General features: G+C 44.7%; 56 protein-coding genes (1 of these 56 running past the window's edge). 35 read left to right on the top strand and 21 right to left on the bottom strand.

Annotation, left to right across the window (positions count from 1 at the left end):
* A protein-coding gene (locus ACRC32_RS11515) for a PhzF family phenazine biosynthesis protein (RefSeq protein ID WP_438554086.1) crosses the window boundary here: on the top strand, positions 1-308 show its end. 487 nt of this gene lie to the left of the window's left edge; only the last 308 of its 795 coding nucleotides appear in the window; the start codon falls outside the window, past its left edge; it ends in the stop codon at positions 306-308.
* Between the two features lie 43 nt (positions 309-351).
* Here the strand turns inward: ACRC32_RS11515 and hypA are convergent, their stop codons facing one another.
* The 5 genes from hypA to rpmB all read right to left on the bottom strand — a co-directional run bounded on the left by hypA (position 352) and on the right by rpmB (position 3,930).
* On the bottom strand, positions 352-693 hold the full coding sequence (gene hypA / locus ACRC32_RS11510) for a hydrogenase maturation nickel metallochaperone HypA (protein ID WP_192154059.1): 342 nt from the start codon (positions 691-693) through the stop codon (positions 352-354).
* Positions 675-1,154 carry a hydrogenase maturation protease gene (locus tag ACRC32_RS11505; RefSeq protein ID WP_438554085.1) on the bottom strand — a complete coding sequence of 160 codons (480 nt, stop codon included), beginning with the start codon at positions 1,152-1,154 and terminating at the stop codon, positions 675-677. The genes hypA and ACRC32_RS11505 overlap by 19 nt, the downstream gene beginning before the upstream one ends.
* 81 nt (positions 1,155-1,235) lie before the next feature.
* Positions 1,236-2,687, bottom strand: a complete 1,452-nt coding sequence (locus tag ACRC32_RS11500; protein ID WP_438554084.1) for a Ni/Fe hydrogenase subunit alpha — start codon at positions 2,685-2,687, stop codon at positions 1,236-1,238.
* 153 nt (positions 2,688-2,840) lie between these two features.
* Entirely contained in the window at positions 2,841-3,386 is a 546-nt protein-coding gene (locus ACRC32_RS11495; protein WP_438554083.1) for an oxidoreductase, read from the bottom strand.
* Between the two features lie 307 nt (positions 3,387-3,693).
* Entirely contained in the window at positions 3,694-3,930 is a 237-nt protein-coding gene (gene rpmB, locus ACRC32_RS11490) for a 50S ribosomal protein L28 (protein WP_438554082.1), read from the bottom strand.
* A 101-nt stretch (positions 3,931-4,031) separates the two neighbouring features.
* Here rpmB and ACRC32_RS11485 point away from each other — a divergent pair, with 101 nt between their 5' ends.
* Positions 4,032-5,387, top strand: a complete 1,356-nt coding sequence (locus ACRC32_RS11485; protein ID WP_438554081.1) for an inorganic phosphate transporter — start codon at positions 4,032-4,034, stop codon at positions 5,385-5,387.
* Here the strand turns inward: ACRC32_RS11485 and ACRC32_RS11480 are convergent.
* Both ACRC32_RS11480 and tsaD read right to left on the bottom strand, forming a co-directional pair.
* Entirely contained in the window at positions 5,350-6,366 is a 1,017-nt protein-coding gene (locus ACRC32_RS11480; RefSeq protein ID WP_438554080.1) for a hypothetical protein, read from the bottom strand. The two genes, ACRC32_RS11485 and ACRC32_RS11480, sit on opposite strands and share 38 nt — an antisense overlap.
* 261 nt (positions 6,367-6,627) lie before the next feature.
* The gene (tsaD, locus tag ACRC32_RS11475) at positions 6,628-7,683 is read right to left on the bottom strand and encodes a tRNA (adenosine(37)-N6)-threonylcarbamoyltransferase complex transferase subunit TsaD (protein ID WP_438554079.1); all 1,056 of its coding nucleotides are present in this window, start codon (positions 7,681-7,683) and stop codon (positions 6,628-6,630) included.
* A gap of 396 nt (positions 7,684-8,079) precedes the next feature.
* Here tsaD and ACRC32_RS11470 point away from each other — a divergent pair, with 396 nt between their 5' ends.
* The 4 genes from ACRC32_RS11470 to ACRC32_RS11455 all read left to right on the top strand — a co-directional run bounded on the left by ACRC32_RS11470 (position 8,080) and on the right by ACRC32_RS11455 (position 10,055).
* Positions 8,080-8,583 carry a Photosystem I reaction center subunit III gene (locus ACRC32_RS11470; RefSeq protein WP_438554078.1) on the top strand — a complete coding sequence of 168 codons (504 nt, stop codon included), beginning with the start codon at positions 8,080-8,082 and terminating at the stop codon, positions 8,581-8,583.
* Positions 8,584-8,623: 40 nt separating this feature from the next.
* Positions 8,624-8,758, top strand: a complete 135-nt coding sequence (locus ACRC32_RS11465) for a Photosystem I reaction center subunit IX (protein ID WP_132866728.1) — start codon at positions 8,624-8,626, stop codon at positions 8,756-8,758.
* A gap of 220 nt (positions 8,759-8,978) precedes the next feature.
* The gene (locus ACRC32_RS11460) at positions 8,979-9,134 is read left to right on the top strand and encodes a photosystem I reaction centre subunit IX / PsaJ (protein WP_015153889.1); all 156 of its coding nucleotides are present in this window, start codon (positions 8,979-8,981) and stop codon (positions 9,132-9,134) included.
* A gap of 387 nt (positions 9,135-9,521) precedes the next feature.
* Positions 9,522-10,055, top strand: a complete 534-nt coding sequence (locus ACRC32_RS11455; protein ID WP_438554077.1) for a photosystem I reaction center subunit XI — start codon at positions 9,522-9,524, stop codon at positions 10,053-10,055.
* A 71-nt stretch (positions 10,056-10,126) separates the two neighbouring features.
* Here the strand turns inward: ACRC32_RS11455 and gmk are convergent, their stop codons facing one another.
* Positions 10,127-10,741, bottom strand: a complete 615-nt coding sequence (gmk, locus tag ACRC32_RS11450; RefSeq protein ID WP_438554076.1) for a guanylate kinase — start codon at positions 10,739-10,741, stop codon at positions 10,127-10,129.
* 66 nt (positions 10,742-10,807) lie between these two features.
* The gene (remA, locus tag ACRC32_RS11445; protein ID WP_015153886.1) at positions 10,808-11,071 is read right to left on the bottom strand and encodes an extracellular matrix/biofilm regulator RemA; all 264 of its coding nucleotides are present in this window, start codon (positions 11,069-11,071) and stop codon (positions 10,808-10,810) included.
* A 352-nt stretch (positions 11,072-11,423) separates the two neighbouring features.
* On the opposite strand from remA, the gene ACRC32_RS11440 reads away from it, so the two are divergent.
* From ACRC32_RS11440 to ACRC32_RS11430, 3 genes are all read left to right on the top strand, one after another.
* Positions 11,424-13,166, top strand: a complete 1,743-nt coding sequence (locus ACRC32_RS11440; protein ID WP_438554075.1) for an Rqc2 family fibronectin-binding protein — start codon at positions 11,424-11,426, stop codon at positions 13,164-13,166.
* A gap of 12 nt (positions 13,167-13,178) precedes the next feature.
* Positions 13,179-13,448: a hypothetical protein gene (locus ACRC32_RS11435; RefSeq protein ID WP_438554074.1), complete on the top strand. Its 270-nt coding sequence runs from the start codon at positions 13,179-13,181 to the stop codon at positions 13,446-13,448.
* 151 nt (positions 13,449-13,599) lie between these two features.
* On the top strand, positions 13,600-14,133 hold the full coding sequence (locus ACRC32_RS11430; RefSeq protein WP_015153884.1) for a DUF5331 domain-containing protein: 534 nt from the start codon (positions 13,600-13,602) through the stop codon (positions 14,131-14,133).
* Positions 14,134-14,135: 2 nt separating this feature from the next.
* Here the strand turns inward: ACRC32_RS11430 and ACRC32_RS11425 are convergent, their stop codons facing one another.
* The 3 genes from ACRC32_RS11425 to ACRC32_RS11415 all read right to left on the bottom strand — a co-directional run bounded on the left by ACRC32_RS11425 (position 14,136) and on the right by ACRC32_RS11415 (position 21,692).
* Positions 14,136-15,791: an iron uptake porin gene (locus ACRC32_RS11425; RefSeq protein WP_438554073.1), complete on the bottom strand. Its 1,656-nt coding sequence runs from the start codon at positions 15,789-15,791 to the stop codon at positions 14,136-14,138.
* Between the two features lie 583 nt (positions 15,792-16,374).
* Positions 16,375-19,890: a hybrid sensor histidine kinase/response regulator gene (locus ACRC32_RS11420; RefSeq protein WP_438554072.1), complete on the bottom strand. Its 3,516-nt coding sequence runs from the start codon at positions 19,888-19,890 to the stop codon at positions 16,375-16,377.
* A 305-nt stretch (positions 19,891-20,195) separates the two neighbouring features.
* Positions 20,196-21,692 (bottom strand): gluconokinase, encoded by a 1,497-nt coding sequence (locus tag ACRC32_RS11415; protein WP_438554071.1) that lies wholly within the window; start codon positions 21,690-21,692, stop codon positions 20,196-20,198.
* A gap of 260 nt (positions 21,693-21,952) precedes the next feature.
* Between ACRC32_RS11415 and aac(6') the strand changes: the two genes are divergently transcribed.
* Complete coding sequence (gene aac(6') / locus ACRC32_RS11410) at positions 21,953-22,405, top strand: aminoglycoside 6'-N-acetyltransferase (protein ID WP_438554070.1); 453 nt, start codon at positions 21,953-21,955, stop codon at positions 22,403-22,405.
* Positions 22,406-22,480: 75 nt separating this feature from the next.
* Entirely contained in the window at positions 22,481-23,068 is a 588-nt protein-coding gene (locus ACRC32_RS11405; protein WP_438554069.1) for a Uma2 family endonuclease, read from the top strand.
* 16 nt (positions 23,069-23,084) lie between these two features.
* On the opposite strand, the gene ACRC32_RS11400 is transcribed toward ACRC32_RS11405, so the two are convergent.
* Positions 23,085-24,431, bottom strand: coding sequence for a GntP family permease (locus ACRC32_RS11400; RefSeq protein WP_438554068.1), 1,347 nt, complete (start codon positions 24,429-24,431; stop codon positions 23,085-23,087).
* A gap of 894 nt (positions 24,432-25,325) precedes the next feature.
* Here ACRC32_RS11400 and ACRC32_RS11395 point away from each other — a divergent pair.
* The 4 genes from ACRC32_RS11395 (at position 25,326) to ACRC32_RS11380 (ending at position 29,675) form a co-directional block, all read left to right on the top strand.
* Positions 25,326-26,642 carry an ABC transporter substrate-binding protein gene (locus ACRC32_RS11395; protein WP_438554067.1) on the top strand — a complete coding sequence of 439 codons (1,317 nt, stop codon included), beginning with the start codon at positions 25,326-25,328 and terminating at the stop codon, positions 26,640-26,642.
* Positions 26,643-26,716: 74 nt separating this feature from the next.
* Positions 26,717-27,643, top strand: coding sequence for a carbohydrate ABC transporter permease (locus ACRC32_RS11390; RefSeq protein ID WP_438554066.1), 927 nt, complete (start codon positions 26,717-26,719; stop codon positions 27,641-27,643).
* Between the two features lie 2 nt (positions 27,644-27,645).
* A complete protein-coding gene (locus ACRC32_RS11385) occupies positions 27,646-28,512 on the top strand; it encodes a carbohydrate ABC transporter permease (protein ID WP_438554065.1) in 867 nt (288 codons plus the stop codon).
* Positions 28,513-28,571: 59 nt separating this feature from the next.
* Positions 28,572-29,675 carry an ABC transporter ATP-binding protein gene (locus tag ACRC32_RS11380; protein WP_438554064.1) on the top strand — a complete coding sequence of 368 codons (1,104 nt, stop codon included), beginning with the start codon at positions 28,572-28,574 and terminating at the stop codon, positions 29,673-29,675.
* Between the two features lie 44 nt (positions 29,676-29,719).
* Here the strand turns inward: ACRC32_RS11380 and ACRC32_RS11375 are convergent, their stop codons facing one another.
* The gene (locus ACRC32_RS11375) at positions 29,720-30,622 is read right to left on the bottom strand and encodes a S1 RNA-binding domain-containing protein (RefSeq protein ID WP_438554063.1); all 903 of its coding nucleotides are present in this window, start codon (positions 30,620-30,622) and stop codon (positions 29,720-29,722) included.
* A 168-nt stretch (positions 30,623-30,790) separates the two neighbouring features.
* Complete coding sequence (locus tag ACRC32_RS11370) at positions 30,791-31,531, bottom strand: dienelactone hydrolase family protein (RefSeq protein ID WP_438554062.1); 741 nt, start codon at positions 31,529-31,531, stop codon at positions 30,791-30,793.
* Between the two features lie 147 nt (positions 31,532-31,678).
* Here ACRC32_RS11370 and ACRC32_RS11365 point away from each other — a divergent pair, with 147 nt between their 5' ends.
* Both ACRC32_RS11365 and ACRC32_RS11360 read left to right on the top strand, forming a co-directional pair.
* Complete coding sequence (locus ACRC32_RS11365) at positions 31,679-32,662, top strand: GntR family transcriptional regulator (RefSeq protein ID WP_438554061.1); 984 nt, start codon at positions 31,679-31,681, stop codon at positions 32,660-32,662.
* 143 nt (positions 32,663-32,805) lie between these two features.
* Entirely contained in the window at positions 32,806-33,474 is a 669-nt protein-coding gene (locus ACRC32_RS11360; RefSeq protein WP_438554060.1) for a nitroreductase family protein, read from the top strand.
* A 51-nt stretch (positions 33,475-33,525) separates the two neighbouring features.
* On the opposite strand, the gene ACRC32_RS11355 is transcribed toward ACRC32_RS11360, so the two are convergent.
* The 4 genes from ACRC32_RS11355 to tig all read right to left on the bottom strand — a co-directional run bounded on the left by ACRC32_RS11355 (position 33,526) and on the right by tig (position 38,264).
* Positions 33,526-34,434 (bottom strand): alpha/beta fold hydrolase, encoded by a 909-nt coding sequence (locus tag ACRC32_RS11355; protein ID WP_438554059.1) that lies wholly within the window; start codon positions 34,432-34,434, stop codon positions 33,526-33,528.
* 83 nt (positions 34,435-34,517) lie between these two features.
* Entirely contained in the window at positions 34,518-35,858 is a 1,341-nt protein-coding gene (clpX, locus tag ACRC32_RS11350) for an ATP-dependent protease ATP-binding subunit ClpX (RefSeq protein ID WP_438554058.1), read from the bottom strand.
* Positions 35,859-35,868: 10 nt separating this feature from the next.
* Entirely contained in the window at positions 35,869-36,567 is a 699-nt protein-coding gene (gene clpP / locus ACRC32_RS11345) for an ATP-dependent Clp endopeptidase proteolytic subunit ClpP (RefSeq protein WP_438554057.1), read from the bottom strand.
* Between the two features lie 266 nt (positions 36,568-36,833).
* Positions 36,834-38,264, bottom strand: coding sequence for a trigger factor (gene tig, locus ACRC32_RS11340; protein WP_438554056.1), 1,431 nt, complete (start codon positions 38,262-38,264; stop codon positions 36,834-36,836).
* Between the two features lie 648 nt (positions 38,265-38,912).
* On the opposite strand from tig, the gene ACRC32_RS11335 reads away from it, so the two are divergent.
* The 7 genes from ACRC32_RS11335 (at position 38,913) to ACRC32_RS11305 (ending at position 46,229) form a co-directional block, all read left to right on the top strand.
* On the top strand, positions 38,913-39,953 hold the full coding sequence (locus tag ACRC32_RS11335) for an aspartate-semialdehyde dehydrogenase (protein WP_438554055.1): 1,041 nt from the start codon (positions 38,913-38,915) through the stop codon (positions 39,951-39,953).
* 88 nt (positions 39,954-40,041) lie between these two features.
* Positions 40,042-40,926 (top strand): 4-hydroxy-tetrahydrodipicolinate synthase, encoded by an 885-nt coding sequence (gene dapA, locus ACRC32_RS11330; RefSeq protein ID WP_438554054.1) that lies wholly within the window; start codon positions 40,042-40,044, stop codon positions 40,924-40,926.
* Between the two features lie 187 nt (positions 40,927-41,113).
* On the top strand, positions 41,114-42,883 hold the full coding sequence (locus tag ACRC32_RS11325; RefSeq protein ID WP_438554053.1) for a ribonuclease J: 1,770 nt from the start codon (positions 41,114-41,116) through the stop codon (positions 42,881-42,883).
* A 708-nt stretch (positions 42,884-43,591) separates the two neighbouring features.
* Positions 43,592-43,975, top strand: coding sequence for a Mo-dependent nitrogenase C-terminal domain-containing protein (locus tag ACRC32_RS11320; RefSeq protein ID WP_106167527.1), 384 nt, complete (start codon positions 43,592-43,594; stop codon positions 43,973-43,975).
* 215 nt (positions 43,976-44,190) lie between these two features.
* Positions 44,191-45,159, top strand: a complete 969-nt coding sequence (locus ACRC32_RS11315; protein WP_438554052.1) for a hypothetical protein — start codon at positions 44,191-44,193, stop codon at positions 45,157-45,159.
* A 155-nt stretch (positions 45,160-45,314) separates the two neighbouring features.
* Positions 45,315-45,494 (top strand): 50S ribosomal protein L32, encoded by a 180-nt coding sequence (gene rpmF, locus ACRC32_RS11310; protein WP_438554051.1) that lies wholly within the window; start codon positions 45,315-45,317, stop codon positions 45,492-45,494.
* 135 nt (positions 45,495-45,629) lie between these two features.
* Entirely contained in the window at positions 45,630-46,229 is a 600-nt protein-coding gene (locus tag ACRC32_RS11305; RefSeq protein WP_438554050.1) for a sulfite oxidase-like oxidoreductase, read from the top strand.
* 88 nt (positions 46,230-46,317) lie between these two features.
* On the opposite strand, the gene ACRC32_RS11300 is transcribed toward ACRC32_RS11305, so the two are convergent.
* The gene (locus ACRC32_RS11300; protein ID WP_438554049.1) at positions 46,318-46,689 is read right to left on the bottom strand and encodes a DUF6335 family protein; all 372 of its coding nucleotides are present in this window, start codon (positions 46,687-46,689) and stop codon (positions 46,318-46,320) included.
* A 266-nt stretch (positions 46,690-46,955) separates the two neighbouring features.
* Here ACRC32_RS11300 and ACRC32_RS11295 point away from each other — a divergent pair, with 266 nt between their 5' ends.
* From ACRC32_RS11295 to ACRC32_RS11250, 10 genes are all read left to right on the top strand, one after another.
* On the top strand, positions 46,956-47,363 hold the full coding sequence (locus ACRC32_RS11295; protein WP_438554048.1) for a DUF2267 domain-containing protein: 408 nt from the start codon (positions 46,956-46,958) through the stop codon (positions 47,361-47,363).
* Positions 47,364-47,414: 51 nt separating this feature from the next.
* Complete coding sequence (locus ACRC32_RS11290; protein WP_438554047.1) at positions 47,415-48,509, top strand: DJ-1/PfpI/YhbO family deglycase/protease; 1,095 nt, start codon at positions 47,415-47,417, stop codon at positions 48,507-48,509.
* A 100-nt stretch (positions 48,510-48,609) separates the two neighbouring features.
* Positions 48,610-49,290 (top strand): SRPBCC family protein, encoded by a 681-nt coding sequence (locus ACRC32_RS11285; RefSeq protein ID WP_438554046.1) that lies wholly within the window; start codon positions 48,610-48,612, stop codon positions 49,288-49,290.
* A gap of 101 nt (positions 49,291-49,391) precedes the next feature.
* Positions 49,392-50,561: a zinc-dependent alcohol dehydrogenase gene (locus ACRC32_RS11280; RefSeq protein ID WP_438554045.1), complete on the top strand. Its 1,170-nt coding sequence runs from the start codon at positions 49,392-49,394 to the stop codon at positions 50,559-50,561.
* Between the two features lie 80 nt (positions 50,562-50,641).
* On the top strand, positions 50,642-51,001 hold the full coding sequence (locus ACRC32_RS11275; RefSeq protein ID WP_438554044.1) for a hypothetical protein: 360 nt from the start codon (positions 50,642-50,644) through the stop codon (positions 50,999-51,001).
* Positions 51,002-51,108: 107 nt separating this feature from the next.
* Entirely contained in the window at positions 51,109-52,278 is a 1,170-nt protein-coding gene (locus tag ACRC32_RS11270; RefSeq protein WP_438554043.1) for a zinc-dependent alcohol dehydrogenase, read from the top strand.
* An 82-nt stretch (positions 52,279-52,360) separates the two neighbouring features.
* On the top strand, positions 52,361-53,530 hold the full coding sequence (locus tag ACRC32_RS11265; RefSeq protein ID WP_438554042.1) for an L-dopachrome tautomerase-related protein: 1,170 nt from the start codon (positions 52,361-52,363) through the stop codon (positions 53,528-53,530).
* A gap of 58 nt (positions 53,531-53,588) precedes the next feature.
* Positions 53,589-54,767 (top strand): Gfo/Idh/MocA family protein, encoded by a 1,179-nt coding sequence (locus tag ACRC32_RS11260; RefSeq protein WP_438554041.1) that lies wholly within the window; start codon positions 53,589-53,591, stop codon positions 54,765-54,767.
* 141 nt (positions 54,768-54,908) lie between these two features.
* A complete protein-coding gene (locus ACRC32_RS11255; RefSeq protein ID WP_438554110.1) occupies positions 54,909-55,247 on the top strand; it encodes a cupin domain-containing protein in 339 nt (112 codons plus the stop codon).
* Between the two features lie 484 nt (positions 55,248-55,731).
* Positions 55,732-56,703 carry a manganese catalase family protein gene (locus ACRC32_RS11250; protein ID WP_438554040.1) on the top strand — a complete coding sequence of 324 codons (972 nt, stop codon included), beginning with the start codon at positions 55,732-55,734 and terminating at the stop codon, positions 56,701-56,703.
* Positions 56,704-56,780: 77 nt separating this feature from the next.
* Here the strand turns inward: ACRC32_RS11250 and ACRC32_RS11245 are convergent, their stop codons facing one another.
* A complete protein-coding gene (locus ACRC32_RS11245; RefSeq protein WP_438554039.1) occupies positions 56,781-56,903 on the bottom strand; it encodes a hypothetical protein in 123 nt (40 codons plus the stop codon).
* On the opposite strand from ACRC32_RS11245, the gene ACRC32_RS11240 reads away from it, so the two are divergent.
* Positions 56,895-57,542 carry a hypothetical protein gene (locus ACRC32_RS11240; protein ID WP_438554038.1) on the top strand — a complete coding sequence of 216 codons (648 nt, stop codon included), beginning with the start codon at positions 56,895-56,897 and terminating at the stop codon, positions 57,540-57,542. The two genes, ACRC32_RS11245 and ACRC32_RS11240, sit on opposite strands and share 9 nt — an antisense overlap.
* Positions 57,543-57,671: the final 129 nt, after the last annotated feature.

Below are 57,671 nucleotides of genomic sequence, written 5' to 3'. Positions count from 1 at the left end.
AGCCAGATCTTAGTTTACTGAAAACCTTACCCGTGCAAGGCGTAATTGCTACCAGCCAAGCGACAACTTCAGAGTATGATTTTGTCTCTCGCTACTTTGCCCCTAATGTCGGAATCGATGAAGATCCGGTGACGGGTTCGGCGCATTGTTGCCTTGCACCCTACTGGCGCGATCGCTTGGGGAAAAATAATTTTCTCGCCTATCAAGCTTCTGCTAGGGGTGGAGTTATTAAAGTTAGTTGTCAAGGCGATCGCGTTTTATTGGGAGGACAAGCTGTTCTCGTTTTACGGGGTGAATTGGTTGATTAATGGTAACGGGATAATTTAAGTAACTCGTGAAGCTAGCGATCGACTAGGAAACTTCTAAAAATGCCAGTTCAAACTCTTTACCCTGTCGTACCTCACAATATGGTTGGTGACATTCGGGACATTCGTAGAGTAAATCGGTGGGATGAAATTCAGTAGTGCAATTGGGGCAATAACAGACGACTGGTACGGACTCCACCTGAAGTCTGGCATCTTCAGCTATTGTCTCCTTTTTCACCACATCAAACGCCAGTTGTAAAGACTCTGGTACTACTCCAGATGCCTCACCGACTCGCATTTGCAACAGGCGAATATGGCTCGCGCCTTCATGTTTTGCACGTTCTACAGCAGTTTCGAGAACGTTTTGCATCATTCCAACTTCATGCATAGTTCTACCTTGCCTAATTTAATCAAATGGTAAATTTGTTCCAGCGCTACCTGAATACCTCGTTCAGCAATGGGTGAAAGGCGATCGCCTAATTCAAAGTTCGTTCCTGGTATCGTTACCCACCAAGCATTCGGAACTCGATTGTAAAGCGCTTGCGTCAGGGCTAGTAGCGATCGCGGATCGCCTGTATGTCCGCCGATCGCAGTAGAATTGGTAGGTGCGATCGCTTGTACTCGCACATTCTCGCAGACACTTGTATAACAGGCATCAATAAAAATTGCTAGGTCGGCTGTTGCCAAAAATGCAGCTAGTTCGGGTGTGAGTTGATGGACGCACAGCGATTTTACATGAGGTAATTCCTCAGATGCGATCGCATTAGCTACTTTTTGCCCCACTGCATCATCGCTACGTAAGTCATTACCGTAGCCAATTACTAAAATAGTTTTTGAGTTCTTGCTCATGTTATTCTAGCTAGCTCTATCTTGAAGCTATGAGGAAACATTGAGGAAATTGTGAGGTATAGCAGATTCACCTAAAAACTTTTAATCCCGCCAAACTTCATCAACAACACTTCCATCTGTTCCCACTAATTGAACGTGCAATGGCATTTGTCCGGCTGCATGAGTCGAACAACTCAAGCAAGGGTCAAAAGCCCGAATTCCAGCTTCAACACGATTCAACATTCCTTCAGGAATTTCTGCACCATGAATAAAATGTCGGGCAATTTGAGCCACCGTGCGGTTCATTGCGAGATTATTTTGCCCCGTCGCAATAATCAAATTTATCTTCTGCATTAAGCCGTTTTCATCAACTTTGTAGTGATGAAATAAAGTTCCCCGTGGTGCTTCACTACAGCCAACTCCTTCTAATTGGTTAATTCCAGCTTCGGCGCGGATTTTATTAGATAAAACCTGTGGATCGTCAAGCAACAATTCAATTTGCTCGATTGATGCCAAAATTTCAATCAGTCGGGCGTAGTGGTAAAAAAAGGATGAGAGTACAGTACCACCACCGCGATCGCGAAATTCGCTTAATTCTCGATCTGCGATCTCCGTGCCAATGCGAGTACAAATATTTAATCGTGCTAAAGGTCCAACTCGATAAATGCCACTATCTAAACGACAGCGATCTTTTTGGTCGGGATATCCTAAAGGGCGATAATATGGGAACTTGAGATAAGTATAAGATTCAACTGCTTCACCAATAAATTCTTGATAGCGAGTTGGATCGAGTTTGTCTGCAATAATATTACCAGCACTATCGACAAACCGAATATATCCATCGTAGTTTTCCCACAAACCATCAGATGTGACCAAACCCATAAATAAACTGGGAAAATTACCAAAAGTTTGAGCTTCCCTTTCATAGTCTTGCAGCAATCGCTTAAATCTACCCAGCGCATCTAATATTGTGGTTTTAGCTTCTGGAATGCGGCTTTGAATCTGCGTGCGTCCTGCTTGGGATAAAGGTTCTCGCACGCCACCTGGAATTGCCCACGATGGATGAATCTTGCGCCCCCCTAATATTTCAATAATTTCTTGCCCAAATTGTCGCAGTCGAATTCCACCTCTGGCTAATTCTGGTTGAGCGGCAATTAACCCAAAAACGTTGCGCTGTTGGGGATCGCTATCCATGCCTAATAGTAAATCTGGGGCGCTGAGATGGAAAAAACTCAGGGCATGGGATTGGATGATTTGCCCCAAATTCATCAACCGACGCAATTTAGTCGCGGCGACGGGAATAGTGACAGAAAGAATGCGATCGCCTGCTTTAGCAGAAGCTAGCAAGTGACTCACTGGGCAAATTCCACAAATCCGCGCCGTAATTCCTGGCATTTCCCACAAAGGACGACCTTCACAGAATTTCTCAAACCCGCGAAATTCTGTGACGTGGAACCGAGCATCGGTCACTTGTCCGGCATCATCTAAGTAGATGGTAATTTTAGCGTGACCTTCAAGGCGCGTGACTGGATCGATAACAATTCGCTGGGACATAGAATACTGCTCTTTTCGCGATGATTTTTTACCGAGACTCGCTCTAACCAAGTCAGAAATTACGCACTTGCAGCCAGAGATCTCGATCCCCCCTAGCCCCCCTTAAAAATGGGGGGACAGATGCCCCCAATTTGGCTGGGGTTGGGGGTGCTACTAACCAAACTTGATAAACTCGCGCCCTTCTAACTGCGGTTTTTCTCCACGCAACAGCGATTCTAGTACGGCTCGAATCCGCGCTGCTGGAGGCGGACAACCTGGCAAGTAAATGTCAACGGGTACGACTGTATGTACTGGCGTGACTCGATTTAACAAAGGTGGGACAATACCTGGTTCTTGGGGGATCTGTCCGCGCACGTCTGCGGTTTCAATGTAACAGCGTTGTAGAACTGGTTCGGCACTCCCTAATGGATTGCGTAAAGCTGTCACGTTACCAGTTACAGCACAATCACCAAACGAGATCAGGAGTTGCGATCGCTCTCTTACTGTTTTAATCGTTTGCAAGTGATCTTCATTGGCGATCGCTCCTTCTACCAATACCACATCCACCCCTTCTGGATATTCTTTGGTATCCATAAAGGGACTGTAGACTAAATCTGCCCCAGCCGCTAGCTCGATCAGCCATTCGTCTAAGTCAAGAAATGACATGTGACAACCCGAACAGCCACCTAACCAAACTGTTGCTAGTTTCAAACGAGTCATTGTTTACTTACTCCCTTGCTCGTAAAGAACTTCGGGGGATCGTTGCCATACAGCTATGGTTATAAACAAATAACTTGAGGAAATTATGAGGAAGGAGGCGAGAATTTCCTAGAGAAAATAGGGAATTACTGGCTCAAGCAGGTTTTGGCTGCGAACAAAGTAACGCCTAGCTGAGATAAATCCAGCCTATGAAGAGGAAGGCGAAAAGAGACTGCAAATAATTCTACTTTGTAGAGCCGCAAAATTTCACGGCTCCAAAAAATTAACCATTAAACCTAGTATGGTCAATAGAAAATACCATCAAATCTTAATAATGGTTGAGGTTGATTCCGGCTGCTTTTGCCATTGCTGACAAGCCTTTGAGGTTGAGGGTTTTGATTGCTTTAGTCGAAAGCTTCAGTCTCACCCAGCGATTACCTTCTTCCCACCAAACCCGTTTCCACTGCAAGTTGGCTTCTTGCACTTTTTTAGTCCGGCGGTGAGAGTGGGAAATGGCATAACCATTGTTTGCCTTTCTGCCTGTGAGCATACATTTACGGGACATAAGGATCTCCAGATCTTCGCGTTTAGGTATCTTGCACAATCTATCATTGTACCCGTAATTTTCCTGGGAGGGTATGATGGCTGTGTTGAGAGCGAATAAGCATGATTCTTTTTTTAGTTGCGCTCCTATCCTTCTACGTTGCTTGGAACTTAGGCGCAAATGATGTTGCTAATGCGATGGGAACCTCTGTCGGCTCTAAAGCTGTGACTTTGCGTCAAGCATTAGTCATTGCAGGAACTCTAGAATTTACAGGTGCGGTGCTGTTTGGACATGAAGTTTCAGAAACTCTAGCAACCAAAATTTTCAATCCTGCCCTATTCATTTCTCAGCCAGAAGTATTGTTAGTAGGCATGGTATCAGTTCTACTAGCTGGGGGAGCGTGGTTGCAAATCGCGACTTCACAGGGGTTACCCGTGTCCTCTTCTCATGCAATTGTAGGAGCGATCGCGGGTTTTAGTGCTTGCGCGATCGGATGGGAAGCAATAGACTGGGCATCAATCGGTAAAATCACTTTTGCCTGGGTTATTACGCCGATAGTCAGCGGTGCGATCGCCTCTGCATTCTACAGTCAGGTAAGACACTGGATTTTGACTCAACCCGATCCTCTCAAACAGCTAGATGAGTGGATTCCTTGGTTAAGTGTGGCGTTGATAAGTATTTTTGGTGTTATCGTCCTACCTACTGTCAGTCATCCAATATATACTTTGCTAACTCAACATTGGGGTTTACAACTTCCAGCCCGCGATTTACCTTTAGGGCTAGGAGCAATCGCGTCTGTATGTCTGACCTTTTATGGTTGGAGACAGCTAGCAAAGTCAAAAGTTCAAAGTCAAAAGTCAAAAGTAGTTCCGACTCCCGACTCCCCTGTACGGGGGGGTTTCGAGCCAAGATTTATTGACGGAAGCCGTGAATCTTTTGCTAAACCCGCGCCTACGACTCCCGACTCCCTTGTAGAAAAACAACTGGCACGCTTCCAATTATTGAGTGCTTGTTTCGTTGCTTTCGCACACGGTTCTAACGATGTCGGGAATGCGATCGCACCCTTGGCAGCAGTCTCTTATATTATTCGTACTGGCAGTGTCCCTGTAGATAGCATCGCAATTCCGTTATGGATTCTCGTACTTGGCGGTGCTGGTATTGTTGCAGGTTTAGCTGTTTGGGGCAAAAAAGTCATCGCCACCATCGGCGAGGGAATTATTCCCTTACAACCCAGTGGCGGCTTCTGTGCTGAATTAGCCACGGCAACAACTATTTTACTGGCTTCACGCCTGGGTTTACCCGTTTCTACATCCCATGCTCTAGTTGGTGGTGTCGTGGGAGTTGGTTTAGTCAGAAATTGGAAAACAATTCAGTTCCAAACTGTGCGAGGAATTGCTGCAGCTTGGATAATTACAGTGCCGATAAGTGCAGTTTTGGGTGCTAGCATCTTTGCGATTGCACGTCTAATCTTCCTCTAGTTGAAAGCTTGTCCGCAACTTTGTGCGCGACACAGTGTTTGTGAGCGTAAACCGTGCGATCGCCAATTTGACACTGTTGAATCCAATCCCAACCTAGTCTTACCATCGGACGGTGGCAAATACCGCAGACGTATTTATCAATCGTATCTAGTTCTGCACCAATTAAATATTGTTGTGCTTCAGGAAAAATTCCCGACTCTTTTAAAAATTCACAAACAACGCGATATGGATCTACCCGACACCACCAACTGGCGACATGATACATCTCAAAACCTAGTTTTTCTAAATACTTTTCATTGCCTAAAGTTTTGCTGTGTCCTCCGTTAAGAAAATGTTGTTCGCCAGCAACTTCTAAGCCTAATAATCTAACTTGGTTGCTGTTATGACTCGCCACCCACAGTTGGTCTAAAACATATGGGATAGAAGATTGATAGCTAGAACTCGGTACGATAAATTGAGGGGTAATTAATTTAATTGCTTTATAAAACTGGGCATATTTATACATAAAATTAGAGAAATTAGCTTTGCTAAACCAAATTCCTAATGCCTTACCATGCATAATTTCATGCATAGCAGAATAAGCTTCATACTGCCCGTAGCAAAACTGTTTGGTAGTTAAAAATTTCTCTGGAATTTCATAACCTCTTTGTTTGGCAACGCGAAATGCCTGAGAGGAGTTTAATTGCTGAAAATACTTTTCTTTCGATACTGGAATTGTTGTACCGTTGGAACTAATATAATGCCAGCCCGTTCTTAGAGCTTGCATCAGCAAATCGCGATCGCCAATTTCTTGATACAGTTGCTCGACATACTCGTAGCAAGGTTTATTGTGAGTTGGCAAGTCAAAAACAAGTTTAGTTTTTGGCGTACCCAGCATAATATCTGAGTTTTTCAGAGTTAATTTTGTTAGTTTTTCTAATTGTGAAATATAGTCGTGAATTCTAATTGCACTCTTAATTTCTTGTACATCTAGAGACATATAAATATTACTAATAAATTTCCCATGTATAAAACCATACTGGAATCTACTGATGATGTCTAACCTTCTCCAGGTATATTTATGAAAACTTTATTCAAATTACAAAAATAGTAAAGAATTAGCGTATAAATACAGAGAATGTAGGGAATAACAACGGGTAATTAGTGATGGGTAATTGGTAATTACTCCCTCAGTTCTCTTCTCCTCTGCTCCTCTGCTCCCTCTGCTCCTCTGCTCCCTACTCTCTGCTCCCTCTGCTCCCTACTCCCTGCTCCCTGCTCCCTGATAAAGCTGCATCACATCTTTCAGAGATAAACGCGACTGCACGCCTAAAGTCAAGGGTGAGGTATGCCCTCGGTTAAGATGATCGGCAGCAGCACAACCAATCATGGCAGCGTTATCTGTACAGAGCTTTAAAGGCGGAAATAACACGCGCAGACTATGACTGGCTGCTGCTACTTGCAGGTGTTTTCTGAGGCTGCTGTTGGCTGCAACTCCACCACCTACAGCGATAGTTTCTAAGCCATAGTCACGAGCGCAAGCGATCGCCCGTTTAGTTAGCGATCGTGCTACTGTTTCCTGAAAACTTGCCGCTACATCTGCTACTGGTACAGCACCATTTTGCTCTAACTGTCTTACCAATCGCAGTACTGCTGTTTTCAAGCCGCTAAAACTCGAATCATAGGGATGATAACCACCCTGTGATCGAGAAATATTTCCCTCTGGCAAGGAAAAAGCTTGAGCGTTACCTGTCTGTGCCAATTTGTCAATGATAGGACCGCCAGGATATCCCAATTGCAACAGCCGTGCAACTTTATCAAAGGCTTCTCCAGCCGCATCATCGCGGGTTTCACCTAATGTCTCGTACATGCCGCAATCTTTAACGTAGATCGAGCTAGTGTGTCCGCCAGAAACTAACAAGCACAAAAAAGGCGGTTGCAAACTTGGTTCGCTCAAGTAGTTGGCATAAATATGCCCTTCTAAGTGATGTACGCCCAAAAAGGGCTTTTGATGGATTAATGCTAAAGTTTTTGCTGCTGTGATGCCCACCATCAAAGCACCAACCAACCCAGGCGCACAAGTTGCCGCAATCCCATCCAGGTCTTGCCAGTTCATTTCAGCTTGTTCTAAAGCTAGGGCGATCGCCTGATTGATAATTTCTAAATGCTGGCGCGAAGCAACCTCTGGTACAACTCCCCCATACTGACTGTGCACTAGGATCTGGGAGTTAACAATACTGCTACAAACTTGACGATTCTTAACAATCGCCACCGCAGTTTCATCACAACTTGTTTCTATCGCTAAAATCGTAGCCATTTTTAAGAAGGGAGTCGGGAGTCGGGAATCGGGAGTCGGTAGGGGCAGGTTTATTCAGCATACCTACAATAAAGTGAAGAATTCAGCGGTTAAACCTGCCCGTACAGAAGTGGGAGAATGAGGAATAGTTACAGGGGAACGGGAAAGATGAAGAATTTTTGCAGGCACGCTCTTTGTTCTTCATAATTTCACGCTCAATTTTTAGTCTTTCTTCCCCTACTCCCTACTCCCTACTCCCTACTCCCTATATTAAGTAGCTTAAACTTTGATTTGCTCTAACTTTACTAGGATCGCGCGCGAGAGTATGATTGCTTCCAAGTGCGTGCAAACATACTGTACAAACTGATTCATTTTGTAAAATAAACTTTTTGTTTTGTAACAAAAGGAAACAATTCCATGCGTCGATTGTTTGCGCTGATTTTAGTTATTGGTGGACTGTGGTTTACATTTGCTCCACCAGCTCAAGCACAGCAAGCTAGTTTAGTACGTTGCAGCGACTCTCCTGCATTTGTTCAACGGGCACAAGCAGCCCGCAATACGACTGCCGATCCGCAATCCGGCGAAAAGCGGTTTGAACGCTACGCTCAAGCAATGTGCGGTCCTGAAGGTTTACCTCACTTAATTGTTGATGGTAATCTCAGTCGTGCTGGCGATTTTTTAATTCCTAGCATTATGTTTCTCTACATTGCCGGTCAGATTGGGTGGGCGGGACGTGCCTATCTGCAAGCTATTCAGAAAAAGTATGCTGGTGCAACTGAAATTAAAGAGGTCGTTCTTGACGTTCCTTTGGCATTTCAGAGCATGGTATCAGCCTTTGCTTGGCCCCTAGCCGCTGTGAAAGAGTTGCTCTCAGGCGAACTTACCGCTAAAGATGAAGAAATCCCCATTTCCCCGCGCTAATTGAACGTTACTTTGTTTGAAATACTTGGGAGAGCTACAAATGCAACAAAAATATTTTCTGCAATATCTGTCTCTAGCACCAGTTTTGCTATTTGCATGGCTGGCTGAAACAGCTGTGTGGTTAATTGTGTTTAACTACTTCTTCCCCGATCTTCTCTTCCACCCTATGCCATAAGTACGGGTGCTTGAGCTGGAGGTGAGGGGATAGATCGGAGAGAATAGCGATTGTTACTACTCTTTTTGCGTTCTGTTCTCTACCCTCTGGTTCTTAAAAGCTTGACGGTCGATCGACCAAGCGGATGATGGCGGTTTGAAACTCGCAAATTAATATCAATTTAGTGCATAGCGCGTTTCATACTTGAAAAAATCATTGTCTGGTCGGGAGACCAAAATTCATGCAAAAACAGAACGAGAACGAACAAAAACACTATCTTCAGAGGTATCTTTCCTTAGCTCCGGTGCTAGCTGTGGTTGCTGTATCGGTGGCTTTCACAACGTGGGCAATTTTTAACTACTTTTTTCCTGACTTACTGTTTCACCCAATGCCGTAAGCTAAAACTAATTAGTTACTCACATCTAGCTAGAGTCTGAAGTTAAGAATGTAGCGCTACACATAATAAGAGCTAGAAATAGCCCAATATTATAGATTTTAATATTGAGTCCTAAAATTACAATTACAGCCTAAGCGATCGCGCGATTGGTAGATTTTACCTAGAAAAAATAGTTTTGCACAACGCAAAAATAAAGATAGTTTTGCACAACGCAAAAATAAACAGTTTTGCGCCACGCAAAAAGAATGGAAACTCGCGTGTTTGATGCTTGCGATATGACGGCGATCGCTTAATTAATTTTTTTTAACTTCTCTGTCTAAATTGATATTTGGCTACAATTATTCACCTAAAATGATGCCACGACCTTATTGATATCATACGGAGAATATGGCGCAAGCAATAGATGCATCTAAAGATAGACCCGGCGATCCTAGAAATCAAGAAGTTGTCTTTCCTGCTGGGCGCGATCCTCAGAATAGTAACTTAGAAACACCAGTAAATTCTTCCGGCTTGGTGAAGTGGTTTATTAATAACTTACCCGCCTATCGCCCAGGTATTACCGACATGCGGCGGGGTTTGGAAGTTGGTATGGCACATGGCTATTGGGTACTCGGACCCTTTACTAAGCTAGGTCCGTTACGCGATACAGATGTTGCCAACATTGCTGGATTGATCAGTACTTTAGGTATGGTGGCAATCATGACTGCTACTATGGCTTTATATGCTGCCAGCAATCCACCTCAACCTGTTGCTACTACTACCACTGGTGGTCAAGTTCCTTCTACTTTCAAATCGCCAGAAAGCTGGAACAACTATATTAGTGGCTTCTTGATTGGAGGCGTTGGTGGCGCGGTGTTTGCCTACTTCGTGCTGACAAATATAGCTATCATCAAGAACGTTTTTGGTGGGCTATTTTCATAACGTAGTTTGGTAATAGGTAATAGGTAGTTGCTGTTTGTCAATTACCTATTACCCATTACCAATTTAATTTGTCAATCTTTCCTAGAATCGGGAAATAAAATAGCTTCTATTTCTTGCAGTGCCGCTTCTCGATTATCGTTGATGATTTTGTAATCGAATTCACCAGCAGCATTAATTTCGGCTTGAGCGCGGCGCAGACGACGAGCGATCGCCTCTTCTGAATCTTGAGCGCGACTGCGCAAGCGTTGCTCTAGTTCTTCCATTGAAGGTGGTAAGATAAAGATGCGTAGCACTTCAGCAAAAGAAGCGCGGATTTGTCTTGCTCCTTCTAATTCAATTTCTAAGATGGCAGTTTTTCCCTCGCCGATCTTTTCTGCCACTGGTTGACGAGGAGTGCCGTAGCAATGACCTGCAAATTCAGCCCATTCTAGTAATTCGCCGCGATCGACCATTTGTCGAAATTCTTCACGGCTCACGAAATAATAATGTTTGCCGTGAATTTCTCCAGGGCGAGGGCTGCGCGTCGTGACTGAAATTGACAGGTAAAGCTGAGGGTGACGCTGCAAAAGCAATTGCATGAGCGTACCTTTGCCTACGCCACTAGGACCTGTGAGTACGATCAACCGACCAGCCTTCGAGCCTGGAATTACGGTAGGAGAAATTTGAGTAGGCAAACCTGTCGTCATCCGCGTTCCCAATTTTGTAGTGAAAAAAACGAAATGGTTTATTTCACATACTACTGCTTCTCCAGCTCAATTGTCTCCATGATGGTCGCGACCGATCACAAATCGATTCGCCACTGTTTCCGGTTGGATTGCTGAGAGAATCACATGGCTGGAATCAGTTACGATCACAGCCCGCGTCCGCCGACCGTAGGTCGCATCGATTAGCTGTCCTCGATCCCGTGCGTCAGTAATGATACGCTTGATAGGTGCGGATTCTGGACTGACAATGGCAACGACTCGGTTAGCAGATACAATGTTGCCAAAACCGATGTTGATTAACTGAATGTCCATGATAAATTAACGCAAAAAATGCGGCGCGAGAGGCAAATAAATATCTACTTTTCATGGTATCTATAAAAATTTGGAGTTACAAGGCTAAAATCACCCAAAAACCAGGCTTTTTATTTAGTTCGAGCGAATTTTTATCCAATATCTATCTTTAGATATCCTTCAAAAGACAGAGAAAAGAAAAATCAGTTATCAGTTATCAGTTGTCAGTTATCACTGTAGAGACGTTACATGTAACGTCTCTACAAAGTAGTCAGTTATCAGTTAATTCCGAATTCCAAATTCCGTTCACTCAGTGTAGCGGAGCGCGTCTATTCCGAATTCCAACATCATCCCTTACCCCTAGATCCCTCAATTGCAACCAGTTGACTTCACGACACTTACTGCTGCTTGTAGCGAGTTGAGTAGAGATTGGATTCCAGCTCGTTTGGAACAGGTTTATCAACGCGATCGCTACACGATTTTGCTAGCGCTACGGACACTCGATCGGCGTGGATGGCTAGAAATATCTTGGCATCCCCAAGCAGCCCACCTTTGCATCGGTACTCCACCACCGCGACAACCAGATACTTTTACTTTTAGCCAACAATTACTGCACCAACTTAATGGTTTAGCTCTCATTTCTTGTAGTCCCGTCGTACCTTGGGAACGAGTTGTCGATTTACAGTTTGCCCGTCGTCCAGGGGAACCCTTACTTTGGCACGTATACGTGGAAATTATAGGCAAATATAGTAATGTCGTCCTGACCAATGCTGCAAACGAGATTACTACGGCTGCACATCAAGTCAGCCCCAAACAATCGAGCGTGCGCCCGATTCAGACTGGGCAAAGTTACGAACTACCACCCGCACTGACGGGGACAGCTCCATCTTTAGATGAGCCGTTTTCGCGCTGGCAAGAGCGGGTAAGCCTCGTACCGTCGGCTTTAAAACGCTGTTTGCTCAAAAGCTATCGCGGTATCAGTCCTGCTTTAATAGAGGCGATCGCGCAAGCAGCTGATTTAGATCCAGAGCAATCTACAGATAGCTTGACAGCAGAAGATTGGCAGCAGCTATTTCATTACTGGCAAGCGTGGCTGCAAACATTAGCAACATCTGAATTTTTTCCTGGTTGGACGGCAACGGGATACACGGTTTTAAAATGGAATGTCATCCAGCCTGTAGCCAGCGTTCAAGAGTTACTTAACCAATATTATACAAATCAACTCAATAGACAGGAATTCAGCCAACTCCAATATCAGTTAAGTCAAAAAATTCAGAGCCTATTGGTAAAATTACAGCAAAAGATCGATAGCTTTAAAGCACGTTTGCAGCAATCCGATCGCGCCGACAGCTATCGCCAACAGGCAGACTTGTTGATGGCTCACCTCCAAGAATGGCAGCCAGGGATGAAGTCAATTACGCTAGCAGACTTTGAAACGGGAGAACCAATAGCGATCGCCCTCAATCCCGAAAAAAATGCGATTCAGAATGCCCAAGGTTTATACAAGCAAGCGGGTAAACTCAAACGGGCAAGAGGTGCGGTAGAACCACTACTAGCCGAGGTAGAACAGGAACGCGATTATCTAGAGCAAGTCGAAGCCGCAGTTGCTCAAGTCGATAAGTATCAATCTACAGAAGACTTGGAAGCTCTAAAAGAAATTCGCGAGGAGTTGATCCAACAGAAATATCTCAAAGCACCAGATTACGGGCGGCGAAATGCAAATGAAGATTCCAGCGTTAATTTTCATCGCTATTCTACCCCCAGTGGCTTTGAACTGCTCGTCGGACGCAACAACCGCCAAAACGACCAATTGACTTTTCGCGTTGCCGGAGATTACGATCTGTGGTTTCACGCTCAAGAAATTCCTGGCAGTCACGTTTTGATACGGGTTACACCTGGGGCTGCACCCGAGGAAGCAGACTTACAGTTTGCTGCTGACTTTGCTGCCTATTACAGTCGCGCCCGTCAAAGCGATCGCGTACCAGTTATATATACAGAGCCAAAATACGTCTACAAACCGAAGGGGGCAAAGCCTGGAATTGCGATTTACAAACAAGAGCAGGTGATTTGGGGGCAACCCTTGCAAGCAGAGCAATATCTGCAACCATCGAACTAGTTACACGTACGGATGTTGAAGTCTAATGCCGCTCGCAGAAGTAAAAATTTACTCCTCTCCACTCAGGGCATCGCGATCGAACTTAATAATTACTTCAAATTATTGCCTTGCAACATCTACCTTCTGGCTCAGTTAAGTCAAGAATTTGTGAATTTTGTTAAAAAAGTCTGTGTTTCTCGTTACAATATCAGTTGGGAGGAAAAGCTTTTGCCCGCTGTAGCGATGGGAACGCGCAGTTTTGGTATTCCTCAATATCGTAGCCGACAACGTAATATAAATTGACTGGACTAGCTATGGGAAGCTGGTCTTTTTTTTGAGAGGGTAGAATTCGGAAGTTAAATGAAACAATGAGAAAGGTTAGCGATCGCATCTTGACTTAGGTGCAAGACTTAGCCATGCTGTTTTGTTGTTTGAACTGCGATTGAGGTAGGTCGTGAACATTCAGCAACTACGCCACGCTCTTAAGGTCAAATGGCTGATTTACTATCAGCAGAATCGACCTTGGTTGACTAAGATTCGGATTTGGGGAACGTTTGATGGCAAGCGTCGCCCTTGTTCTAGTTTCATTTTGGCAGTCGTAACCAACTTAGAGCCAAAACTAATTGAGGTGCTGCCTTTTGTCGCCCAGTTAAATAGCGACCCCGACCAAATTGTAGCGGCTTTAGGGCTAAACTTTAATCCAGACGAGGAGTTGAAAGCGTCAAAAACACCGACAAAGCTACAGATAAGCTCAGCTAGTAACGGTGTTGTTTCGCCTATGCAGGCAGCACCATATCAAAATGGTAACGGCAATGGAAACGGGCATGGCAATGGCAGAGCGCAACCGACTCAAGTGCCAGTACAATCACCTGTACGCTCAAGTTACAAACCAGAAGATCGAGTTCCGCCACGATTGCCCGTCACGAATTTGCCAAATTGGGTAGATGAGTCGTGTAAGGGGGTAGGACGCAATCCTACCCAGATTTAGTCCTAGAACCGAAACACAGTCCTAATTGCACCGATGATGATGTCGTCATTATCGGCATTGTGGTCTGGTGCAGTTAACCAGATAACTGCCGGAGTCACTTGGATGTTATCCGTGAGTGCATACTTGTAAAACGCCTCCAGATGCAGAGAGGTATCGCGATCGGGGCTACCGAGATTGCTGTCAAGTTCTGTCAGTCTCGGTTCCATGCCGACTATAATACCGCCTACGCTACCTTCTTTGCCTAAGTCAGGAAAGTTCAAGCTAGCTGCCCAAGTCCACATACTCCCATCTCCCCTACCGATATAACGATGGTTGGCATGTCCTACCCAACCGCTAATAGCTAGACCCGGACTAAGCCTAAACGTACCCGAAAAACCATAGGCATTGACGCTGACGGGTCTACCAAAGCTGCTATTCGATAGGTTGCTACCAGTACTCGTACCAAAAGGCGTTAATTCGGTATTTGGCTCTACATCAGGATCGTCGCCTCCAGTGGGGGAGTAGGAGTTGATATAAGACAGACCGAACCTAGAGTTGTCGCTGAGATTGAAGATGATCTGAGCTAATCCAGCATACGTACCGTCGAACAGACCGTTCTGTGGGAAGGGGTTACTAGCGTTATTGGTAGGAACCAAATAACCTAAATTGAGTTCGATTTGGTCGTTGAAAAAATGTCTGACTGCCAAACCAGTACCAGCACTGTAGTTATAGATTGGGTTGCGTAAACCAAACAGCGATACGGCATTGCCATCCAAGAAGGGAGTTAATTGGTAAGAAGCATCGACATCGACAAAACCATTACCCGCCGCCGCTAAGTAAATGTTGGTGCGATCGCCCACTGGAAAACGATAGCGTAGTAATCCGATGGTGGCTTGTCCATCTGTATCGCCGTCAAATTCGATCCGACCTTCGTTTGTCAGTGTTTCACCGCTATTTGTCCCGCCTAGAGGGACGACATTACCTATTTGCAAACGTGTTGTGAGTTGATCTTCACCCGTAAAACTAGTTTGTAAATTGAGGCGCACCCTGTAACTCGCAGTTGGGTTAGTATCTACTGGTTCGCCAGCAGCATTGTCACCCTCTATCAGACTAATGAGGGCAAAGATAACTTCTCCTTCTAACTTAGTTGTAGTCGAAAACTGGTTAGCTTCTAGTTCTGCCGTCGTTGCTTCTAAAGTGTCAACCCTACCTCTAAGAGTTGCAAGTTCGGGAGCAAATTCTTGCTGTAATCTTTGCAGTGTCGCTAAATCGTCTTTAGTAACAGTGTTGGCGCTACCTGTGGCAATTAGTTCGTTAATTCTGTCTAAAGCTGCATTCAATCCAGCCGCAAATTCATAGCGAGTCATTGCCCGATTACCGCGAAAAGTGCCATCGGGATAACCCGCAATGACTCCGTATCTTTCTACTAAAGATTGCAATGCCTGAAACGCCCAATCAGTAGGTTGCACGTCTGATAATTGCGAGACAGATGTAACTTGGGCTAGCGAGTTTTCTGCTAGACCTTGTACTTTAGTTTCTTCAGTCGAATTAAGATCGGAGGCGATCGCCGGATCTGACGTTGATATATGTGTTTGCGCTGCTAATAAATTGATACCTGCAAACGGAGCTATTAAGATGCTAAGTGTCAATAAGAGGATATGTTTTGTAAATCTTTGCATTTTTCACCACACTCAAAAATTTTTTATTTGTCATTTGGAATTCATGCATAACAATGGAACGAGCAAGCATTTCCAAAACTGCTCGTGACTGTTATAGGCAGCTAAAACAGCTAGAACTTGAGAAAAATTGATTTTATTTCTAGTTGAAACTGATTCTTCCATAGGAAAATCAACCGCAAATAGCTACGGTTGAATCTATCTATGCAAGAGCTTTTGCAGCTATTGTTTTGCCTAGCAGATAAAACTTCGATGTTTCTGCCAGCTCTCTTTTGTTCGATCTTCTCCCGCTCGAAATAAAATATTGGTTATCTTCAAAAGATCTACCATTTCCTCAATTTAACTATTAGAAAAAAAGCGAACATCCATCTACAGAAATAGTTAAAAATGCTACTTTTTTCTTGGGTTAAAGTAATTAATAATTAACACTGGTTATTAAAAAATATTACGAACTTGCTATTATTTTTCAGTTTGTGAGTTTTGCGATCGCCGAAACAAAAGGCGTTTGTGGGAGCATAAATTCAGAGGAAATGAGCTAAATTTAAATATTGATCTTGATTTAAATATTGATCTTGACTGAGAATCATCAACTTTGAATGAGATCGGCGATCGCGGCGACTAACTCTGCTACGACCACAGGTTTAGCGAGATGACGCTGAAAACCAGCCGCGATCGCGCTTTGACGGTCTGACTCTCTAGCAAAAGCAGTCAGAGCGATCGCGGGAATTGGTTCGCCTCCCCTGGCTGCTGTTTGCGATCGCACCTGACGTAGCAGAGAGTAGCCATCCTCTTCTGGCATTCCAATATCGCTGACAATTACATTTGGTTGAAATTGGTTCAAGATTTCTAGTGCTTCTTTAGCCGATCTCGCTACCTTGACTTCCGCCTCCTCTAGGGTCAAAGCAAAATGCAAAAATTCCCGCGCATCTGCATCATCATCAACCACAAGTATTCGGATACCTTGGAGGGGCAAATCTCCCTTGTCTTCCTTGTCCTTCTTGTCTTCCCCATCCCCCTGTCTAGTTTTCAGTAAAGGTATCGTGACAGTAAAAGTCGCCCCCTGCCCTTCTCCTAAACTTGCAGCCGCGATCGTTCCCCCGTGCAATTCAACTAAATGACGGGCGATCGCTAATCCTAATCCTAAGCCATCTTTCGAGCGCGTTGTCACATCATCTGCTTGCCGAAAGCGCTCGAAAATATAAGGTAGAAATTCAGGGCTAATACCTTGACCTGTATCTGTAACTTGGATTTGGGCAAATTTTGGGTAATTGGTAATTGGTAATTGGTAGTTGGTAGTTGGTAGTTGGTAGTTGGTTCTCCCCTGCTCTTCTGCTCCCCTACGCAGCCTTCTGCTCCTCTGCTCCCTCTGCTTCTCTGCTCCCTGCACCGAAGCGCTCCCTGCTCCCTGTTCGACTCGTTTGAGTAAAATCTCAACTCGTCCGCCGTTAGGAGTAAATTTAATTGCATTCGTCAGCAGGTTAGTGATGATTTGTTGGAGACGATGGAGATCGCCAGAAACCATGAAGGGAGAAGTCGGGAGTCGGAATTCTAAATTAATGTTTTTGGCTTGAGCTGCTAATTTCAAGCTAGTTATGGTTGATTCAACTACATTCAAGAGATTAACAGGGGCAAGGGTGAGGCGGAGGTTTCCCCGAATCATGCGCGAGACATCTAGCAAGTCTTCGAGCAGTTGGGATTGTGCTTGAGCGTTGCGCTCGATCGTTTCTAAAGCACGGGCAGCTACTTGAGGATCGTATTTGCGGGTACGCAGTAGTTTTGCCCAGCCGAGAATGGAATTAAGGGGCGATCGCAATTCATGGGAAACCATCGCCAAAAATTCATCTTTGCTGCGATCGGCTCGTTCTGCTTCCTGGCGGGCTAGCTGTTCTTTGGCTAAAAGTGCTTCTCGTTCTCGTTCCCATCGCTTTTTCTCGCTGATATCTAACACAAAAGCAACACCGCGATCGCTATACCCTGGTAGAAAAGCGCAGCCGAGTAAAATTGGAATGCGACTACCATCTTTGCAAATGTATTCTTTCTCAAATGGGGCATATTGACCCGCAGTTTGTATAGTCTCTAACTTTTGAGCGTCAGTTGCGTGGTATTCCGGCGGTGTAATATTCTTATAGTCAACTTGTCCGGCTTGCATTTCTTGTCGCGAATAGCCAGTCATGCAACAAAAGGTCTCGTTGGCATCGATAATCTGTCCTTCGGTGTTCCAAAAGAGAATGCCGATCAGATCGGATTCAAACACACCTCGGAAGAGAGCTTCGCTTTGACGCAAAGCTGCTTCGGCTTGTTTGCGTTGCGTAATGTCTCGAATTAACCAGCGCCAACCAACCAACTCTTCTTGACTATTGGCGATCGCCGCCAGCGAAACTTCAGCAGGAAAAGGCTTGCCTCTGAAGGGTTTTAGGTTCAATTCCCAAGTTTGAATTAGCTGCTCGGATGCAGAATGATTTGCCTTTGCTGCAAGTCGATCTAACTGACTCCAAAAAACCTGCATTTCTTGTGGATCGATGAAGACACTTAAAGGTTTGCCAATTAACTGTTGTTGGTCGATCGCTAACAAGCTTGTTATAGCTCTGTTGGCTTCTTGAATTATGCCTTGGCAATTAGTGACTAAATATCCATCTGGGGCAAAATTGAATAAATCTTGATACCGCTGGCTTTGTAGTTCGCTCAAGTTACGAGCGAGGATCAGTTCTTCGTTCTGTTGGTTGAGTTCCTCCTGAGAAATTTGGAGTTCTTCTAAAGCTACCTGTAAATTCTGATTGCTTTGAGTTAATGCGGCTGCGCGTTGCTCTAGTTGAGCGTAAACATCTCGTAGGGTTGCTTCAGCTTGTTTCTTATCGCTAATATCTCGCCCTTCAGGAATAAGCAACACGACTTGTCCAGTTTCATCAAACACTGGTTTGAGGGAAAAATCAATTGTTGCTACCCTGTCACCTGCACTCAACACATCCACTTCATATCGAACAAATTCTCCCGCCGCTGCTTGCTCGATCGCTTCTCGTAACCGTGCTTGAATTTCGGGTGAAATCATCCACCATTTGGTTTCCCAAAACGGGCGATCGATAACTTCTTCTTTTGTTACGCCGCCAAAATCTAAAGCTGTTTGGTTGACTTCGAGTAAAATTCCTTCAGGGGAGAGCGAACCAATCATCTGAAATGTGGAATTGAAGATGGCGCGAAAACGGCGATCGCTCTCTCGCAGTTTTGCCGTTAACAAACGATATTGCTGTTTATTTCTTTCCGCCGCCTCCCGCACTTGTTTTTCTTGAGCTAGTATTTGTTCTCGCTCGATTTCTGCCTGTTTGCGTGCCGTGACATCTCGCCAAGCCGCAACAAACCCATCATTTAATTTACTAATCCGAATATCGTAAGCTCGGGTTAAGCAGCGATCGCCATAAATATCTGTATAATCCAGAGATTCTTTAATTAGTGGTTTGCCTGTTTCTACAACTTGGCAATATTCCTCAAACAGATCGCTTTCTTTGTGAGCGGGAAGTAACTCGCACAGTCTTCTCCCGATTTGCTGTTCCTGCGTCATGCAATTCTGTTCGCAAGCCGCTGCATTGACGTATTCAACTTGAAAATCTACGATCCGTCCAGATTCATCGCGAATACTTGAATAAATGCCAAAACAGTCGAGTAAATTTTCTACAGATGTTTGAAACCGTTGTTCGCTAGCTTGCAGTTTTTGTCGTAGTTGAGTATTCGCGATCGCACTACCTACTGCTTGCCGCAATTCATCAGCTGTGGCTTGCCCTTTCACGAGATAATCGACTGCACCATTTTTCAGTGCTTTGACTGCGATCGCCTCACTCCCATGACCTGTTACCATGACTACGGGAGGGCAATTCTCACTTGATTGCTGTCTCAGCCTGGTTAAAAATGCCAAACCATCTAAATCTGGCAGTTGATATTCTAATAAAATTCCATCAACCGATCGCGATTGACACAGTAATAAACCACTTTGTCCCGATTCCGCCTCTAGAATTTTATACTCAACTTCTTGCTCTGCTATGAGATACTCTCGATAAATTTCTCGCTCTGGCGCACAACAATCAACAATTAGAACTGTGCGGTGCTGTGTCATAGATCCTATCTACAGATGCAGTACTTTACGGGCGAGCGAGAAAGGCAGAGAGCAGAGGGCAAAAGGTAGAAAGAACTTTAACTACCAGTAATAGAATATACTCCATTACTGAGTATTTTACTGACATATTTTCATATCCTATCTTTCGATACTTTGAAGCAATTCTCCTCCTTAAGACATCTATCTAAAAGTAGATTGCTTTTCAATTAATAATGGTAACGGGTAATGGGTAGTTGGTAGTTGGTGGTTGACAGTTGACGGTTAATAGAGAATTGATAACTGGTCACTGGTCACTGGTCACTGTGTTAAAATTCTGCCTCTAGCTGCCGATATAAACGTTGATGGCGAGAGAATAGCTGATGATACGTGCGCGTCAAGTCAGGGTTGGGCGAAATGCGATCGCGAATTTTAATTGTCGGTTGCACGTCAGATAAATCGGCGATCGCACCGATGGCGTACATTGCTAATACTGCTGCCCCGTAGCCACTGGCTTCGTAAACCTCTGGCATCGCTACTACCATACCAAATGCATCTGCCATCATTTGCAACCATGCTTGAGAACGGGCAAAACCCCCAGAAGCGCGAATTTCTCCTGTCGTTCCAGTGGTTTCTTGAATTGCTGCGTTGATGCTGTAGACGGCAAAGATAATTCCTTCCATCGCTGCCCTAATTGTATGCGATCGCGTGTGGTTGAAATTCAAACCAAAGAAGACACCCCGCGCTTTAGGGTTCCAGTAGGGGGCGCGTTCTCCCGATAAATAGGGTAAACAGATTAATCCTTCTGCGCCTGCGGGTATTTCCATCGCTGCTTGAATCATCACGTCATACGGATCGATACCCAATCGTTTCGCTGCTTCTACTTCTGGGTAACAAAAGCGATCGCGCAACCATCGTAAAACAATTCCACCATTATTGGTCGGTCCCCCGATAACCCAATGTTTCTCGGTGAGGGCATAACAAAAAGTTCGCATCTGCGGATCGGTAATCGGTGCGGGGGCTACAGTCCGTACTGCACCACTTGTACCGATGGTAATAGCAAATTCGCCAGGGGCGATCGCACCTACGCCTAAATTCGCCAGTACGCCATCATTTGCACCAATGACGACAGGTGTATGTGGATCGAGTCCCATTGCTTCTGCATACTCAGTTTGCATCCCGCGTAAGATGTGGGTGGTAGGGACTAATTCGCTTAATTGTGCCGCTTGAATTCCTGCTATTGTTAAAGCTTCTGCATCCCAATTTAGGTGTTGTAAGTTAAATAACCCTGTCGCGGAAGCAATCGAATAATCTACTACATAACGTTGAAAAAGTTTGAAGAAAATATACTCTTTAATTGAAATAAATTTTGCTGCTTTATGGAAAATTTCTGGTTCTTGTTCTCGCAGCCACATGAGTTTAGTTACAACAGAGACGGGATGAATCGGACTTCCCGTTCGCAAATATAAGTTATGAGTAATCTTATCTTGGTTCAATCTTTCTGCTTGATCGACACTGCGGTTATCTGCCCAAATAATGATATTTGATAAAGGTTTATTGTTAGCATCTACTGGCAGTAAACTATGAGTTGCCGTACTAAAACCAACGGCAGCGATTTCCTGTTTAGATATACCAGTATCCATTGCTTGACGCACGGATGTAATGACTGCATTAAACAGCGCTTCTGGATCTTGTTCTGCCCAGGTTGGATGCGGGACGATAATTTCATATCCCTGACTGCCCTTACCTTTAATAGCACCACCATGAGAAAATGCGATCGCTTTGGTGCTGGTTGTGCCGATGTCTACGCCGAGGAAGTAAGTCATGATGGGAAGGGAGCAGGGAGTAGGGAGTAGGGAGTAGGGGAAAGAGAGAGTCGTCCAACTGGGCGAGCTGAGGGGGATAAAGGGGACAGAGAAAAATTATTTATAAAATCAATTTTAGGTTTTTATTTGAGAGAAAGCGCGATCGCTTTAACTTAAATAACAGTTTCTTCTGAGTAGCGATCGCTGTTGGATTGTGGCTGATAGCTGTGAGACAATTACATTAGCAGGAACAGAAAAATTCAAGAGGTAAAACGCAAAGCGTGAAAATTGTCAAAGTTACTCAGGATGATTTTAATGAGTGGCTGGATTTAGCGTTAAAACTTTGGTCAGATGAATCAGTTGAAGAAATGCAAAGAAGTCTGACAAATATTTTCCACTCTCCTCGCGAAGCAGGATTTTTAGTCAAAGATGATAATGACAAAGCAATTGGATTTATGAATCTTTCGCTGCGCTCTGACTATGTTCCAGGTGCGACTCAGAGTCCTGTTGCTTATGTAGAGGGGATTTATGTAAAAGATGAATATCGCAAACAAGGCGTAGGTAAAAAACTAATTCAATATGCTCAACAGTGGGCAATTGAACGTGGATGTATAGAGCTTGCTTCAGACGCTTTATTAGACAACACGGCAAGTTATGAGTTTCATACAAAGGTGGGGTTTCAAGAAGTAGAAAGAGTGGTTACTTTCATCAAACAAGTAACATCTTCTGGCTGATACTGTTATTGTAAACATGCGATCGCTATTCTTTTGCTTCTATTTTGTTTATCTCAATGATGGTGAAATTACATCATGACACAAGCACTCGAACAAAGAACCTACACGCCTGAAGAGTATCTCGAACTCGAAGTTGCGTCCGAAACCCGCAATGAATTCCGTAATGGAGCAATTACCCAAATTGCAGGAGGTACACTTGCACACAACCGCATCAGTGGAAATCTTTATATCGCTTTGAGCGTTGCTATGAGACGTAAGCCTTACGAAACATTTCATATCGACCAACGGCTTTGGATTGGCGATCGCAACTTATATACATACCCTGATGTCATGGTAGTCGAAAAGCCTCTCCAATTTAAAGAAGGACGCACAGATACATTAGTTAATCCATGTTTTATTGCGGAAGTCTTATCTAAATCGACGCAAGATTACGACCGTGGTGAAAAATTTGTCGCTTATCGTACTATTAATAATTTTCAAGAATATTTACTCATAGACCAGTACAGTATTCATGTAGAACATTACGTCAAAACTGCTGTTAATCAATGGTTGCTCTCAGAATACAACGATCCTAATGTGACGCTATCTTTTAGCGTTTTTGAGTTTCAAATTCAAATTGCAGAGCTTTATGAAAATATTGAGTTTTCCAACTCTAGTTCATAAAGTAATAGCACCGATTCTACACGAAGAAACTGATAATAAGCACAACTAAAAATCCCACGCAACCAACAATTGTTTCCATTACCGTCCACGCCCGCAAAGTTTCTTTTTCTGATAATCCTAAATAACGACTAACCAACCAAAAACCGGAATCATTGACGTGGGAAAGTACAGTTGCACCAGAGGCGATCGCAATTGTTATCAAGCCTATCATAGGCGGCGAATATTTCCCCGCTTCAATTGCTGGAGCCATGATTCCTGCTGCTGTTACCATCGATACTGTAGCTGAACCTTGGGAGACTCGCACGGCAGTTGCAATTAGAAATGCTAGCAGAATTATTGGTAAATTTGAGGCTGCCATTGCCCTAGCTAAAACATCCCCAACACCACTAGCGACTAAAACTCTACCGAATACCCCTCCAGCACCCGTGACTAAAATAATTAATCCTACTGGTTCTAGCGATTTAGTAGCAATTTGTTGCACTTCATCAAGGGAATATCCGCGTTTAATTCCTAAAATATAAAAGGAAAGTAGGGCAGCAATCATTAAAGCTGTAAATGGATGTCCTAAAAAGGTAAGGAAGTTACGCAAAAAGTTTCCTTCTGGCAAAATGACAGTAGAAACAGTATTGAGCAGAATTAAGACTAAGGGAATGGCAATGATAGAAACTACCGTACCAAAGCGAGGTGGTTCTTTGCCGAGTTCGTGCTTTGGTGCTTCAATTTCCATGTATTCTGGAACTGTAGCGTGAATTTTCCCTGCTATATATTTACCGAAAAATACACCACCGAAAATCGTAGCAGGAATCCCAGCGATCGCACCAAATAAAATTACCCAACCTAAGTCTGCATTAATTAACGAGGCGACTGCAACAGGACCAGGAGTGGGAGGAATGTAACTATGACCGATCGCCAATCCAGCCGTCAGGGGAATGGCGTAATATAACAATGACTTCCCCGTGCGTTTTGCTAAACCGTACACTAAGGGGATGAGAATAATTAGCCCGACATCAAAAAAAACGGGAATCGCTACGATTAAACCTGTTAAACTCAAAGCCCATTGAGCTTTATCTTGACCGAATTTTTTCACCAACGTAGCTGCTAGCACTTCCGCGCCGCCAGATACCCGCAGCATTTCACCAAACATCGTCCCTAAGCCTACCACGATCGCGATAAAGCCGAGGGTACTGCCCATTCCCTGCTGGATTGTTTCGGCTATTTTATCTAACGGTATACCCGCTGCTATGGCAACAAACAGACTCGTCAACAACAGGGCAACAAATGCTTGCAAGCGCACACCAATGACGAGAAATAAAAGGAGGGCGACACCTAGCATCGCCACAAAAATTAATGCACCAGGAGACATAATTCAGCGACCAGTGACCAGTGACCAGTGACCAGTTAATTTTGACTTTTGACTTGTAACTTTTGACTAGATATCAGTTGACCAATTACCAATTAGAAAATCTAATTTCGTCTATTTTCTGAGGTTAAGAGTTTTTTTACTTCTATCTTGAGATTTATTCTTGGCTTGGCAATTTTAGTTACATTGCAGCATACTAATAAGTATTTTTAGTTAAACAAAATTAATATTTTTTAATTTATTTAAGAGGATCGATGAGGATTAGTATATATACAAACATGAACGATACGTTTGTAAAATTATTAGTAATATTACTTAAAATATTTTGAATGCAAGAATATACATAAAAGTTAATATTTCAAGTAAGCAATTTTACTAGAAACGATCGCCTAACGAGTGTTTATTAGCTAAATTTATATGTACTTTACAGAATTTAACTCTAAATAGGGTTGAAGTGAAAAGTAAATTCTCATCAGCGGGAAGACTATCACTTCATTCGAGCAAGAAACATACGCCCTGAGATAGTTTATCGCGATCGCCTCCCTATATCTTGAGAGAGTTGTAGTCTTAATTACAATTAGATTATTTTATAAATTGCAGGATAATTGCCGCTAATACCATAAGTAATTTTAACTAGAAAATTGCGAGTTAGAACGGGATTGAAGTCATACTCAATCTAAGCAAGAATAAACTGGTAAAATCGTTTCATGTTGGTTTAGTACAACATAGTTGTTGATTTACTTCAACACCAATAGCAAAATTTCTACTGGATTGAGTGCTTGAATATACTCAGTCTAGAATGGGGTGCGATCGGCGATCGCGATTTTAATTAACCAAACGATCAATTTTCAATTCAATAACATTTCAATTCACATCGATCGAACTCTTAACATCACAATGGATCTTCAGTCAAAAAACAAACTGCATACTCTCCATCAAAAGCTGAAAAAGTGGTATCGATGGATGCTGCTCTTCGTGCTGTCCCTTAGTATTATCCTGACAGCATGGATAGTGATAGCACAGCAACCAGTTGTCTTGAATACCTTAATTCTTGCACCCGATGTCAAAGATCTGCGAGCAGGAATATTTCAAGACTTTGAGAAAGAAAATCCAGGGATTCGCATCAACGTCATTGAAGGTCCAAATGCTGCTAATTTAATTGAAGATCTTTACTCTTCAGCTTTTCTGTTAGGTGAATCTCCTTACGACTTAGTACTCTTAGATATTATTTGGACACCAAAATTTGCTGCGGCTGGATGGTTGTTAGACTTACAAAAACGAGTAAATCCAGAGGAATTAAAAGCATTTACAGCCCAAGATATCGAAGCAGGAAGATACAGGGATGGCTTATATCGCATCCCAATCCGTGCAGATGTTGGCATACTTTACTACCGCGAAGATTTACTCAAAGCAGCAGGATTAAAACCGCCAGAAACCTTTCAGGATTTAATTCAGGCATCCCAAACTTTACAAAAACAAGATAAGGTCGATTGGGGTTATGTCTGGCAAGGACGGCAATATGAAGGACTGTCAGCAATGTTCGTTGAAGTTCTTGAAGGTTACGGTGGATTCTGGGTAAATCCAGATACACAGGAAGTTGGGCTAGATAAACCAGAGGCAATTCAAGCAGTCCAGTTTCTCCGCAGTACGATTGAAAAAGGTATTTCTCCACCAGGGGTAACAACATACATTGAAGAGGACACTCGCCGCCTATTTCAAAGCGGTCAAGTTGCCTTTTTAAGAAACTGGCCCTATGTTTTACCTTTAGCAAATGAAAAAGGGTCTCAACTCAGAAATCGAGTAGCTATGAAACCAATGGTTCACGCCCCTGGAGAAACAAGCGGTGCTTGTTTAGGAGGCTGGGGTTTTGGTATTTCGAGTAACTCGACCCATAAAGAAGAGGCTTGGAAAGCCCTGCAATACTTTATGAGTCAGGAAGCACAAAAGCGATTTATCTTAGGGGCGGGATACGTACCCAGTCGGAAGGAATTATTTACCGACCCAGACGTTGTGGCAAAATATCCCTACTTTCCAGAGTTGCTGCAAATTGCCGAAAAAGCAGTTTTGCGTCCGGCAATTCCCCAATACGCGCAAGCTTCTGATATTTTGCAACGTTACCTCAGTGCTGCCCTTTCCAACCGTATGAGTCCCGAACAAGCCATGGAAGCGGCTGCTAAAGAAACCCGCACTTTATTAGGTCGAAATCAAGCTTAAGAAAAGTCAAAAGTCAAAAGTCAAAAGTCAAAACTAATAACTACTGATGACAAATGACACATGACAAATGACACATGACAAATGACAAAACTATGAAACTCGATGTCGTACAAAAAAGAGAACAGAAAACTGGATGGATCTTACTCTTACCAGCATTAATTGTCATGTTGGTAGTGTATGCCTATCCAATTTTACGAGCGTTTTGGCTGAGCGTCTTTACTCAAAACCTGGGAACTGAGTTAGAACTGGTGTTTTCCGGTTTGAGTAATTACGGGCGGATGTTTAACGACGGGCGATTCTGGCAAAGTTTGTGGAACACCAGCGTGTTTACAACCGCTTCCGTGTTGTCAGAATTAATTTTAGGTATTGGTGTCGCTTTGGTACTCAACCAAGCCTTTAAAGGACGGGGAATTGTGCGGACAATTACCTTAATTCCTTGGGCTTTGCCAACAGCAGTCATGGGGGTTGCGTGGGCGTGGATTTTTAACGACCAGTATGGTGTAGTTAACGATATATTACGCCGCTTAGGATTAATTGAAACAGGGATTAGTTGGCTGGGAAATCCGACACTGGCAATGATTGCAGTCATTTTAGCTGACGTGTGGAAGACAACACCATTTATTGCTCTGCTGTTGCTGGCGGGGTTGCAGTCAATTCCTGGCGACTTGTACGAAGCGCATTCTTTAGATGGTGCGACTCCGTGGCAGAGTTTCTGGAAAATTACCGTCCCTTTGTTAATGCCGCAAATTATTGTTTCTTTGTTGTTCCGTTTTGCTCAAGCTTTCGCTATTTTCGACTTAATTCAAGTTATGACTGGCGGTGGTCCTGGTGGGGCAACGGAAACGGTTTCAATTTACATCTACAGTACAGTGATGCGTTATTTAGATTTCGGCTACGGTTCGGCGTTGATTGTCGTGACATTTTTGATTTTAGTCATTGCTGTCGCGATCGCATCCTTCCTCTTAACTAGAGCGCGGGCTAATGCCGCAGGAGTACGTTAATTATGGCAATTGCACAATCGCGATCGCAAGCTAAGGCAGGGATAAATTGGCGAGCCATTTGGCTGCCAATTGCCGTAGTTTTAGTTGTAATATTCTTTCTCGCCCCCGTACTGTGGCAGGTATTAACTTCCGTAAAAGTTAACGAGGACATCTCAGCCGTTCCTACAGTTTACTTTCCCACTCGCTTCACCTTCGAGCATTACGCATCTCTATTTACCCGTCGTCCATTTGGACTTTACATTTTAAATAGTGCCTTTGTTTCTATTACCTCTACCCTACTGTGTCTAGCTTTTGGCGCACCAGCAGCTTATGTTTTGGCACGGTTGCGATTAGTGGGGAAGGAAGTTATTCTCGCGATCGTTTTGATTGTTACTTTATTTCCTACAGTATTACTATTTCTAGGACTGTTGGAAATCGTTCAAGTCACTAATTTAGCCAACAACTTTTTAGCGCTAATAATTCCATACACGGCGATTAATTTACCTCTAACAATTTTGGTAATGCGAAGTTTTTTCCAACAACTACCTAAAGATTTGGAAGATTCAGCGCGAGTAGATGGATACAACACATTTCAATTACTATGGAAGATTCTATTACCCATGACTCTTCCCGCTTTAGTGACGACAGGAATTCTGACTTTTATTGCTGCTTGGAATGAGTTCATCTTCGCTCTAACATTTATTTCGCGAGAATCAATGAAAACCATACCTGTAGCAACCGCTCAATTGAGTGGGGCTTCGGTATTTGAAATTCCCTACGGACCCATCGCTGCTGCAACCATTTTAGGCACTCTACCTTTAATTCTCCTCGTACTCTTCTTCCAGCGCAAGATCGTTCAAGGTCTGACTGCTGGAGCTGTTAAAGGTTAGTTTGTAGAAACGCGACATGTCGCGTTTCTACAAAATTCGTACTTCATCTTTTTAAAATCATGGCTAAACTCGAACTCAGAAATTTAAATAAAACTTATACTCCTAAAGTTGTCCCAGTTAAAGATGTGAGTTTGACTGTGGATGATGGAGAATTTTTGACGTTACTCGGTCCTAGTGGCTGTGGTAAGTCTACAGTATTGCGGATGATTGCAGGGTTAGATGCCCCAACTCGCGGACGCATCTTTCTGGGTGGGGAAGATATCACCTCCAAACGACCAGGCGATCGCAATATGGCGATGGTGTTTCAAAGCTATGCTCTCTACCCGCACATGACAGTCAGCGAAAACCTCGCTTCTGGACTGAAGCTGAAAAAAGTTTCTCGCGCCGACATCGAACAACGGGTAGCGGAAGTTAGCAGGCTATTGGGACTGGATGAGTTAATGAACCGCAAACCAGGACAGCTATCTGGCGGACAAAGACAACGGGTAGCTGTCGGTCGGGCGCTGGTACGTCAAGCTCAGGTATTCTTGTTAGACGAACCCCTAAGTAACCTCGATGCGTTATTGCGGGAACGAGTCCGCGCCGATCTCAAGCGCATATTTGCAGCCCAAAAAGCCCCTGTAGTCTACGTCACCCACGACCAAACCGAAGCAATGACGCTTTCTACTAAGGTGGCTTTGCTCAATGATGGGTACTTACAGCAACTCGACTCGCCCGATGGTATTTACAATCATCCGGCAAATCGATTTGTAGCAGGATTTGTTGGCAGTCCCCAAATGAATTTGCTTACCCTACCCTGTAAAGGTAGATCGGCAACGCTGGGAGATTTCCAAATTCCCCTACCTGATTTGCCCACCGTACCACCAGAAATTATTTTGGGTATCCGTCCTGAAAACGTCGGCATAGCCCAACCAGGCGATACTAGCTTTGTCCGAGGGCGAGTCAACGTTGTGGAAAACTTGGGAATGAACTATTTGGTCAATACGCGGGTCGACAGTCACAGCACCCCAACGCAGATCGTGCGGGCGTTGCTACCCACAGACCGTCGTTGGAACGAAGAGGAAGAAATTGCTCTTACCCTACCACCTCACCACCTGCACTGGTTTGACGTTCAATCTGGAGATGCTTTAATTGGGCGGCAGATGGCAGGAGTTTATTCGTAATTTGTAAATATAGAGACGTTACATGTAGCGCCTCTATATTTATGTCATTCTTCGCTGACTAACTTTCTGGCTTTATTGGCTCTCGCTTCAGCGTTTGTCATCACTTCGTCCATCTTCTCTTGGATTTCCCCTGGATAGTTTTCTAAGACTTTTGTGGAAAGAGAAATTCTGCCTCTACCTTCATCCAAATCGATAATGACTGCTTTGATTTCCTGCCCAATTTTAAACAGGGCGGGTAGAGAAGCGGTATAATTTTGGCTGACTTGCTTGATGTGGAGTAGACCGCTGACTCCATTAAGATCGACAAACACACCAAAAGGCTGAATGCTGGAAATTTTACCTGTAGCAAGTTGACCGATTTCCAATTGGCTGAAGCTACTGGCGCGAGTCGCTAGGCGGTTGGAAAGAACGAGTTTTTTATTGTCGTAATCGACTTCCAGAACACTAGCTGTCAGGGTTTGACCCTTGAGCGATTCCATGTTTTCTTTTTCAACTAAATGCGATCGCGGAATAAAACCTCTCAAGCCCAGCACGTCTACTGTCACGCCACCCTTATTTGCTCCTGTCACTCGTACCTGCACTGTCTGGCGATTCTCTTGCATCTGCTCGATGCGCTCCCAAATATGCTGAATTTCTAACTGACGGCGCGACAAAGTGACCTGTCCATCTGCATCTTGGTCGCGGATAATCAGAAACTCTAGTTCCTCTTGCAAAGGTAGTATGGTAGACAAATCCGTAACTTGTTGTAGGGAAGCTTGATCTGCTGGAAGAAAAGCAGCGGACTTACCACCAATATCGACATAAGCGCCGTTGCTGTCGTATTGAAAAACTTTACCGCGTACTGTTTGCCCTTTCTGGAACTGATAGTCATGTTGTTCCAGTGCTTTAGCAAAATCCTCCATCGAGAACGATGAACTAGATACAGATGGGGTCGAATCAGATTTCATAGGAATACAAAAAGGGAGTCGAGAGTCGTAGGGGCGGTTTTTTACAGAATATCCGTGAAATAATCCAGAATTCTGCGAATAAACCCGCCCGTACAGAAATAGGGAGCGGGAGGGGGGGACAAGCGAGACAAGGGAAGAATCAAAATTTAACTTCTGCCTCCTGCCTCCTCACAAAGTTTTAAACAGGTGTTTCACTTGCTCCCAGGCATCAGCTGTAGCTTCTGGATTATAGCTTGCGCGGCGATCGCAGAAGAAGCCATGACCTGCTCCATGATAGCGAAAGATCTTATAAGAGATGCGATGTTTAGTGAGTTCGGCTTCAATTCGCTCGATATGGTCGGTAGGGATGCTCCCGTCCTCCAAGCCAAAAAAAGCATAAATTGTGCCGGAAATCTCGGATGTACGAGATAGGGTAGGAGAACCACCACCAGGAGTACGGGTAGGAATGCCAGCCCCATAAAAAGCCGCAGTCGCTTTAATATCTGGTAAAGTTGCAGCTAGATAAGCGACGTGACCCCCAAAACAAAAGCCGATGCAACCGATCGCCTCTGGTTTAACTTGGGGTAAAGCTTTCAAGTAGTCGATCGCGGCTTGAATATCGCTTAACAGTTCTGACGCTTTGGTTTGCTCCCAAGCATATTTTCTCCCCACTTCCAATTCTTCTGGAGTATAGCCAGTCTCAAAACCTGGTGCTAGGCGTTGAAATAACGCAGGAGCGATCGCCACATATCCTAGCTTGGCAATTCTTTCCGTAATATCTCGGATGTGGGAATTTACTCCAAATACTTCTTGTAACACCACAATCCCAGGGTACGTCCCATCTACTGTTGGTGCTGCTAGGTATGCATCAATATCCAAACTGTCAGCCGAAATTTTGACGTGATTTGTCTGAATTTCTTTATCTGTCATGATGGTATAGATTCAGTTATCAAGGAGTGGTGAGTTGATAATTGGTAATTGGTAATTGGTAATTGCCTCCTTGTCTCCTTTGTTCCCACACCCTACACCCTCATTCTTCCCCTACTCCCTGCTCCCTACTCCCTACTCCCTAAAAAAATGGTTCAATTCCACATTCAGCCAGATAGCGATATTCCTGCTTCAACTCAACTTTACAATCAAATTCTTTACGCGATCGCCTCTAGACAGTTTCCACCTGGACAGCGTTTACCCAGTACGAGAGCTTTAGCAATCCAGACTGGTTTGCATCGCAACACTATTAGTAAAGTTTATCGTCAGCTGGAGGAAGATGGTTTAGTCGAAAGTTTGGCAGGTTCGGGCATCTACGTCCGCACTCAAGCTCATAATAGCAGCCCCCGCTCGTCTTCCCCCCTGATAGAAAAGTATCCCGCAGCAGAAAAGATTGTCCGACGCAGTTTAGAGGAATTACTCAAGTTAGGCTGTTCGCTCAACGAAGCACGGGAAGTATTTATCGCTGAAATTGATTGGCGATTGCGTAGTAGCGCTCAAGTCTTGGTGACGGTTCCAAGTGATGATATCGGTGTGGGTAAGTTGATGATCGATGAATTACAAAAAGCATTGGGTGTAAGTGTTCAGCTAGTTCCAATTGAGGAATTAGCAGCAATTCTAGAACAAACACCTTCTGGTACGGTGGTGACGAGCCGCTATTTTATTGGTGTTGCAGAAGCGATCGCCTCACCGAAAGGAGTGCGCGTCATCCCTGTAGATGTCTACGATTACAGTCAAGAAATTCACACTTTGAAAAAATTACCAAAGGGTAACTGTGTAGGAATCGTCAGCCTCAGCTCTGGTTTGTTAAGAGCTGCTGAAGTAATTATTTATAGCCTGCGGGGAAGCGAACTACTAGTACGAACAGCCCAAACAGGAGATAGTTATAAGCTTAATGGCATTGTCAAAAGCGCCCACTTAATTATTAGCGATCGCGCCAGTTATGTTGCTGTTAGAGCCGCCGTTCAGGCTGCGAGAGAAAACATTATTCGCCCGCCCCAACTCGTTTGTTGCGAAAATTATATTGCCACTGAGTCAATTGATTCTCTCAAACGAGAATTGGGGATTGATTAGAAGAGTTAATAGTTGTTGGTTGTTGGTAATGGGTAATGGGTAATTGGGTAATAGGTCCCTGATAACTGATAACTGACAACTGTTTAAACTTAAATCATTTACACTTAAAATATTAGATTAATACTCAGCATTTAGTAAACAAAATGACTGTAGACATTCATCCTTCCACTGGTTTGAAAGAAGCGATCGAGCAGCGCCGTGCGGCTAGAGCGTTTCGTTCCAATCCAATTCCCGAAGCAATTCTAGAAGCAATTTTTCAGATAGGATTACGCGCTCCCTCCGGCTTTAATCTCCAGCCTTGGCGGTTCATCGTCGTGCGAGAACAGCAAAATCTCGACAAACTGAAAGCCTGTGCCTTTAATCAGCGTCAGGTAGGGGAAGCCCCAGTCGTATTAATTTGCTGTGGCGATCGCGCCAGTGCTGAAATGGAAAATATTGAAGCTGTCATCGCATTGGGTTCTGAAGCAGGGGCGATGAACGATGACTTGGCTAACTATATGCGATCGCAAATTCCGTCTTTCTTTGAAAATCACCCCAGTTTCGAGTCGATGGAAGCTTGGACGAACCGCCACACCATGCTAGCTGTTGCCCATCTGATGTTAGTTGCTAAAAGCTTTGGTGTTGATAGTTGCCCGATGGAAGGCTTTTCTACGGCACAAGTCAAAGAAGCCTTTCATATTCCACCCCATGTCGATGTTTGCTGTTTAGTCGCCCTTGGCTACGCTGCCGAACCTTTCAAACAATACGGCGGACGCTTCAAAGCCGACCGCGTTTGCTTTAGCGAAACCTACGGCGAACCTTTTTTAGGTTAAATTTTATGTTGAACTTAGGGACGCACGGCTGTGCGCCCCTACTCTTCACATTCACACAGATACCGGGAGCGCCAAAAACTCCCGTACTCGCTGCAAATAACTTTGAGGATCTTCCAGCATGGGAAAGTGAGCCGTATTGGGGATCGTCACAAACTCCACGCGATCGCTCAATGCGGCTGCCTGCTTGCCCATCGCCGCCGGAATAATCTTGTCATACTCCCCAGAAATTAATAACGTCGGCACTTTCAGACGGGTAAACTCCTGCGGCATCACTTCTGCTGCTGTCTTGCTGACAGAAGTAAAAATCGTTCCCAAAGCTGCTTCGTAATCCGCTACCAAAAAATCTTCTAGAAAAGCTTGGCGTTCGGCAGCAGGAATAGAACGATGGAGAAACCGCGCCATAAACATGCGATCGACAAATGGTATTTTCTTCAACCACTGGGGGCGAAACTTGACAACGTAACCGCCAAATTTATGAAAGGCAGCAAAAGCCTTCTCTTCATACTCAAAGATCCCGCTACAAGTAAGAATCGCTTTTTCTACCCGTGCTGGATAGCGATTGAGAAAAAATGTTGCTACCGACGCTCCCATCGAATGAGCGTTAAGGTATACCCGATGTAATTCCAATCGATCCAGCAATCCTGCAAGATCTTCGGCGTACTCTTCTAGCTCGTAGCTTAACTCAGCGATCGCCTCAGCTTGTGCTTGCGGTGACTTTGCCTCAGCTACATCAACGTTAGCAGTAGATAGGGCAGGTTTCCCGCGCGATCGCCCAAATCCCCGCATGTCATATAACAAGCAATCGAACTGTTCTGACAGTACTTGTGCCGTACTGTGCCAATAACGAGCTGAACCAGCCCAGCCATGCAGAAATACCATTACAGGCTTATCTTGTTTGGCTTCCGGTGTCCGAATCCACTCGTAGTAATGCTCAACGCCACGGACTGAAATATAAGCCATCTACTGTTTGTCCTTTGTCATTTGTCATATATCATTTGTTAGTGGCTTGGGGCAAATGACAAATGACGATTGACCAACGACCATCAAGCCGATTCCGGTTTGGGCAAGGAAGACGGATGCAGCAGCAGTTCGGCGGTAGAGCGTTTCTCCACCATTTCCCGCGTTACCGCACAACGAGTTAGATCTTTACGCGATGGCAACTCGTACATCAACTCCAACATGAGTTCTTCTACAATTCCTCGCAGCGCCCGCGCCCCTGTCTTGCGACGATAGGCTTCTTGGGCGATCGCCCGCAGGGCTTCAGGTTTGAACTCTAGTTGAACGTTATCCATCTTCAGCAGTTTTTGATACTGCTTGACTAACGCGCTCTTAGGCTGAGTCAGAATTGCCACTAACGCTTCTTCATCCAATGGTTCGACCACAGCTACCATTGGCACGCGCCCGATAAATTCGGGAATCATGCCAAATTTTACCAGATCGTCTGGCTCTAAGCGGACGAGAATATCTGCCGTCCGCTTTTCTCGCGATAGCCCTTCCCCTGGCTGAATGAAACCTATTGACTTTTTGCCAATTCTCTGCTCTACCACTTTTTCGAGACCGACAAAAGCCCCACCGCAAATAAATAGGATGTTGCTAGTATCGATTTGGATGCAGTCTTGATATGGGTGTTTTCGTCCCCCTTGGGGTGGAACGTTCGCCACCGTGCCTTCCAGCATTTTTAGCAGCGCTTGTTGTACGCCTTCTCCCGAAACGTCCCTGGTAATTGAGGGGTTTTCACTCTTGCGGGCAATTTTATCAATCTCATCGATGTAGATAATGCCTCTTTGAGCTTCTTCTACATCTAAATCGGCAACTTGCAATAATCTGAGTAAGATGTTTTCTACATCCTCGCCAACGTACCCTGCTTCTGTCAGTGTCGTGGCATCGGCAACCGCAAACGGTACGTCAAGAATTTGCGCTAAAGTTTGCGCCAGTAGAGTTTTGCCGCAACCAGTCGGACCAATTAACAAAATATTAGATTTTTGTAACTCTACGATATCTTCTGCACCAGCTTTACCGCTACTATTTTTCGACTGTACTAAGCTCAGGCGTTTGTAGTGGTTGTAAACTGCTACCGATAAAACTTTTTTCGCCTCATCTTGACCGATAACGTGTTCGTCGAGATGTGCTTTAATCTCGCGGGGTTTGGGAATTTGGTTGAGCGAAATCCCCCCAGTTCGACTGCGCCGCTTTGGTGGTGGTTCTGGACGAGGCTGTTGGGGTGCAGCAGTAGTTGAGTCTAATAACTCCTCATCCAGAATTTCATTGCACAAATCTACACATTCATCGCAGATGTAGACTCCCGGTCCGGCAATCAATTTCCGTACCTGCTCTTGCGATTTGCCGCAAAATGAACACTTTAAATGGGAGTCGTACTTAGACATAAGAAGCCTCTTACTTCACTGATGTGACTGCTTCGCCCGCTTTGGGGAGATTTTGCTTAGAGATCGTTTGGTCGATCAACCCGTAATCTTTTGCCTCTGCTGCCGACATGAAAAAGTCGCGTTCCGTATCGGCTTCGATTCTCTCCAAGGGTTTACCTGTGTGGTAGGCGAGGATTTCATTTAATCGCCGCTTGTGGTAGAGGATCTCTTTGGCTTGGATCTCAATGTCAACTGCTTGTCCTTGAGCGCCACCGAGGGGTTGATGGATCATGATTCGCGCGCTGGGTAGAGACATCCGTTTTCCGGCTGCTCCGGCTGCGAGCAAAAACGCTCCCATACTAGCTGCTAATCCAAAACAAATAGTAGCAACATCAGAGCGAATCTGCTGCATTGTGTCATAAATCGCCATACCAGCCGTGACAGAGCCGCCTGGAGAATTAATGTAAAGATGGATATCTTTTTCTGGGTCTTCAGCTTCTAAGAATAACAACTGAGCCACGATCGAATCAGCAACAGCATCATCGACTGGAGTGCCCAAAAAAACAATCCGCTCTCTGAGCAATCTAGAGTAAATATCAAAGGCACGTTCTCCCATGCCTGATTGCTCCACTACCATTGGCACGATGTTGCTAGGACTAATCGTAGAGTTTAGCTCTAGATGTTTGTGGCTGCTAATGAGTGGATAGTATGAGGACTGAGATACAAGCATAGATAATTGTTCCAGAAGTAGAGCCAGATGCAGTGCATTTAACTGGCGCTGAAGGCGATCGCACTTTTCACCAGTGGCTTTGCTATCTGTTGACTATTATGCCTCATGAACTAGGGGTTAGGAGTTGGGAGAAAAAAGAGAGAAATTCAAAATTCAAAATTCAAAATTCAAAATTCTCCGACTCCCTTGTACGGGCGGGTTTCGATCGAAGATTTATTGACGTAAGCGTGAATATGCTTGCTAAACCCGCCGCTACGACTCCCAACTTACTCAGTTTCAGTTGCTTCTACTGTTATAGTCGCTTCTGACGCTTCTGGCTGGGTCGATTCTTCTATAATTTCCGCATCATCAATTTCATCCTCTTCATCGTCCTGTAAAGAGCCTTCTGGTACGAGTTCGATCGCGGAATGTTCTTCTAGCCAAGCAAAAATCTTGTCTGTTAGCAGTTCTTCTTGGACGACTTCTTTGAGCCTTTCTCGATCGATATCTTGACCGGAGTATTCAGCCATTAGCTCTTTGACCCGTGCTTCCACGGCAGCTGGCTCGATTTCAATCGATTCTTTTTTCGCGACTTCCTGTAGAGCTAGCGATCGCTTCAATCGATCGATCGCTTCTGGACGCGATCGCTGTCTTAGCTGCGGCACTGTATCTTTAGTAAACAGTTTCTTGACATCAATTCCTTGTCTTTGGAGCTGCATCGCCGTTTGCGTCAACACCGAATCGACCTCTTGCTCGATCATCGTCTCCGGTAAATCGGCTTCTAGATGCTCGATCAGATCGTCTAGCAATGCCTGTTGCTTATTTGTCTTAGTTTTCTTTTCTGCTTCTTCGCGAAAACGAGTTTCTAGCGTCGAGCGCAATTCTGCTAAAGTCTCAAATTCACTAATTTCTTGAGCAAAATCGTCATTCAGCTCCGGCAACTCTTTCTCTTTTAACTCTTTTACCGTTACCGTAAACTTTGCTGGCTTGCCTGCTATTTCTTGCTGAGGATATCCTTCGGGAAACTGCGCCGATATTTCCTTTGTTTCCCCTGGACTCATACCGACAATGCCATCTATAAAGCCTTCAATAAATCTTCCTGGTGATAGCTCTGTTTCAAAATCCGTGGCTGAGGCTCCTTCGATCTCCTGTGGTTCTTCGCCTTCTGCTTCCGGTATGAGATAGCCCTTGAAGTCGATAATGACTACATCTCCCATTTGCGCCGCCCGCCCTTCTACAGGAATTAAGGTAGCTCGTTCCTGGCGATTTTCTTCTAAAACTTTTTCTACCCTTTCTGGGTCGTATTTAACTTCCTCTGCCTTAACTTGTAAGCCGCTGTACTGCTTCAGCTCAATTTCCGGCAGTACATCCACCGCAGCGGAGAATGTCAGGGGTTTTCCTGGCTCGAACGCACCAATCAAATCCTCAAAAGAGGAACGCAACTGAGGTTGACCGATCGCTTCTATTTCTGCTTGCTTAATGGCTTCCGTAATGCCACTTTGAATTAACTCTTCTAATGCTGCTGCCTTGATCCGCGTTGTCCCTAGCCGTTGCAATAAGATTTGGCGCGGCACTTTACCTTTACGGAACCCAGGAATGTTGGCGGCGCGGGTGAAGTTTTGAATTACCTGCTCGTAACTCTGTTGAGACTTGTCGGCGGGAATTTCTATTTCCAGACCAATTTGACTGGCGGGAAGCTTTTCCTGGGTGACTTTCATTTTGATAGAGGATATGTAACTGATTGTTTTTTACCTGCTGAAGTACCACACTAGCACTAGTCCTACCCCGATCGCCTAATGCCATAAATTAGCGGCTGTGACCGACATTGCTTGCCTTGAGTGAGGACGACTTCTAAAGCGTTTTAGCTTTTCTGTTTGCTTGGCTCTCGACTTGCTCGGACAAATAACTGCTTTGAGGTCTAGTTGCTAGACGTAACTAGTCATCTATAGACTATACTGCTGGAACACCTGTTATGAACTGAATGCATTCTCCTCAATTTTCTGATAAGATGCCAGCTTATATGTGATGATAATTGTTAAAATCATTGGAACTTTTTGCGACCATCCGTCCCAATCCGCCAGCGATCGGCGAAAGCCGAAGGTTAACTGAATTGTTAAAATTACTTAAGTAGGGAGATAGAAAACGGCAGACAAGAGGCAGAATAGTGAATCCTTAAATCTATAGATAGACTTTTTATCTTTTTCGTTCTAACAACACAATTATTAAGTTCATCATCATTTAGAATCCCGAATGCTAATGGGTCGCGATCGCCAAGGCTAATTTGAATTTTTTAAAACTTTAAAGTATAACCTCAAACTTTTAAAAAAACTCGTTTCAGTTTATTGCAATATTAGGAGGCAGAAATTTTGAGCAAATCCTATTCAGTTGCCATCTTGGGGGCAACGGGAGCTGTTGGAACAGAATTACTAAGTTTATTAGAAGAACGCCACTTTCCTGTCGCCCAATTGCGATTACTCGCATCGCCTCGTAGTGCTGGTACAACTATGGCATTTGCAGGAGAAAATCTGCCTGTAGAGCCAGTAAGCGATCGCTCCTTCGACGACATAGATATTGTCCTAGCTTCAGCTGGTGGTTCCACTTCTAAGGCATATGCTGCCAAAGCCGTAGCAGCAGGGGCTGTTTTTATCGATAACTCCAGCGCCTTTCGGATGCACCCAGACGTTCCCCTCGTCATCCCAGAAGTAAATCCCCAAGCAGCAGCTACCCACAAAGGGATTATTGCCAATCCCAACTGCACCACCATTTTGATGAACGTTGCTGTTTATCCCCTCCATCAAGCCAGTCCGGTAAAACGGATTGTTGCCGCGACCTATCAATCAGCGAGCGGTGCTGGTGCTAGGGCAATGGAAGAAGTCAAAGCTCAAGCTCAAGCGATTTTAGCAGGCAACACCCCCATAACTGAGATCTTCCCCTACCCGCTGGCGTTTAATCTCTTCCCCCACAACACCCCGTTAAACGACCAAGGGTACTGTGAAGAAGAAATGAAAATGGTGAACGAAACCCGCAAGATTTTTGCCGAACCTCAGTTGCAAATTACGGCAACCTGCGTGCGGGTTCCCGTACTTAGAGCGCATTCGGAAGCGATTAATCTAGAATTCGAGCAGTTTTTAAGCGTCGCCGAAGCAAAGGAAATTTTGTCACAAGCTCCTGGCGTGCGTGTAGTCGAAGACTTCGCCGCTAACTATTTCCCCATGCCCATTGATGCCTCCGGTCGCGATGAAGTACTCGTAGGTCGCATTCGCCAGGACATTTCCCATCCCTGTGGCTTAGAACTATGGCTGTGTGGCGACCAAATCCGTAAAGGTGCGGCATTGAATGCCGTGCAAATTGCAGAATTATTGGTAGCCAAAAACTTACTTCAGCCTTCCGAAGTAGCAGCAGTGTAGGCAGATTGAGTGCAAGCAGATTTTTTACAGTTCTTACAGCTGAGCGCTTTGGCAAAGAATGCCGACAGCTAAAAATTAGGAGTCAAGCGTGGTAGATTTTGGCAGAGTGGTGACCGCAATGGTCACGCCATTTCAAGCAGACGGTAGCGTAAATTATGCAGTAGCAGAACAACTAGCAGCGCATTTGGTGGCACAAGGAAGTGACGCTTTGGTTGTTTGTGGTACGACAGGAGAGTCTCCCACTTTGAGTTGGGACGAGGAATACCAACTATTCCAAGTCGTAATTAAAGCTGTTGCAGGTAAGGCGCTAGTCATTGCGGGAACGGGTTCTAATTCTACTCAAGAAGCGATCGCGGCTACCCAAAAAGCAGCTAAAATAGGAGTACATGGTTCTTTACAAGTAGTCCCCTACTATAATAAGCCTCCACAAGCAGGGTTATTTAGCCATTTCCAGGCGATCGCGCAAGCATGTCCCGATCTGCCAATGGTGTTATATAACATTCCCGGTCGCACGGGTCAAAATCTCTTGCCGCAAACAGTGGCTCGGTTGTCAGCAATAGATAACATTGTCGGAATTAAAGAAGCGACGGGTAGCCTTGACCAAGCTAGTGAAATTAGTCGCATGACACCGCCAGAATTTAAAATCTACTCTGGTGATGATTCCCTCACATTACCTTTACTGGCAATCGGTGGTTATGGTGTCATTAGCGTGGCAAGTCATTTAGTTGGCAAGCAGCTACAACAAATGATTCAAGCCTTTGCCGCAGGACAAGTTCAAACGGCAACTCAAATTCACCTCCAACTACTCCCTCTATTCAAAAGTCTGTTCCTGTCAACAAATCCCATTCCCGTAAAAGTAGCTCTCAGACTTCAAGGCTGGGATGTAGGTTCAACTCGTCTACCGTTAGAAGACGACCAAAATGGATTAGCACAGAAACTCAAGCCAGTACTAGCAGAGTTAAACCTGATATAGGTATAGAGCTTTCAGACAACTGAATAATTCGTGCAAGATACTTCCAAGTCGTTATCGCGATCGCTCGGATTGAAAATAATTGCCCCTATTGACAACTCTTATCTATCGCAAAACCACCTGACTTTGTTTTATCTAACTCAAACAACAAACGTGAATCTAAAAAAACAACTGTAAATTAAGGATACAAATGAGTAACAACGGAACGACAGCCGCCGTCAAAATTATTCCCCTTGGCGGTTTACACGAAATTGGCAAAAACACTTGCGTTTTCGAATACAACGATGAAATTTTTCTCCTCGATGCAGGGTTGGCATTTCCTACAGATGAAATGCATGGCGTAAACATCGTTCTACCAGATGTTACGTACTTGCGCGAAAATCGGCATAAGATTAAGGGCATGATCGTCACCCACGGTCATGAAGATCATATTGGTGGCATTGCCTTTCATTTAAAGCAATTTGATATTCCGGTAATTTACGGTCCCCGCTTGGCAATGGCAATGCTAGAGGGGAAACTAGAAGAAGCAGGAGTCCGCGATCGCACGGAGTTAAGATCGGTACGTCCCCGCGAACTCGTCCGTATTGGTTCTTCTTTTATTGTTGAATTTATCCGTAACACCCACTCCATCGCTGATAGCTTCACCGTCGCCATTCACACCCCCCTCGGCGTAGTTATCCACACGGGAGATTTTAAATTCGACCACACTCCAGTTGATGGCGAACATTACGACATCCAACGGCTGGCGGAACATGGAGAAAAAGGCGTATTGTGTCTAATCAGTGACTCTACTAATTCCGAAGTCCCAGGGCATACCCCTTCAGAACGCTCGGTCTATCCCAACTTAGACCGTATTTTTATGCAAGCTAAGGGCAGAGTCCTCGTCACCACCTTTGCTTCCTCCGTACACCGGATCAACATGATTCTGGAATTAGCGCAAAAACACAATCGTGTCGTTTCAGTAGTTGGGCGATCGATGTTAAACGTAATTGCTCACGCTCGAAATCTAGGCTACATCAAATGTCCAGATAACCTGTTGCAGCCGCTACACGCCATTCGCCAACTTCCCGATGAAAATGTTTTGATTCTAACTACTGGTTCTCAAGGCGAACCGATGTCAGCCATGACGAGAATTTCTCGCGGCGCACATCCCCATCTCAAAATCCGCGAGGGAGATACGGTTGTATTTTCAGCGAACCCGATCCCAGGTAATACGATCGCCGTAGTCAACACGATCGATCGCTTGATGATGCAGGGTGCTAAAGTTATCTACGGTCGGGAACAGGGCATTCACGTTTCTGGACATGGTTGCCAAGAAGACCAAAAACTGATGATTGCCTTAACTCGTCCCAAGTTTTTCTTACCCGTGCATGGCGAACATCGGATGCTAGTGAAGCACTCTCAAACAGCACAAAGCATGGGGATTCCAGCTGAGAATATGGTCATCATCCAAAATGGTGACGTAGTAGGACTATCAACAGAGGAAATTAAGGTAGTCGGGAAAGTGCCAGCGGGGATCGAACTGGTAGATACCTCTGGTTCTGGTATTGTCAGTGGTAAAGTCTTGCAAGAACGCCAGCAAATGGCAGCAGATGGCATTGTTACTATTGCCGTCGCGATCGATTGGAATGGGAAGTTAATGACCAAGCCAGACATTCACCTGCGGGGCGTAGTCACCACGATTAACCGCGATTTGTTGCAAAAGTGGGTGCAAGAACAGATCGAGCAAGTATTAAGCGATCGCTGGACGGATTTTGCTCGATCCTTTGACGGACAAGAAGTTGATATTGATTGGGCGGGATTGCAGGTACAGCTAGAAAAAGACTTACAACGGGCAATTCGACGCGAGTTACAATGTCAGCCCACTGTCACCCTACTCATGCCTATTCCCGAAGAACCTGTTAAGGCAGCTGACGGTAGAAGACGGCGACGCACTACTGCTGCACCAGTCGCCTCGTGAATAGGGAGCAGGGAGCAGGGAGCAGTGACAGATAGTGTTCCTATCTAGATAGTTCGATACATAAAAGCCCCCCAAAACTACCTTTTGAGGAGAGTTGGGGGGCTTTTCAGTTGTTGGCGATCGGTGTAGAGATCTGACATGTCACGTCTCTATAGAGTGCCTTAACGACCAACAACCATCAACTATAAAGAAAATCTAACGAAATTCGCTTGACAAATCGTCAAACATCGGTAAATATACGGAAGCTGCTTTTAATTATTTCTTTATTATTTTAAAAATTTCCGTATTGTTGCTCATACATCACGCAGGAATTTTAGGCAGAATCAAAGCGATTCCTATTAGAGAGGTAGAACAAAAATTGTGTTTGAAACTACAAAGAATAAATTTGTAGTTTTGAATACGAAATTGATGTAGATGTGGTTCGTGCATCGCTTGAATGTTTGTTCTACATGCACTTCCAGTCAAATTCGCTAAACTTCACTAAAGTTTTATATAGGTCAAATTTCAGAAAAATCTCTCTAGTAACTTACCAGTTCTGCCAAATCGTTAGTTAACGTGGGGTAGTAATAAATAGGTTCCTGAATTGAGAGAAAATCCTCCAAAAATTTTTAATTGATTTAGGAAACATTATTCCGGTAAAGATCGTTGAGACATTGTATGTGTTCTATAGCAAGCTCAAGTTGCTTCATACAGTACGAGGAGTGAATCATGAATGCTTCCCCATATACATCCCAAGACATTGCCCTAGCCAGTTGGATCTGGATCGACCAAACTCAACAGTCTCCAGAAATACCCATTGCAGCTAGTCCGTTACAGCAACCCAAACAGCGCAAATTAGACTTGTTGTTACCTCTGCGCCGCTGGCTGGATAGCGTCGAAGTCCGCAATCCTCAGTTAGCACATCGCTTATGTCAACTTATTCCTTCCCAGTGTCCGTTTGAACGGGATGTCGTTCTATTCGGTCGCAAGCTGTTCCACATTCCACCAATGTGTAAGCTCAACCCGCTATACGAAGAAGTTGTAGGCTTGCGTTTCCGCGCCTTATGCTACCTAGCCGACGAATGTGGTGAAGACGTAACCCCTTACTGTTAGCAGTTATCAGTTATCAGTGAAGAAAGCGAGCAGGGAGCAACTATTAAGTCACAAGTCGCTCTTTCGCAAGTCGCCATGAAATTCACGCACTACGACTGATGTGACGATCGCTTGACATGGAGTTATACTGAGGCTGAGCTGCAACAACCTAAAAAGAAGGAGATCGCGGCGATCGGCGCTCAATATAATTACCAAATTATAAGTGTTAAGCGACTATGGGGAGATACTTCTTTCACCAATGGTTAGATCTAGCAGCCAAAGCGACTAAAATTGCTGTTATTTCATTCAGTTCCCTAGGGATAGCAAGCAGTTTCTGGCTGGTAGTAGAGCATCAAGTACCACAAATTGCCCGCACCCAAACAGTCAATGCTGACGTGACACTCGACCGTCGCCCCGACGAAACCTACGAAGCATTACGCAGTCGGGCTATAACAGCGGCTAGAACAGCAGCAACACAGAATTTAGCAACCAATCGACAAGCTACAGATATCACCGTTACGGTAGTTATCCGCGATCGCGGGCAAATTGCACCTATACTCTCGCTGACAGCAAATCGCGCTGAAGGAATTGACCCCGATCCCCGGCAAGGAATTAAATATTTTGACCAAGCGCGATCGCTACTTCGATTTGACGATAATGACGTAGCAACAAACGATGCTAACAGCGCGCCTCGAAGATCGTTTCCGAATCCGACTCCCTCCTCATCGAGAACGCCAGCTAACTCGAATTCTAACAACACAAGAGGTAGTGGACAAGGAACGTTTTCCCAACCAGGGCGCTTGATTCCACCTACATCGGAACAGCCTACGAACACGACTCCTTTTAGTCAGCCAGGTACGACAAACTCAACCAATACACCTGACGGTCAAACACAACCAGGTACGGGCTTAGTCCCTCAATCGTTGCCAGTCACACCCCCCAATTCTACAACCCCCAATTCATCATCAGACACGCCGACCAACCAACAAACCACATTTCCTGCTTCATCACCAAATACATCAACCAGTCCGTCCTCAACAACTCCTGCTTCTTCTGACACGGGTTTAACTCCAGCAGCGCCTGCTATTCCCTCAGGGTTCACACCTAGTCAACCCCTGACTCCATCAACCTCACCCCTACCAGGAACGAGTTCTACTCCCACGACTTTGCCTTCTGGAAGCACTACGCCGACAACACAGCCTTGAGGTCAGTTATCAGTTATCAGTGAGGAGTGACGAGTGACTAGACTAAAACTAAGCATCTAAACACCAGCCACCAGCCACTAATCACTCACGACTCACTACTCGCTAAATATTTGGCTTACAATGGAAAGGTTGTGAAAAATTAAGTCTGTGTCGTCATGGCTGTTCCAAAGAAGAAAACATCTAAGTCTAAAAGAGATAAGCGCCGAGCTACTTGGAGAGGAAAAGCTGCAATAGAAGCACAAAAAGCTCTGTCGTTAGGTAAGTCTATTCTCAGCGGACGCTCTAAGTTTGTCTATCCTAGTCCTGAAGAAGAGGAAGAAGATACTGAATCCTAAGTTGTGGTGCGCTTAGGAATCTATCGCTTGTGGATCTACCTAGAAGTGTTGTAAGAGATCGGTGAGTTGCGCTAAAGATCTAAGTAAAGGTTTTTTAACCTTTCAATGCAACAATAACCTATACGTCTACACCGCATGGTAGGAAAATTTTTTCAGAAACCAGGAGCAGAACAAAGCGATCGCGTCCCTCCTGGTCAATACTTAACCAAGGGGTTTCCCGTACTAACCTATGGTGATACTCCTCGGGTTAATCGAGAACAATGGCAATTTAAGGTTTGGGGTCTGGCACAACCAAAGACTCTGACTTGGGAAGATTTTATGGCGCTACCGCAGCATGATTTTACTGCGGATTTTCATTGCGTCACTCGCTGGTCTAAATTGGATGTCAAATGGACTGGCGTGAAAGTGACAGACTTCATGCAACTGATTGAAATAGAGCCTAAAGCTACTTATGTCATGGAACATTGCTATGGCGGCTACACGACAAATATTCCTTTAGAAGACTTTCTGCGGGAAGAAAACTTTTTTGCCCATACTGTTTTTGACGAACCTCTTCCTGCCGAACATGGTGGACCAATGCGGTTAGTCGTACCTCACCTTTATGCTTGGAAAAGCGCCAAGTGGATCAATGGTCTAGAGTTTTTAGAACGGGAAGAATTAGGATTCTGGGAACGGAACGGCTATCACCGTCGAGGTGAACCTTGGGCGGAGGAACGCTACAGCGAAGGATTTTAAAGCTCGCACCCCTCAACCCCCCTTGTCAAGGGGGGTTTATTTAAAATCAGTTTTTTCGGTCAATTGTAGAGTATGATAGGCGATCGCTTCAATCGCGGCGTTCTTGATAGTCTTCAGAAGATTTGGGGTCGAGTTCCCATCGGCGATCGTCGCGGTCTTCTAAAATGTCTTGCGTGCGTAAAAAACTGCGATCGTCCATTTCCAGACCGACAGCCGCTTCAATCTCTTCAGTTACATCCTGGTCGGGAGTAGCGACAGTACCACCTACAGCCTCATCTCCTTCATCTGCTGCTGTTTGCCAAGCTGCATCAATGTCTCCACCCGTAAGTTCTGGGCTAGTACTTGTGTATTCTCCTGCTTCTCTACCAGCGTTCGTCCTTGGATCATCGTGAACGCCAGTACCAAAAGATTCAGTAATTTCTTCCGGTAGTTCTTGTTTTCTATTTTTGCGATCGCTCATAACTTAGTGAGTAGTGAGTCGTAGTGGTAAGTGGCTGGTGGCTAGACTCTTTAGTTTTGGTCTAGTCAATAGTCACTCCTCACTGATAACTGATAACTGACAACTGACCTCAAGATATCGCTTCCCAGCAGATTGTACCTATTCCTAGAGTTATATCCCTGTGGATAAATGTAATCCATACCCTTTGGAGGAAGAGGATTTGGGGTACGGCTGCATAGGCTTGGTACTGGAGCAAAGAAGTTTTACTGAGTTTGAGGACACACAGAGTGAAGTACGACGAGTTCATCAAACACGTTCAGACAGTGGCACAGATGGATTCCCGTGAAGATGCACAACGGGCGACACAAGCAACTTTAGAAACTATCAAAGAAAGAATTGTCGGTAACGAAGCCAAAGATTTAGCTTCGCAATTACCGCAGCAATTGGGTGAATATTTGCGTGGAAGAGAGGGTGAAGACGGTCAGCCTTTCTCAATGGCAGAATTTTTACAGCGCGTCAGTGCAAAAGAGCAAGTAGAACCAACAGTCGCAGCTAACCACGTCCGTGCTGTATTTGCAGTGTTGCAGAATGCAGTAACACCTGGAGAATTTACCGATTTCAAAGCAAATTTTTCCGAGGATTATATCGACTTATTCGCCACAGGATCGAATCTAGGAGCGTCTGCTGCTTCGTAGCGATCGCTGTTTTCGACTCTCAATAAAACCTACAAAGTAGGAGGGATATTTATGACACAAGCTAACGGTAATCTGGGTAAAAAAAGAGTTGCCATTCTGATTGAGAATGGTGTGGAAGATGCGGAATTCAAGATTCCTTATGAAGCTTTGAAAATGGCGGGAATTGAAACTGTAGTCCTCGGTTCTCGGACAAACGAAACATATAAAGGCAAGCAAGGCAAAGTTTCGCAATCGGCTGACGGCACGACAACTGAAGCAATGGCATCAGAGTTCGATGCCGTGATTATTCCTGGTGGTATGGCTCCCGACAAAATGCGTGTCAACCCCAACACCGTGCGCTTTGTCCAAGAAGCAATGCAGCAAGGAAAATTAGTTGCTGCTGTCTGTCATGGACCCCAAGTTTTAATTGAAGGCGATTTGCTGAAAGGCAAGCAAGCCACAGGATTTATTGCCGTGCGCAAGGACATGATCAATGCGGGTGCAAATTATGTTGATGAGCCACTGGTAATTGATGGTAATTTAATCACTTCCCGTCAGCCCGGAGACTTGGCAATCTTCACCACAGCTATTCTCAGTCGTCTAGGTTACGGTGGCAAAGAAGCTGCTTTACCAGATGTGCAAGATGTCAATGCCGAATGGTGGAAACTAGCCGATGCTTGGGGTGGTTCTACTAAAGGAGAAATTGTCAAAGGGCTAAATACTGCTTTAGCTGGTGAAAAGTACGCTCAAGAGGCGTTTGGGCAGTATATAGAGAAAGCATCTGACCCTCAATTTAAGGCATTGTTGCTAGAGATTGTTGCTCATAAGCAGCAACACATCGAGCGGCTAGAAGCACGACTGTCAGCTTTAGGCGAGAAACCATCACTCACGGCAAATGTGGCTGACAAATATGCCAAAGTGAAGACTGCGTTACAAGGTAGCGACGATCGCGATTTAATGCGACGGGCTTTGGGAGATATTCAGACAGGTGTGGTAGATGCGCACAATCTGTTTGTTCAATTTACAGATCCCGTATCAACAGCCTTATTTAAGCAGATCGAGCAAGATGGAGCGCTGTACGAACGCCATATGGCAGAACTCTATCGCTCGCGTGTAGGAACTACACAGCCTGGGAAGCCGACGACTGGGGCGGCGGTAACTATGTAGGGAAGATCCTCCCAACCCCCCTTAAAAAGGGGGGCTAAGAGATCCCCGCAATCCCCACTTTTAAGAGGGGAGATCTATTCAGACAAGGGAGACAGAGAAGGTGGCTTCGACGGTAGAGAATCAGCAAGGACAGGGAGATAGTAACGAAATCGGGCGCTGGGCATCGCTGATTGGTGGTGGTGCAATGGTACTGATGGGGTTACAACAGCGATCGCTACGGGGTGCTTTGTTGGCGATCGCAGGTGGTGGATTGGCATATAAAGCAGCAACGGAAAAGGGCGATATGCAACAAGCATTGGGTTTAAACCAAGTAATTAAGGTAGAAAAGACGGTAACGATTAATAAGCCTGCTGATGAGCTATATCGTTACTGGCATGATTTCAAATATCTGCCAACTTTTATGAAACATCTCAAGTCAGTAGAGGTGTACGACGATAAGCGATCGCATTGGGTAGCAAATGCACCTTTAGGTGCAAGTGTTGAATGGGATGCAGAAATCATCGAAGACCGCGAAAATGAATTTATTTCCTGGACTTCGGTAGAAGGGGCAGATGTAGAAAATTCTGGTTTTGTCAGATTTAAGCCAGCACCAGGAAATCGCGGTACGGAAGTAAAAGTAGTTATTGAATACGCGCCACCAGGCGGAGTTGTAGCATCGGCGATCGCCAAACTCTTTGGTGAGGAACCGGAACAACAAATCGGTGACGACCTGCGCCGCTTCAAAATGCTCATGGAAGCAGGTGAAATTGCTACCACTGAAGGACAACCAAAAGGCGGTTAATGGTCAATGGTTAATGGTCAATGGTTAACTGCTATTAACTATTAACTATTAACTATTAACTATTAACTGTTAACTGTTAACTATTAGCAATCTAAATTAGTATGAAAGCAGTTTGCTGGCACGGCGCAAATGATGTGCGGGTGGAATCCGTACCCGATCCGAAGATTCTCAATCCTCGCGATGTCATTTTAAAGATTACCTCTACTGCAATTTGCGGTTCTGACTTGCACATTTACGGCGGCTACATTCCCACCGTACAACCAGGTGACATTATCGGTCACGAATTTATGGGGGAAGTGGTCGAAGTTGGTAGAGGAATTAACAACTTAAAAGTCGGCGATCGTGTCGTCGTTCCTTCTACAATCGGTTGTGGTGGTTGCTATTATTGCCAGCACGATATGTGGTCGCTGTGCGATAACTCTAACCCTAACGGTTGGGTTGAAGAGAAGTTGTTTGGCAATATCACCTCAGCGATTTACGGATACTCCCATGCTTTCGGTGGATATGCTGGGGCGCAAGCAGAGTACGTGCGCGTCCCATTTGCCGATGTAGATGTGGTCAAAGTCCCTAAGGACATACCAGACGAAAAGTTGCTATTTATCTCTGATGCCATCCCTACAGGTTACATGGGAGCTGAGTTATGTGACATTCAACCTGGGGATACAGTAGCAGTGTGGGGCTGCGGTGCAGTCGGGCAATTTGCCATGATTAGCGCCTACATGATGGGTGCAGAAAAAGTCATCGCGATCGATCGCTTCCCCGAACGCTTGGAATTAGCCAAAAATTTCGCTAAAGCCGAAGTAATTAACTACGAAGAAGTAGATGCAGGCGAAGCTTTGAGAGAAATGACGGGGGGTATGGGTCCCGATGCTTGTATTGATGCTGTAGGTTTGGAAGCGCACGGAGTTGGCTTTGAAGACTTTTACGACCAGACTAAGCAAAAATTAAAGCTAGAAACCGACCGTCCGCATGTTTTGCGACAAATGATTCTATCTTGTCGTAAAGGTGGAACTCTTTCAATTATGGGTGTCTACGGTGGCTTTGTAGATAAAATGCCTTTCGGTGCAGCTTTCAATAAAGCCTTAACTTTCAGAATGGGACAAATGCACGGACAAAAATATATGCATTCGTTACTCAAGATGATTCTGGAAGAGAAATTCGATCCCTCCCGCGTGGTCACGCATCAATTACCCCTAGAACAAGCAGCCCACGGCTATAACATTTTCCAACAAAAGAAAGACAACTGTATCAAAGTTGTACTGAAACCGTAATTGGTCATTTGTCATTTGTCATTTGTTGAGTATTTGTAGTTAGTTGAATACAGGTAAAAACCAAAAAATCTAGAGGATTTATGAGCAAGTTAGTTTCTTTATTCCGTCGTGTAACGATTGTTTTTTTAGTAGGACTGACTGTTTTTGTACTGCAAGGCTATAACAGTAACTTATCTGCTAGAGCTGAAACAGTAACACCTGAAGCTAGAGCATATCAAGCAAAGCAGCCTGGAACTGAACTGAATCGAGGAAATCCGATTGAAAAGGCTAAGGAAAGCCTCAAAGAAACTGCTGAAAATGTTCGAGAAAAGCTCAATTTAGATGAGCCACTCGATCCTGGTACGAAAGAAGTTTTGAATTCTGCTCAAAAAAATGTAGAAAAAACAGTTAAACCTATAACTGGAAAAGAGCAGGGTTCTTATCAACAAAATACGAATTAAGTCGTAAGTCGTAAGTCGTAAGTCATAAGTAAGAAACGTATTACCGATTGACTTACGAGGAATGACAAATGACAAACAAAAAACTACTTACTACTCACTAACTAATTATGAAAGCAGTTTGCTGGCACGGGGAAAAGAATGTCAAGGTAGATACAGTCCCCGATCCTAAAATTGCAAATCCCCGCGATGCAATTGTCAAAATTACGTCAACAGCAATCTGCGGTTCGGATTTGCACCTTTATAATGGCTTTATCCCCACTATGGAGAAAGGGGATATCCTCGGTCACGAATTTATGGGAGAAGTGGTTGAGGTTGGGAGTGCGGTTAAGAATGTAAAAGTAGGCGATCGCGTCGTCGTTCCTTTTACAATATCTTGCGGTAACTGCTTTTTCTGCAATCGCGATCTGTGGTCGTTGTGCGATAATTCTAACCCCAACGGTTGGATGGCAGAGAAGCTGATGGGACATTCACCAGCTGGTCTATTTGGCTACTCTCATATCTTCGGGGGTTATGCTGGCGGACAAGCGGAGTACGCGCGAGTCCCATTTGCTGATGTCGGATTGTTCAAAATTCCCGATGGGCTGACAGACGAGCAAGTATTATTCTTAACCGATATCTTTCCCACTGGCTACATGGCAGCAGAGAATTGTCATATTAAGCCTGGTAATATTGTTGCTGTCTGGGGTTGTGGTCCGGTAGGACAGTTCGCGATTAAGAGTGCGTATATGCTGGGTGCGGAAAAAGTCATCGCGATCGATCGCATCCCCGAACGCTTGCAAATGGCTAAGGAACAGGGCAAAGCTGACGTACTTAACTACGAAGAAGTGGATGTCGGGGAAGCGTTAAAAGAAATGACTGGCGGGCGCGGTCCCGATGCGGTAATTGATGCCGTAGGATTAGAGGCGCACGGTACTGATTTTATGAACTTCTACGACAAAGTGAAGCAAGTCGTGCGGTTGGAAACAGACCGACCTACAGCCTTACGTAACGCGATCGTTGCTTGCGGTAAAGGTGGTCACGTCTCGATCGCTGGGGCTTATGGTGGTTTTCTCGATAAAATACCGATGGGTGCAGCCATGAACAAAGGTTTGACATTTAAGATGGGACAAACCCACGTCCATCGCTATTTAAAACCACTACTAGAACACATTCAAAATGGCGATATCGATCCGACGTTCATCATCACTCATACTCTTCCCTTAGAACAAGCACCCCACGCCTACGAGATTTTCAAGCATAAAAAAGATAATTGTATCAAAGTTGTGTTGAAGCCTTGAAATTGGTAATAGGTAATTGGTAATAGGTAATTGGTAGTTGCGACTTGCCAATTACCAACCAGTAACTACCAAAGAAAAAACTATGTTTTGGCACAGCTTGCGACAAACATTCTTCTGTCTGCTTTTATCGTGTTTATTGTTTCTTACTTTTGTTCCTCCGGCTGATGCCTTACCACAGGAAAAGACTGTGGGCAAGATCGAATCGGTAGCCTCGTTTAACGGTGCTATGCCGACCGGAGTTACAGTGTCTCAAAGGGGGAGAATTTTTGTTAACTTCCCTCGCTGGGGAGACAAAGTAGATTATACGGTAGCAGAGATAGTTAGGGGTAAAGCCGTAGCGTATCCCAACGCCAAATTCAATCGCCCTCAAAAAGACCAATCGAAGTCACTCGTTTCTGTCCAAAGTGTAGTTGTCGATCCTTTAGACCGTTTGTGGATCTTAGATACTGGCAGCATTCAGTTTGCACCTACTTCTTACGGGGGACCGAAATTAATCGGGATAAATCTGAAACAAAATCGAATTTTTAAGACTATCTTGTTTCCCCAAGATGTAGCGTTACCGACTACCTATTTGAACGATATCCGTTTCGACTTGCGGCGCGGTAAAGCAGGGATGGCTTTTATTACCGATTCTTCCGGTAACGGTGCTAATGCCATTATCGTTGTCGATTTAAATTCTGGGAGAAGTTGGCGGCGGCTGAACGACCATCCTTCTACGAAAGCAGAACCGAATTTTCTCCCAGTAGTGGAGGGACAACCGTTGATGAACCGCCCGCCAGACAAGCCACCCAGCCCGATTACAATTGGTGCGGATGGAATCGCAATTAGTGCCGATGGGAAACAGTTGTATTACTGTACTTTAGCTGGAAGAAAGCTATATAGTGTCAGCGTCGATGCTTTAGTCGATGAGAAAGTCAGTGACAAAGAAGTAGCAGCGACTGTAAAAGATTTGGGCGATAAAGGCGGTGCATCTGATGGCTTAGAGTCGGATGCTCAAAATAGACTTTATCTGACCAACTACGAGCATAATGCAATTTTGCGGCGATCGCCTGATGGGATGTATGAAACTGTAGTTCACGATCCTCGCGTTTTGTGGGCTGATACGCTGTCTGTCGCCAATGACGGCTATCTCTATTTCATTGCCAATCAACTTCACCGTCAGCCCCAGTTCCACCAGAAGAAAGATTTGCGCGAAAAACCCTACAGTCTGTTTCGTGCCCGCATTAATGCGAAACCAGTGCTGTTGCGATAACAAATCTGTAGGGGCGCATAGCTGTGCGCCCCTACTAACAATTTCAAGACGAAAATATATGTTGAATACAGTCAAAAATTTACTCACTCGTAGGCAAATAATTGGTTCTGGAATTGGAATTTTGGGTGTAGGAATGGCGGGGGTGGTAACGCAAAATTCACCTGCGATCGCCCAGCCTGCTTCTAAACCAGCTAAAGAACCACCAATACCTGACGAAAAAAAACTCGGTTGGGCTGTTGTCGGGTTGGGTAAATTTGCTACGCAACAAATTATTCCTTCATTTTCTCAGTGCAAGCAGTCAAAATTAGTGGCGCTGGTGAGTGGCGATCGCGCTAAAGCTGAAAATTATGCGCGGCAATATAGTGTCAATCCTAAAAATATTTACAATTACGAAAATTACGATTCCATTCGTAATAATCCAGAAGTAGACATTATCTATATAGTTCTACCCAACGGTTTACACGCTGAATATACTATCCGTGGCGCACAAGCAGGAAAGCATATTCTATGTGAAAAGCCGATGGCAAATACGGTAGAAGAGTGTCAGGCGATGATTGCTGCTTGTAATAAAGCAAACCGCAAATTGATGATAGCTTACCGCGCCCAATACGAACCTTTCAACTTAGAGGCGATCGCGATCGCGCAGAAAAAACAACTCGGTCAACTAAAGGCAATTGTAGCCGACCACGGGCGCAACCTCGACCCCAAAGACCCCGCCGATGTCTGGCGGATGAATAAAAAACTGGCTGGTGGTGGTTCGCTATTTGATATTGGGATCTACAGCTTACAGGCTGCGCGTTACATTACAGGCGAAGAACCTACAGAAGTCTGTGCCATGACCTACAGCACTCCCAACGATCTTCGCTTCAAGGAAGTAGAGGAGAACGTTAACTTCATTTTGCGTTTTCCCAGTGGCGTGCTAGCCAACTGTACTTCTAGTTATGGCTACTCCAGCACCAAACGCTTTCAGGTATTTGGTAGTAATGGTACGCTCGAACTCGACCCTGCTACAGATTACTATCGGCATCAATTAACTGTAAAACGGGAGAAGGTACAAGAAGAACGCCAGATTCAGGAACAAAATCAATTTGCTCTAGAGATGGATCATCTTTCTGAGTCGGTCATGCAGAATCAGCAACCGAAAACTCCTGGTGAAGAAGGCTTACAGGATGTGAGATTGATGTTAGCAATTTACGAAGCAGCACGGACAGGTCGCACGATATCAGTTGACAGTTAACAGTTAACAGCGACCCCTTCTCACGCATTACGTACCACGCACCACGCACCACTCTCTTAAGGATGATGCGCTAAAGCAGAAATCGAGATGGGATGGAAAAGAGCAGGCAGTGCAATCGCAAATTCTATGGGAGATGAAAATATGAGCGATACCAGTGTTAAAAAGGTAGATTCTAGTAGTTCCCCTCATGGTAAACAGGGACAGAAGTATTTAGCTTCCGGTAAATCTCTTTCGATGCGTTTGTGGGAAAACGAACAACCAACAGAAGCTAAATCTTCTACGACAAGAGACTATGAAACCGTTGGCTATGTAATTAACGGTAAGGCAGAGTTACATCTTGAAGGTCAAATGGTATTACTAGAACCAGGAGATTCTTGGGTTGTACCTAAAGGTGCATCTCATACTTATAAAATTTTGGAACCTTTTACTGCTGTCGAAGCTACTAGTCCTCCGTCACAGGTTCACGGAAGAGATGAATAGGATCTGTTAGTGAGAAATAAAGCTTTCAGCCGCTATCAAATAGTAGCGGCTGCATTATTTAATAGAGCGTATCTTACAGTAATTTTAGTTTATTTTCTTGAGTTCGCCGCCGTATATTCTATTTGCTCGAAAGATTGCTGTATCGGCAAATGAAATTTAACAATATCTTTAAATTATAGCTATCTTGCTTAATATGTGAAATTGAAATGTAGAGTGGATATCACCCACCCTGCAAGAAAAGTTTGTTCGATTAAAAATTTCTAATTTTCAAAAAAGAATGTAGCAAATAAACCTAAATAATAATACCTATCTCTTTTAGTCGAATTTTGTCATTCTATCTGTAGGTTGAGGAAAAAAAAGTGAGTCAGTAGTTACCTAGATAGGGTAACGCAACAGAATTCTAGCAACGAAATTTCGCCATTCAAACTACAGATCGCTCTACAACCGATCGCATCGATCGGGAAAATTTATTCAGGAGATTTTCATGTTTTATCACAAGAAGCAGCTACAGTACTTCACTCCACCAACAAAACCCGATGCTGCCTATGCAAAAAAGCTTCAAGAACTAATTGGCGGTTCTTTTGGCGAAATGACCGTGATGATGCAGTACCTATTTCAAGGCTGGAACTGCCGAGGACCCGCTAAGTACCGCGATATGCTGTTGGACATTGGAACTGAGGAAATCGGTCACGTTGAAATGCTAGCAACGATGGTTGCTCATTTGTTGGATAAAGCACCAATCAATATGCAAGAAGATGGGGCAAAAGATCCAGTCGTTGGTGCGGTCATGGGTGGCGTTCGTCCGCGAGATGTGATTATGGCAGCAGCAATGAATCCTCAACACGCCACTGTTTCGGGTGGGGGGGCAATGCCAGCGGATAGTGTAGGTTTTCCTTGGAACGGACGCTTTATTGTTGCTAGTGGCAACTTGTTGGCAGACTTCCGCTCTAATCTTCACGCCGAATCTCAGGGTCTTTTACAGGCTGTACGGTTGTACGAAATGACAGACGACCCAGGTGTAAGAGACATGCTCAGTTTCAATATTGCCCGCGACACCATGCATCAAAACCAGTGGTTAGCGGCAATTGAAGATCTCAAGAGCGAAGGATTTGAGGAAACAGTTGTTCCCAAGATCGCGTATGAATATGGGAAGAAAGAGAACGCTTATCAGTTCTGGAATCACTCTGAGGGAGAAGAAAGCGCCCAAGGTCGTTGGGCGAAAGGTGCTTCAATCGACGGTAAAGGTCAGTTTGAGTATGTAGCAAATCCGCAGCCAATAGGACCAGAACCAAATCTTCCTCAACCCGATCCAAAACTTCACGGTACGATGAAATCGCCTCAAGCTCAACAGATGCAGGAGGGTAGTGTGGTATCTAAGGCAGTCCAGGGTGTAGCTGATGCAGTTGAAGGTACGGCTAATACCATTAATAAAATTACTGGTGGAGACGCACAGTAAATTAGGTTTTGTTACCAAGGGCGCACAGCCGTGCGCCCTTGTTTTTGCGATCGCTTGAGAAAATAAATGTCATAATTTCAGCGATCGTGCTGTTGTAGATTGAAGTTAAATACAAAGGGAGTTGGTTGGTGATGCGATCGCACGACTCCTAACTCAGCCAAAGCTATATAACTTAATCTACGCAGTAGCTTATGACTCATTTTGGCATCCTCTGCCCCGCAGAAACCGGACATCTCAATACAGTGTTACCTTTGGGCTGCGAACTACAATTGCGGGGTCATGAGGTAAGTTGGATTGGAATACTTGACGGTCAACCTAAAGTATTGTCGGCTGGGTTGAATTTTTTAGCGATCGCTGAGTCTGATTGTCCTCAGGGAACGATGGCACGATTATTTGCCGATTTAGGGAAACTGAATGGATTGACAGCACTGCGCCAGACTGGAAATGTACTGAAGCAATCGGCGAATTGGCTACTACGAGATGCCCCAGGAGTCATTAAAAAAGCTGGTGTAGAAGCATTAATAATTGACCAAGTGACCGCATCGCCAGGAGGGACTTTAGCGCAATTTCTCAATCTTCCCTATGTGAACGTGTGTAGTGCTTTAGTACTGAACTACGAAGACAGCATTCCCCCATGTTTCAGCACCTGGAGATATAATCCCACAGGATGGGCGCGTTTGCGCAATCGTGCAGGTTATGTTGTGATGAGCCGCGTCACACAGCCGATTCGGCAAGTAGTAAGCGAGTACCGTCAGCAGTGGCAGTTACCGCCTTACTCTAAATCTGACGAACTATACTCAAAACTAGCAATTATTAGCCAGCAACCCGCTAAGAGCTGATTTATAAAGAAAAAATGAAAGCAGCAGAGATTGAGGCGCATAGGCTCTTACGATGACAAGACAGTAGCTAAAAGCAATAGTGATGAGTAGAAAAGCTTACAAAAGCGACCTGAGCAATCGGGAATGGCA

Source organism: Chroococcidiopsis sp. (assembly GCF_051657925.1).
Lineage (GTDB): Bacteria > Cyanobacteriota > Cyanobacteriia > Cyanobacteriales > Chroococcidiopsidaceae > Chroococcidiopsis.
The sequence above is the reverse complement of the archived record's forward strand: the minus strand, read 5'-3'. Positions and strand labels throughout refer to the sequence as shown.

What these genes read in the sequence shown, in the direction of transcription:
- hypA (WP_192154059.1), bottom strand. Translation starts at nt 693, where the DNA reads ATGCATGAAGTTGGAATGATGCAAAACGTTCTCGAAACTGCTGTAGAA.
- ACRC32_RS11505 (WP_438554085.1), bottom strand. Translation starts at nt 1,154, where the DNA reads ATGAGCAAGAACTCAAAAACTATTTTAGTAATTGGCTACGGTAATGAC.
- ACRC32_RS11500 (WP_438554084.1), bottom strand. Translation starts at nt 2,687, where the DNA reads ATGTCCCAGCGAATTGTTATCGATCCAGTCACGCGCCTTGAAGGTCAC.
- ACRC32_RS11495 (WP_438554083.1), bottom strand. Translation starts at nt 3,386, where the DNA reads ATGACTCGTTTGAAACTAGCAACAGTTTGGTTAGGTGGCTGTTCGGGT.
- rpmB (WP_438554082.1), bottom strand. Translation starts at nt 3,930, where the DNA reads ATGTCCCGTAAATGTATGCTCACAGGCAGAAAGGCAAACAATGGTTAT.
- ACRC32_RS11485 (WP_438554081.1), top strand. Translation starts at nt 4,032, where the DNA reads ATGATTCTTTTTTTAGTTGCGCTCCTATCCTTCTACGTTGCTTGGAAC.
- ACRC32_RS11480 (WP_438554080.1), bottom strand. Translation starts at nt 6,366, where the DNA reads ATGTCTCTAGATGTACAAGAAATTAAGAGTGCAATTAGAATTCACGAC.
- tsaD (WP_438554079.1), bottom strand. Translation starts at nt 7,683, where the DNA reads ATGGCTACGATTTTAGCGATAGAAACAAGTTGTGATGAAACTGCGGTG.
- ACRC32_RS11470 (WP_438554078.1), top strand. Translation starts at nt 8,080, where the DNA reads ATGCGTCGATTGTTTGCGCTGATTTTAGTTATTGGTGGACTGTGGTTT.
- ACRC32_RS11465 (WP_132866728.1), top strand. Translation starts at nt 8,624, where the DNA reads ATGCAACAAAAATATTTTCTGCAATATCTGTCTCTAGCACCAGTTTTG.
- ACRC32_RS11460 (WP_015153889.1), top strand. Translation starts at nt 8,979, where the DNA reads ATGCAAAAACAGAACGAGAACGAACAAAAACACTATCTTCAGAGGTAT.
- ACRC32_RS11455 (WP_438554077.1), top strand. Translation starts at nt 9,522, where the DNA reads ATGGCGCAAGCAATAGATGCATCTAAAGATAGACCCGGCGATCCTAGA.
- gmk (WP_438554076.1), bottom strand. Translation starts at nt 10,741, where the DNA reads ATGACGACAGGTTTGCCTACTCAAATTTCTCCTACCGTAATTCCAGGC.
- remA (WP_015153886.1), bottom strand. Translation starts at nt 11,071, where the DNA reads ATGGACATTCAGTTAATCAACATCGGTTTTGGCAACATTGTATCTGCT.
- ACRC32_RS11435 (WP_438554074.1), top strand. Translation starts at nt 13,179, where the DNA reads ATGTTGAAGTCTAATGCCGCTCGCAGAAGTAAAAATTTACTCCTCTCC.
- ACRC32_RS11425 (WP_438554073.1), bottom strand. Translation starts at nt 15,791, where the DNA reads ATGCAAAGATTTACAAAACATATCCTCTTATTGACACTTAGCATCTTA.
- ACRC32_RS11420 (WP_438554072.1), bottom strand. Translation starts at nt 19,890, where the DNA reads ATGACACAGCACCGCACAGTTCTAATTGTTGATTGTTGTGCGCCAGAG.
- ACRC32_RS11415 (WP_438554071.1), bottom strand. Translation starts at nt 21,692, where the DNA reads ATGACTTACTTCCTCGGCGTAGACATCGGCACAACCAGCACCAAAGCG.
- ACRC32_RS11405 (WP_438554069.1), top strand. Translation starts at nt 22,481, where the DNA reads ATGACACAAGCACTCGAACAAAGAACCTACACGCCTGAAGAGTATCTC.
- ACRC32_RS11400 (WP_438554068.1), bottom strand. Translation starts at nt 24,431, where the DNA reads ATGTCTCCTGGTGCATTAATTTTTGTGGCGATGCTAGGTGTCGCCCTC.
- ACRC32_RS11395 (WP_438554067.1), top strand. Translation starts at nt 25,326, where the DNA reads ATGGATCTTCAGTCAAAAAACAAACTGCATACTCTCCATCAAAAGCTG.
- ACRC32_RS11390 (WP_438554066.1), top strand. Translation starts at nt 26,717, where the DNA reads ATGACAAATGACAAAACTATGAAACTCGATGTCGTACAAAAAAGAGAA.
- ACRC32_RS11385 (WP_438554065.1), top strand. Translation starts at nt 27,646, where the DNA reads ATGGCAATTGCACAATCGCGATCGCAAGCTAAGGCAGGGATAAATTGG.
- ACRC32_RS11380 (WP_438554064.1), top strand. Translation starts at nt 28,572, where the DNA reads ATGGCTAAACTCGAACTCAGAAATTTAAATAAAACTTATACTCCTAAA.
- ACRC32_RS11375 (WP_438554063.1), bottom strand. Translation starts at nt 30,622, where the DNA reads ATGAAATCTGATTCGACCCCATCTGTATCTAGTTCATCGTTCTCGATG.
- ACRC32_RS11370 (WP_438554062.1), bottom strand. Translation starts at nt 31,531, where the DNA reads ATGACAGATAAAGAAATTCAGACAAATCACGTCAAAATTTCGGCTGAC.
- ACRC32_RS11365 (WP_438554061.1), top strand. Translation starts at nt 31,679, where the DNA reads ATGGTTCAATTCCACATTCAGCCAGATAGCGATATTCCTGCTTCAACT.
- ACRC32_RS11360 (WP_438554060.1), top strand. Translation starts at nt 32,806, where the DNA reads ATGACTGTAGACATTCATCCTTCCACTGGTTTGAAAGAAGCGATCGAG.
- ACRC32_RS11355 (WP_438554059.1), bottom strand. Translation starts at nt 34,434, where the DNA reads ATGGCTTATATTTCAGTCCGTGGCGTTGAGCATTACTACGAGTGGATT.
- clpX (WP_438554058.1), bottom strand. Translation starts at nt 35,858, where the DNA reads ATGTCTAAGTACGACTCCCATTTAAAGTGTTCATTTTGCGGCAAATCG.
- clpP (WP_438554057.1), bottom strand. Translation starts at nt 36,567, where the DNA reads ATGCTTGTATCTCAGTCCTCATACTATCCACTCATTAGCAGCCACAAA.
- tig (WP_438554056.1), bottom strand. Translation starts at nt 38,264, where the DNA reads ATGAAAGTCACCCAGGAAAAGCTTCCCGCCAGTCAAATTGGTCTGGAA.
- ACRC32_RS11325 (WP_438554053.1), top strand. Translation starts at nt 41,114, where the DNA reads ATGAGTAACAACGGAACGACAGCCGCCGTCAAAATTATTCCCCTTGGC.
- ACRC32_RS11320 (WP_106167527.1), top strand. Translation starts at nt 43,592, where the DNA reads ATGAATGCTTCCCCATATACATCCCAAGACATTGCCCTAGCCAGTTGG.
- ACRC32_RS11315 (WP_438554052.1), top strand. Translation starts at nt 44,191, where the DNA reads ATGGGGAGATACTTCTTTCACCAATGGTTAGATCTAGCAGCCAAAGCG.
- rpmF (WP_438554051.1), top strand. Translation starts at nt 45,315, where the DNA reads ATGGCTGTTCCAAAGAAGAAAACATCTAAGTCTAAAAGAGATAAGCGC.
- ACRC32_RS11305 (WP_438554050.1), top strand. Translation starts at nt 45,630, where the DNA reads ATGGTAGGAAAATTTTTTCAGAAACCAGGAGCAGAACAAAGCGATCGC.
- ACRC32_RS11300 (WP_438554049.1), bottom strand. Translation starts at nt 46,689, where the DNA reads ATGAGCGATCGCAAAAATAGAAAACAAGAACTACCGGAAGAAATTACT.
- ACRC32_RS11290 (WP_438554047.1), top strand. Translation starts at nt 47,415, where the DNA reads ATGACACAAGCTAACGGTAATCTGGGTAAAAAAAGAGTTGCCATTCTG.
- ACRC32_RS11280 (WP_438554045.1), top strand. Translation starts at nt 49,392, where the DNA reads ATGAAAGCAGTTTGCTGGCACGGCGCAAATGATGTGCGGGTGGAATCC.
- ACRC32_RS11275 (WP_438554044.1), top strand. Translation starts at nt 50,642, where the DNA reads ATGAGCAAGTTAGTTTCTTTATTCCGTCGTGTAACGATTGTTTTTTTA.
- ACRC32_RS11270 (WP_438554043.1), top strand. Translation starts at nt 51,109, where the DNA reads ATGAAAGCAGTTTGCTGGCACGGGGAAAAGAATGTCAAGGTAGATACA.
- ACRC32_RS11265 (WP_438554042.1), top strand. Translation starts at nt 52,361, where the DNA reads ATGTTTTGGCACAGCTTGCGACAAACATTCTTCTGTCTGCTTTTATCG.
- ACRC32_RS11260 (WP_438554041.1), top strand. Translation starts at nt 53,589, where the DNA reads ATGTTGAATACAGTCAAAAATTTACTCACTCGTAGGCAAATAATTGGT.
- ACRC32_RS11255 (WP_438554110.1), top strand. Translation starts at nt 54,909, where the DNA reads ATGAGCGATACCAGTGTTAAAAAGGTAGATTCTAGTAGTTCCCCTCAT.
- ACRC32_RS11250 (WP_438554040.1), top strand. Translation starts at nt 55,732, where the DNA reads ATGTTTTATCACAAGAAGCAGCTACAGTACTTCACTCCACCAACAAAA.
- ACRC32_RS11240 (WP_438554038.1), top strand. Translation starts at nt 56,895, where the DNA reads ATGACTCATTTTGGCATCCTCTGCCCCGCAGAAACCGGACATCTCAAT.
- ACRC32_RS11245 (WP_438554039.1), bottom strand. Translation starts at nt 56,903, where the DNA reads ATGAGTCATAAGCTACTGCGTAGATTAAGTTATATAGCTTTGGCTGAG.